Source organism: Phenylobacterium sp. RIFCSPHIGHO2_01_FULL_69_31 (genome assembly GCF_001824475.1).
Classification (GTDB): Bacteria; Pseudomonadota; Alphaproteobacteria; order Caulobacterales; family Caulobacteraceae; genus Phenylobacterium.
Genome location: NZ_MHXN01000031.1, coordinates 1 through 55105 on the forward strand (window position 1 = coordinate 1; position 55105 = coordinate 55105).

A 55105-nucleotide genomic window follows, 5' to 3' on the forward strand; every position below is an offset into this window, starting at 1 on the left:
TGGATCGCCGCCCACATGGACCCGTCCTGCTGGAACTGGAAGCCGCGGAAGTCGGCGGGGTCGACGCTGGTCTGGCCGAGCTTGAGCACGTAGGCGCCGGCCGAGGTGGCGGAGGGGCCGGTGGGGAAGTACTCGAACATGACGTTCCCGCCGTCCTGGATCGCCGCCCACATCGGTTCGGCGCGCGCCGCCCCGGCGAACGCCAGGAGGCCGGCGACAGCCGCCACAAAAGTTTGTCGGATCCCAGGTCGCATATGCCTTCCCCACGTCGGCTCGGCCATCGATCGAGCAGCCAGTACGTCGTCGCTGACGGCGCCCTTCGGAGCGGGCGCCGATGGGGTGGCTTACAGGGGATTGGGTTCGTGATCGCGGCGCTGACGGAACTGGCGATGGGCAAATCCGGAACTCCAGGGTTCATGTTCGTGCTTTGTTCTTGACTTTTGCGCGCGTTTCTGGGAGGGTTCGGGCAGGGTCGATCGGTGCGCCTGGGGCTGGATGGCCGGGCGGTGCGGCGGCGCGGCTTTCCTTTCTTTGCGAGCGGGTGACAGCGATGGCGGCGGGTGAGAAGCCGGCGCGGCGGCGCTATGTGCGCGTGGCCTATGACGACAAGGTTCCGCGGGTGCAGGAGATGTGCCGGCGGCTGGAGGCGGGGGAGACCTATGCCGACATCTGCCGCGACCCGCGGATGCCGAACCGCTCGACGATGGACGCCTGGCTGAAGCGGAACGACGAACTGCGCGCGATGGTGGAGGCGGCGAAGGCCGAGGCGGCGCTGAGCTGGCCGGCGCGGCGCGGCTACAACCGCTGGAGCGAGAAGCGGGCGGAGGAATTCCTGGCGCGGATCGAGGACGGGCGGGGGCTGCGCGAGGTGTGCGCCGAGCCGGACATGCCGGTCCATTCGTCGGTGACCCGGTGGCTGCGCGAGCGGCCGGATTTCGCCGAGGCCTACCGGCTGGCGCGGCAGGCGCAGGCGGATCGGCTGTTCGACCTGGCCTGGACCATCGCCCTGGAGGCCAAGACGGCGGAGGTGGCGACGGCGCGGCTGAAGATCCAGACGCTGAAGTGGCGGGTGGGCAAGCTCGCGCCACGCAAGTACGGGCCGCTGAAGGCCCAGGCGCCCGAGGGGGAGCCGGGGGCGGAGGGCCGCGGGCCGGTGCGCTTCGAAGCGCGGCGCTTTGCGAGGACGCCGGACAACCGGGTGGTGGAGACCACCCGGGCCGTGCGCGGCATGAGCGTGGAGGAGGTCCAGGCGCTGAGGGCCGCCATCGCCGCCGGGACGGTGACGCCGGAGGACGTGGCGGCCCTGGCCCGCCGCGCGGACGCGGACCTGGCTCTAGGGGTCGGCCGCTAGGCGGTGAGGGCGCCGTCCCAGAGGGAGGCGGGCTGGGGCAGGAGGATCGACTGCCAGACGCCATCGCCGTCCAGGTCGGCGTAGGTGGTTTGTTCGATCTGGCCGTCGTCGAGCTCGGTCTTCACGACGACGCCGTTCACGCGGGCCCAGGTCTCGTCGCGGTCGATGTCCTCTTGGGTAAGGCGGCCGTTGCGCTCCACCTCGTAGACGGCGGCGACCTGGCCGGCGGCGTCGAAATGGAAGACATAGGCGTCGTCGTCCAGCACCTGCGTCACCGGCAGGCTGGCCTCGGGGGGCGGGGCTCCGGTGAACAGGCTGAGGTCCAGGGGGCCGTGGCCCTCGGCCAGTTCGACCCAGCGACCGTCGCCGTCGGTGTCGGCGTAGACGGTCCATTCGGACTGGCCGTCGTCGAGCTCGGTCTTCACCACCAGGCCGGCTTCGAGGCGGTAGGATTCGTCCTTCTCGATCTTCTCAGGGTCGAGCCGGCCGTTGCGTTCGACTTCGGCGACCGAGATCACCGCGCCGTCCGGGCCGAAGCCGAAGACGTACTGGTCGGGTTGCTGGGGTCGGGCCATGCGGGATCTCCTTGGCGTTTGCGATGCGGCCAAGGTGGCGGCGGCGCTTCAGGGCCGCCTCACGCCAAGATTTGATTTTGCCCATCTTGGCCGGAGGGCGGCGGCGTTGCCGTCGGCGCATCTAGCGCGCGGGGCCGTTTGACCCTAGCTGTGCTGGAAACAACCAGGAGGTCACCCTTGCGCCGTCTCGCCGCGTTCACCCTTGCCGCCGCCGTCTCCGCCGCCTCGGCTGAGGCGCGTCCGATCCAGTTCGCGTCGGAGGCGCCCCGGGGCGGGGCGGCGGTGCTGCCGCTGGCCTCGGAGGCCGATCTCCAGACCCGCGGCGGCGCCCTCGATCCGGCCACGCGGGAGGCGGTCCGCCGGGCGCTGGCCGAGGCGCGGTTCGAGTACAAGACGGGCAAGGTCCTGACCCTGCGCGGCCTCGGCGGCTACGAGCAGATCGTGGTGCTGGGCGCGGCGGGCGCGGAGGGGCCGGCGGCCCTGCAGGACCTGGGCGGACTGGCCCGGCGCGAGACCGCCGAGGCCGATGGCGCCGTGACCCTGCTGGCCCAGGGGCTGGACGCCGCGGAGTTGGCCATCGGCGCGGAGATGGGCGGCTACGCCTATCCGGGGCTCAAAGCGCCGGCCAAGCGCAAGGCCTCGCAGGCCCCGCTGGTGATCGTGGGCGGCCAGGCCCGGGAGGCGCGCGCGGCCTACGACGCCCGAGGCGCGGCCCTGGCCGAGGGCGTGAAGCTGACCCGCGACCTGATCTCCGAGCCCTCGAACATCAAGACGCCCCAGTGGTTCGCCGACCGCACCCGCGAGGCGTTCCGCGGCGTGGACGGCGTGACGGTGGAGGTGTTCGACGAGGCCGAGCTCGCCCGGCGCGGCATGAACGCCATCCTGAGCGTCGGCCAGGGCTCCACCCGTCCGCCGCGGCTGGTGATCGTGGAGTACAAGGGCCCCGGCGCCACGGGCCGCCCGGTGGTCATCACCGGCAAGGGCATCACCTTCGACGCGGGCGGGGTCTCCATCAAGCCGGCGTCGGGCATGTGGCGGATGCGCACGGACATGTCGGGGGCGGCCGCGGCCATGGGCGCGGTGCTGTCGCTGGCCAAGTCGAAGGCGCCGGTCCACGTGGTGGCCGTGGGCGCCATGGCCGAGAACATGCCCGGCGGCGGCGCCGCGCGGCCGGGCGACGTGATCCGCGCCTATGGCGGCAAGAGCATGGAGCGGCTGAACACCGACGCCGAAGGCCGCGTTGTCCTCGCCGACGCCATGGCCTATGCGGACGAGCGCTGGAAGCCGGCCGCGCTGTTCAGCGTCGCCACCCTGACCGGCGCGGTCGGGACGGCGCTGGGCGACGACTATGCCGGCCTCTTCAGCCGCCACGACGGCCTGGCCGCCCAGGTCGAGAAGGCCGCCGCCACGTCGGGCGAGGCGGTGTGGCGCCTGCCGCTGCACGAGTCGCTCGCCGAGGACCTGAAGAGCCCGGTGGCCGATATCCGCGACGTGGTGGAAGGCGGCGGCGCGGGCGCCAGCGTCGGCGCGCATGTCATCGGCTTCTTCGCCGATCCGGCCACCCCCTGGGCCCACCTCGACATCGCCGCGGTGGCCTGGTCGAACGAGGCGCAGCCGACGGCCCCCAAGGGCGCGCGCGGCTGGGGCGTGCGCCTGCTGGACCGCTTCGTCCGCGACTTCGATCCGGCGCGGGTGAAGTAGCCACCGCTCCGGCGGCGCCCGAAGGTGGCGTGTGGGCGTGCAAGCGCCTACATCGGGGGATGCAGACTTTCAGAGCCTATCTTCAGGACGCCGCCGGAACGATCACCTGGGCGGCGTGGATCGAGGCCGCGCACCTCGAGGATGCGCGCGGCCGGGCCGACGCCCTTTGCGCCGCGGGGACGCCGACGGTGGACCTGTGGTCGTCGAGCGAGCGGAAGGTCTGGCCCGCGGCGGCGCTCGAAGCGGTCTAGGCGGTTTGCGGAGGCGGGCGCGACGCCTTGCCTCGCTTGTTGCGCCGGCGCCCGCAGCCTAGAGCCATGCCTTCCGATCGGACTCGTCCGAAGCCGGCAGGAAAGCTCTATCTCTTTGATCTCCAGTACGATCTTTGCGCGCGGACCGGCCGCTGACGCCGCGCCCGGCGCCCGGGACGACGATCGAGGAGCCACCCGCCGAGGTTCCGCGTGACGGCGCCCGAGGCGCCGAGGAGCCGGATCGGGCTGGTCGCCTCCATGGCGGAGCTGATCGAGACGTCGCAGGCGGAGACGCCGCGGGTCGTCGACGCCGTGCGGCAGGCGGCCTTGACCGACCGGTTCCTGACGCCGGCGCTTGGCGCGCTGACGGATTTCTTCCGGGAACTGCGGGCCGAGCTCGACGCCGTGCTGCGCGCGGAGGCGCCGACGTTCGCCGCCAAGCCCTATCCGCTGGGCCAGTGCCTCCGGATCACCGAGGCGGTGCGGACAGGGCTGGAGACCGTGCGCGCGGATGGGCTGTCCGCCAGCGCGGCCGAGGGTCATGCCGCCCTGCGCCGGTTCCTGGAGAAGGGCGGCGCGATGCAGCGGGCCTGGGGCGACCTGCGGGGCCAGTACTTCCAGAACGCCCTGGTGGTCGGCGCCCTCTATGTGGACGTCTCCAACGACACGGTCGTCGCCGACAAGCCCCCGGTGGAGATCCTGCCGTTCGCCGAGGCCGGGTTCAGGCCGATCGGCGACTACCTGCATTTCACGAAGATCGCCGAGCGCTACTGGGGCTACCGTTTCGCGCCCAACCACCTGGTCCCGGAACTGGCGCCGTACCTGCCGCTGATCCAAATCAGCCCGGCGGGCCGGGTAAGCCTGGGGCCCTCGTACGGCTACATGCTGGGGCTGACGCTGGCGGGCGAGTTCCGCCCGAGCGAACAGGTGCTGGCCGCCGCGCCCATCGCGCCCGCCTTCCACGCGGCGCTGGCGGCCGCGCTGGTGGATGGACCCATGCCCGTTGCGGCCGGACCGGACGAGGGCCGCGCCGCCGCGCTGGGCTGGTGCCGCACCTATCGCGCCGAGGGCCGCATCCAATGCGCCGCCACCTACAACCGCGCGCGCCTGGCAGGGCAGGCGGCGAACCATCGCCTGGCTCGGCTGAAGGTCCTGCCGGTCGCGGGGTCCCGGCCGGCGGTGGCGTGAGAGCTCAGCGCCTGAGGCTGAGGAACATCGGCACCAGATAGACGGCGACCAGCAGGAGGAGGCCGACCACCACGGCGCGGCCGATGAGCTTCTTGCGGCGTTCGGCGTCGGGCGTGTTCGCGGTCATGGGCGGCTTCTAGCACATCGGCGGCTGCGCGCACGTCAGGTCGGCGGGATGTCGGAGGCCAGGTCCTCGGGCGTGCGGGGTTGGCTGGACCAAGCGGCGCCGGCAGCGGCGGCCATGACGGCGAGGACGCCGGCGAGCTGGGCCGGCGCCAGGCGCTCGTGCAGGAGGAGAAGGCCCGCGAGGGCGCCGAAGGCCGGCTCCAGGCTGGTGAGCACGGCGAAGGTGCGGGCCGGCATGCGGGGCAGGGCGTACATCTCCAGCGTGAAGGGAATGGCGGTGGAGATGAGGGCGACCACCAGTGCCAGCGGCAGAAGCTGTGGCTGGAGCAGGGCCTCGAGCCCGGCATGCTGGATGCCCACCGGGACCACCATGACGGTGGCGATGCCCACGGCCAGCGCCGGGGTGGCGTGGCCGTAGGCGCGGCTGGCCGCCTGTCCCCAGACGATGTAGGCGGCCCAGGACGCGGCGGCGGCCAGGGCGAACAGGAGGCCCAGGGGGTCGAGGCGATCGGCGCCGCCCGCGGTCAGGCCGTGGCCCACCAGTCCCCAGACCCCGGCGGCGGCGAGGGCCGCCCAGACGAGGTCGCTGGCGCGGCGCGAGCCGGCGATGGCGACGCCCAGCGGCCCCAGGAACTGGAGCGCGATGGCCACGCCCTGGGGCAAACGGCCGAGGGCCAGGTAGAAGAAGAGGATCGCCCCGCCGGTGGCCAGGCCCAGGCCCAGGAGCGGGCCCAGCGCCACCGCGCCCGGCCAGTGGCGCCAGGGCCGGAGCACGGCGATCAGCATGCCGGCGCCCAGGATCAGGCGCAGGGCGGCGGCGCCCTCCGCGCCCACGGCGGGGAACAGCCCCTTGGCCAGCGAGGCGCCGACCTGAAACGCGCAGGTGGCGCCGATCACCGCGGCGAACGGCAGCACGACGGCGAGGGCGCTCGCCCGGGTCCGGCCTGGGCTCACGCGCGCCTCCGACTCATGGGCCGCCAGGATGGGCGGGCGCGGGGCGGGACGGAAGGTCCAGTTGCGGGCGGGCGGTCAGACCGGTCGGCGCGTCAGGCCGGTTCGCAGGCCAGGCCGTTGCGGTTGCTGTCCTGGTGCGGGGAGTAGGCGGGAGAGCTGCGGGGGATGCTGAAGACCCCGGCGGCGTGGGCGTCCTCGCAACTGGGGAAGGGGCGGCGCGGGAGGTCCTCGGCGACCGCGTGGCCGAGGCTGGGGCGGACCACCGGGTACATGCGATCGAGGCCGATGCCGATGGCCAGCATGCACAGCGTCAGGCAGATCATGAGCACCGCATCGACGGGGCTGAGCACGATGCGCCGAGCACGGCGGCCGGCGCCCTGCCGCTGCCACGCCTGGTAGAACCGGCGCTGCAGGCGGGCGGCCTGGTCCAGGCGGCCTGGACCGTCGAGGGACGGGATCTGGAGCGGCTGCATAGTCACGCTTGGAACATCGCCGCCGATGGGAAAGGCGCGGTGAAGGCCATTGGTTAACTGGCGGACGCGTTGTCGCAGGCGCCCCGGCGACCTGTTACAGGCCTCAAGGGCAGAGGCTCGCGCGTCACGGAGGTCGCAGATGGAAAACGTCCAGCAGCATCGGACCCACGGCGGGCTTCTGACCTACGCCCGCCACGACAGCGCGGCGACCGGCACGCCCATGCGAGCCTCGGTGTTCACGCCGCCGGGAGACGGGCCATTCCCGGTGCTCTATTGGCTGTCGGGGCTCACCTGCACCGAGGACAATTTCACCACCAAGGCCGGCGCCTATGCCGCCGCGGCCGCCCACGGGGTGATGATCGTGGCCCCCGACACCAGCCCGCGGGGCGAGGGCGTGGCCGATGATCCGGCCTACGACCTGGGCCAGGGCGCGGGCTTCTACCTCGACGCGATCCAGGCGCCGTGGGCGCCGCACTTCCGGATGGAGACCTATGTCACGCAGGACCTCGTGGCGACCGTGGAAGACGCCTTTCCGGCGGACGCGGCGCGGCGTGGGATCTTCGGCCACTCCATGGGCGGGCACGGGGCGCTGACGCTGGCCCTGAAGCATCCGGACCTCTACCGCTCGGTCTCGGCCTTCGCCCCGATCGTCTCGCCGACCCGGTGCGACTGGGGCCGAAAGGCGTTCGCCGCCTATCTCGGCGGGGACGCGGCGGGCTGGGCGGCGCACGATGCTTGCCGGCTGGTGGAGGCGGGCGCGGCGAGGGGCCGCTTCGACGACATCCTGATCGACCAGGGCGGCGCCGACAGCTTCCTGGAGACCCAGCTGAAGCCGGACCTGTTCGAAGCGGCCTGCGGGGCCGCAGGCCAGAAGCTGACCCTGCGGATGCAGGCCGGCTACGACCACTCCTATTTCTTCATCGCCAGCTTCGTCGCCGATCATGTGGCCTGGCATGCCGAGCGCCTGAGGAGCTGAGGACGGCGCCCTTTACCCCTGCAATTGCGACTGCTAGTGCGAGCTATTCGCAAGTCAAAGGGGTTTCGATGTCCTACCGAGTGTTGCTGGCGTGCGGCGTAGCGGCCGTCTCGATCGCTTCCGCCGCCAGCGCGGCCGAGGCGCCGGCGCAGGTGGACGAGGTGGTGGTGACGGGATCGCAGGTGGCGCTGCCCACGCCGTATGCCGGCGGCCAGGTGGCGCGCGGCGCCCGCGTCGGCCTGCTGGGCGCGCTGGAGGCCCTGGACACCCCCTATGCGGTGACGGCCTACACCCAGGAGCTTGTGCAGGCGCAGCAGGCCCGCAGCGTGGGCGACGTGCTGCAGAACGACCCGGCGGTGCGGGTCGCCAAGGGCTTCGGCAACTTCCAGGAGCTGTACGTGATCCGGGGCTTCCCGGTGTACTCGGACGACATGACCTACAACGGGGTCTACGGGATCCTGCCGCGCCAGTTCGTGGCGGCCGAGCTGCTGGAACGCGTCGAGGTCTTTCATGGGGCGAGCGCCTTCCTGAACGGCGCAGCGCCCGGCGGCAGCGGTGTGGGCGGCGCGTTCAACCTGGTCCCGAAGCGGGCCCCGGCCGAGCCGCTGACCCGCGTGACGGCGGGCGTGGAGACGGGCGGGCAGCTCTATGGCGCGGCGGACGTGGCGCGCCGGTTCGGCGCCGACCAGGCGTTCGGCGTGCGAGCTAACGTGGCCCGACGGGACGGCGAGGGCGCGATCGAGGATCAGGACCGGGAGCTGACGGTGCTGGCGCTGGGGCTGGACTACCGGGGTGAGCGGGCGCGCTTTGCGGCCGACGTCGGGTTCCAGGATCACCGCATCGAGGCGCCGCGTCCCAGTGTGACGCCGGCCGGCGCGGTCCCCGAGGCGCCCGACGCCTCGCGCAACTTCGCCCAGCCCTGGACCTATACCGACGAGCGGCAGCTGTTCGGGGTGGTGCGCGGCGAGTTCGACGTCTCGGACGCGGTCACCGCCTGGGCCGCGGTGGGCGGACGGCGGGGCAAGGAGCGGAACGTGCTGGCCAATCCGACGGCCCAGCCGAGCGGCGTGACCAGCGCCTACCGCTTCGACAACGCCCGCAAGGACCGGATCCTGTCGGCGGACGCGGGCATCCGGGCCGAGGTGCAGACCGGCGCGGTGGGGCACCGCCTGGTGGCGTCGGCCTCGGCGGTGAAGCTGAAGTCGCTGAACGCCTACGCCTTCTCCAGCTTCGCCGGGTTCGCCGGCGACCTCTACGATCCCACCGCCGTGACGCCTCCGGCCGCGGACTTCTTCGTCGGCGGCGTGCTGTCGGACCCGAACGTGACCGAGCGGACCACCAACACCAGCTTCGCCGTGGCCGACATGATCTCGCTGCTGGACGACCGGCTGCTGGTGACTATTGGCGCCCGCTGGCAGGAGATCGAGACCAAGGCCTACGACTACAACAGCGGCGCGCGCACCTCGCGGTACAAGGCCGACGCCGTCACGCCGGCCCTGGCGGTGGTGTGGAAGGCCAATGAGAGCGTCTCGCTCTACGCCAACTATTCCGAGGCCCTGACGCCCGGCCAGATCGCGCCGGCGGTGAGCGGGGGCGTGCCGGTGACCAACGCCGGGGAGGTGCTGTCGCCCTTCCGCGCCGAACAGGTGGAAGCGGGCGTGAAGGTGGACATGGGCCGCTTCGGCGGGACCCTGTCGGTGTTCTCCATCGACCTGCCCAGCGCCTTCGTCGAGAACGGGGTGTTCGGGAAGAACGGCGAGCAGCGCAACCGGGGGATCGAGCTCTCGGCCTTCGGTGAGCCGGTGGAGGGCTTCCGCGTGCTGGGCGGCGCCACGCTGCTGAACGCCGAACTGCGCCGCACCGCCGGGGGGCTGCTGGACGGCAAGGACGCCATCGGGGTTCCGGAATTCCAGGCGAACCTGAACCTGGAGTGGGACGTGCCCGCCGTATCCGGGCTGACTGTCGAAGGGCGGATCGTCCATACCGGCTCCCAGCCTGTGAACGCGGCGAACACCGTCTCGCTGGAGAGCTTCACGCGGCTGGATCTCGGGGCCCGATACACCTTCGAGGCGGCCGGCAAGGCCGTCACCCTGCGCGCCCGGGTGGAGAACCTGGCGGACAGCGACGACTGGGTGTCGGTGGGCGGCTTCCCGGGCGCCAACTACCTGGTGCTGGGCGCGCCGCGGACGGTGCTGGTCTCGGCGTCGGTGGACTTCTGATGCTGTCGCCGAAGGCCGTGCGCGCCTGGTCGGCGGTCCACAAGTGGACCAGCCTGATCTGCACGGCCTTCCTCATGATGCTGTGCCTGACCGGCCTGCCGCTGATCTTCCACCACGAGATCGACGATGCGCTGGGCCACGACCGCTGGGCGCCGGCGAACCCGGGCGGGCCGCTCATGGACTACGACGCGATCCTCGAGCTGGCGCTGAAGAACCGGCCGGGCGAGGTCCCGCTGTTCATGAGCTTCGACGAGGACCGGCCGGTGGTGAACGTCACCACGGGACCGACTCCGGACGCGCCGGGGCCGCAGATGCACTTCGCGTCCTACGACCGGACGAGCGGGGAGGTCGTGCCCCCGGTGGCGGACGGCGGGGTGATGGACTTCATCCTCCAGCTCCACACCGACATGTTCCTGGGCCTGCCGGGGATGCTGTTCCTGGGCGCCATGGGCGTGCTGTTCGCCGCCTCGATCGTCTCCGGCGTGGTGGTCTATGCGCCGTTCATGCGCAAGCTGGACTTCGGGGTGGTCCGCACCGGCCGCTCGGCGCGGCTGAAGTGGCTGGACACCCATAACCTCATGGGCGTGGTGGCGGTGGCCTGGCTGCTGGTCGTGGGGCTGACGGGGGTGGTGAACACCCTCTCCACGCCCATCGTGGACCTGTGGAAGGCCGAGCAGCTCGAGGCCCTGGTGAAACCCTACGAGGGCCGGCCCCCGGTGGCGCGGCTGGCGTCGGTGCAGGCGGCGGTGGACAAGGCCCGGGCGGTGCTGCCGGGGATGGATCTGCAGTTCGTGGCCTTCCCCGGCGGCTCCTATTCCACCGAGCGGCACATGCTGGTGTTCTTCCACGGCGATACGCCGCTGACCGAGCACCTGATCACGCCGGCGCTGATCGACGCCGAGACCGGGGAACTGGTCGGCGTGCGGCCGATGCCCTGGTACGTGAAGGCGCTCGGCCTCTCGCAGCCGCTGCATTTCGGCGACTACGGCGGCCTGCCGCTGAAGCTTTTGTGGGCGGCGCTGGACCTGGTGACGATCGTGGTGCTCGGCAGCGGGCTCTACCTGTGGCTGGCGCGCCGCCGCACGGCCGCCGCGCCGTTTGCGGATGCGATCGACCAGGAGCCCGCGGCCGCGCCGGCGCCGGCGGAGTAGGCCATGAAGCGACCGCAGGGCCTTGCCCGCGTCTTCGCCGCACCGAGCGCGATAGCGGCCCTCAGCCTCTTCGGCCTGGTCGCCGCCCTGATCGGCGACGGCCCCTGGGACGCCGCCGGCTGGCTCGGCCTCACCGCGCCGCTGGCGGCGCTGGCCTGGGCGATCAGGCACCGGGGGTAGGGGGGCCCGCGGTCTGCGCTCATCAGTTCTGCCCGATGTCGGCTTTCGAGCGGCTCGTTCGTCGTTCCGGGGGATCGGATGCGATCCGGGGAGAAAGGACGAGAGCCATGGGCGAAAGCGGTCAACCTAACCGGGAGACGAACCTCACCACGGTGGCGCGGAAATCCGATCGCGAGCTGGTGGTCACCCGCACCTTCGACAGCCCCGTCTCGTCGGTGTTCGACGCCTGGACACGGCCGGAACTGTTCCGGCTGTGGTGGGCGCCGAAGTCCATGGGCGCTGCGCTCAGCGGCTGCGAGATCGACGCCCGCACCGGCGGCGGTTACCGGATCACGTTTGGCGACGGAGACGATTCCGCGACATTCTTCGGCACGTATCTGGAGGTGACGCCGCCCGCGCGCCTGGTCTGGACGAACGAAGAGAGCGAGGATGCGCCGGTCACAACCGTCACCTTCGAAGCGGCGGGCGAGCAGACGTTGCTGGTGCTGAGCGAGCTCTATCCCTCGGCCGAGCCTGTGGCCGACGCCGTGGCGGGGATGCAGGCCATGTCCGCCGAGCAATTCGCCCAGCTGGACGAGCTTCTCGCGGCGGGCCGCCCACCGGCTTAAGGGGCGGCGTTCGCGGCCTCAGTCCTCGTCGCCCGTTTCGTCGCCGATGGCGGCTTCGACGAGGCGGCGCCAGGTGGGGTCGGTGTCGTCGACGAGGTCGACGTCTTCCAGGAGGGCCACGGCGCCTTCGCCGTCGGGGAGTATGAGGCCCAGGACCTCCATGGTCTCGCCGTCGTCGCTGTCGTGGGCCTCGGCCTGGACGGCCACGGCGGCCTGTTCGCCGTCGTCCGCCCACCAGATCACCGGCTGGGGCAGGTCCATGTCGATGAGGCGGCCGTTGTGGGTGTCGCTGAGGGCGAAGATGGCCTTGCGGGCCTGGACGTCGTCGAGGTCGGCGATGCGGCCCGCGAAGGGGACCAGGCGCTGCCAGTCGTCGACGTCGAAGCCGGCGTCTTCGTCGGGGGGCTGGCTCATGGCTTCTCCCACCACCAGGGGGCGCGCTTGCGATCGCCCGTGACGACCTCGTTCAGGGTCATGGGATCGTGCATGCGGCCGCCCACCATGACGCGGTGGACCTTCTCGGAGTTGCGGATGTCGGCGGTGGGGTCGGCGTCGAGGACCACGAGGTCGGCCAGCTTGCCCGGCTCGAGGCTGCCGATGTCGGCCTCCATGCCCAGGGACCGGGCGGGGACGATGGTGCCGGCCTGCAGCGCCTCCATCGGGCTCATGCCGCCGCGGACGAAGGACCACAGCTCCCAGTGGGGCCCGATGCCGGCCTGCTGGCCGTGGGCGCCGATGGAGACCAGGACCCCGCGCCTGGCCAGCTTGTGCGCCTCGCGGGCGTTGTCGTCGTCCGCGTACTGGTCCTCGGGGGCGATGGCGCGGCGGGCGTTGTCGGCGAGGAGCTGGGTGGGCGGGATGTGGGCCCTCAGCACCGGCTGGGCGAAGACGTCGGTGTGGCTGCGCCAGTAGTTGTCGCCGGTGAGGCCGCCGAAGGTGACCACGAGGGTGGGGGTGTAGTTCGTCTTCGACTGGCCGAAGTAGCTCAGCACGTCCTCGTAGAGGGCGAGCTGGGGGATGTTGTGCTCCAGGGTCGAGTTGCCGTCGGCGACGATGTTCATGTCCTGGCCGAACAGCGCGCCGCCCTCGGCCACCACCTGCATGTTCTCGGCGCGGGCGGCCTGGATGAGCTGCTGGCGCTGGTCCCGGCGGGGCTGGTTGTAGTTCTTGATGCTGTGGGCGCCCTGGGCCTTGAGGCGGCGGACGTGGGCGAGGGCGTCCTCGTAGCTGTCGATCTGGGCGTAGTTCCGGGCGGCCTTGGCGCCGTAGACCACCTCGCCGGTGGAGAAGATGTGCGGGCCGACGATCTTGCCGGCGCGCTGCAGCTCGGCGGCGGCGTAGACCTCGGCGGCGCGGCTGGAGGGATCGTGCACGGTGGTGACGCCCAGGGCCATGTTGACCATCAGCGACCAGTTCTGCTGCGGCACCAGCTCGTCCACGCCGTAGGGGCCGTGGGCGTGGGCGTCCACCAGGCCGGGGATGATCGTCTTGCCCTTGAGGTCGACGGTCGTGGCGCTAGCGGGGACCTGGACCTCGCCGGCCTTGCCCACGGCGGCGATGCGGCCGTTCGTGATCACGACGACGCCGTCGTCGATCACGCCGCCGTCGGGCTGAGCCATGGTGACGAGCCGCGCGCCGGTGAGGACGACCGTTCCGGCCGGGCGGTCGGCGGCCACCTCGCGGGCGAGGGAGACGCCCGTCTTCGGCGGCTCGAACTTCGGCGCACCCTCGGCCGGCGGGGCGGCGGGGAAGACCGCGTCGGCGCGGGCCGTGTAGACGGTGGGGCCCATGGACCAGTGGAGCTGGGCGCCGCCGCCGGACCAGTGGATCCACTCGGCGCCGCCGGAGGAGACGCGGGTGACCGGCATCGGGCCGCCCTTCAGGTCCACCGGCACGTCCTGGCCGCCGGGCATGAGGGGCATCACCAGGGCCTCGTAGTTCTGGCGGAAGGCGAAGGCGCGGCCGTCGGGCGCCACGGCGAAGTCGGTCACCAGCTCGCCCTGGGCGTGGACCCGCCGGGCCTCGCCATTGAGGTCGGTGGAGACGAGCTGCTGCTTGCCGCCTTCCGAGGCGGTCATGAAGACGCGGTCGTTGGCGGCGCCGAACTGGGGCGCGGCCACGTCGCGGGCGATGCGGACAGGAACGCCGCCCGCAGCCGGGATGCGGTAGACGCCGGGGTTCTCGGACCAGGCGCCCGAGGTGAGGACGCCGCCGCGGCCCTTCTCGAAGACCAGGGTGCGGCCGTCGGGCGAGAAGGCGGGGCGGGCGTAGTGGCCGGGCTCGCGGGTGACGTCGCGCGGCGTGCCGCCGGCGGCGGCGACCGTGCGGATGCGCCCCAGGCCGGCGTCGGTCCAGGCCACGAAGGCGATCGTGCGCCCGTCGCGCGACCAGGTGGGGAACAGCTCGAAGGACGCCTCGTCGCCCTTGGTAAGGCGGCGGGGCTCGCCGCCGGCCATGGGCTTCACATAGAGCTTGCCCAGGCTCTCGAAGACCACCTGGCGGCCGTCCGGCGAGACGGCGGCGAAACGGGTCATCTTCGTGGTGAAGCGGTCGGGGGAGACCTGGACCTTGGGGTGCGGCGGGTCGATCAGGCCGCGGCTGTCGTCGACACGGAAGGGAATGACCGCGGCGTTCGACCCGTCGAAGTCGACCCGGCGCAGCTTGCCGCCGGCCCAGAAGACCACGGTGCGCGAGTCCGGCGTCCAGTCCATGTTGGGATAGAGGCCGTGGACGGCCCAGGTCTCCTGCACGTCCTGGTCGAGGGCGTCGTAGACCTTGGCCTCGGCGCCGGAGACGAGGTCCTTCACATAGAGCTTGGAGCGGGCGTTCTCGCGGCGGACGAAGGCGATCTTCTTGCCGTCGGGCGAGGGCGTGGGACGCACCGAGCCGCCGGGGCCGGACGCGATGGTGGTCACCTCGCCGGTCTCGATGTCGTAGCGCTCGATGTTGAAGAGGTCGGTGTTGGAGTCCTGGGCGTATTCGAAGATCGGCCCGGGGGTGATGTTGCGCGTGTAGAGCACGCCCTTGCCGTCGGGGGCCCAGGTGGGCTCGCCCAGTTCCTTCTGGTGGCGCTCGTTGGGCTTCTTGACCAGGGGCACGCCGGCCCCGCCGGAGACGTGGTAGAGCCAGACCTCGCCCGTGCCGAGCGAGCGGCCGGGGGTGAAGTGCTTCTTGGCAGCGATGAAGCGGCCGTCGGGGCTCCAGGTGGGCTGGTTGAGGAGGCGGAAGTCCTCCTTGGTCACCTGGCGCTTGTCCGAGCCGTCGAGGTTCATGACCCAGATGTTGTCGCCGCCGCCCCGGTCGGAGGTGAAGGCGATGCGCCGGCCGTCGGGGGAGAACCGCGGCTGGACCTCCCAGGCCAGGCCCTCGGCGATGCGGGTGGGCGTCCCGCCCGCGATGGTCAGGAGATAGATGTCGCCCAAGAGGTCGAAGGCGATCGTCTTGCCGTCGGGGCTGACGTCCACGTTCATCCAGGTGCCTTCGTCGACCTTGATCGGGACCTGGCGAATGACGGCGCCCGGCGGGTTGCTCACGTCCCACTTGGCGGGCTTGGCCGGCGCCGCAGACGGGGCAGGGCCGGTGGTAGGCGCCGGGGCCGGGGGCGTCGATTCGGGCTTCACGGCCTGGTTCTCGGGCGCCTGGGTCTTGGCCACCGGCGGCTGCGGCGAAGGGGGCGCCTGGGCGAGGGCCGGGGTGATGGCGGCGGAGGCGAGGAGAACGGCGGCGAGCTTCAGGTTCATGGAGACCCCTTGGTTGCGGCCATGACTAGCAAGCCGGCCGCCGCGCGCAAACGCCGTGCGACGGAACGCGTTTGGGCGCGACAGGCGCGATGGAGGCGTTAGGTTCGGCGAAAGCTTCAAGGATTCCGACGATGCCCAGCCCCGACGACGACGCGCCGCCCGACGAGACCCCGATGCAGAAGGCGCTGCGCCTGAAGAAGGCCGCGCAAGGCCGCGGCGGCCCGCCCGGCGGCAAGCTGGAGAACGAACGCGTGGCCGCGGCGCGGTCGCAGTCGAAGTCCAAGCCCTGGATGAAGCGCTAAGTCGCAGCGACGGACGGCGGCTTCATGCGTTACGAGGGCGTGATGAAGCTTCGCCTTGCCGTCCTGTCCCTCCCGATCCTCGCCCTGGCCGCCTGTTCCGAGGCGCTGGCGCCCGCCGCGCCGAAGACCGAACCCAAGACCGTGGCGATGACCTGGGTGCACTACGTCTGTGCCGACGGGCGGGCGGTGAGCGCCCTCTATCCCGACGGCGAGACGGCGCAACTCAAGCTGGGCGAGGCCACGCACCTCCTGCGGATCGCCCGCTCGGCCAGCGGCGCGCGCTATACGGGCGATGCGCTGCAGTGGTGGACCAAGGGCGACGAGGCGAGCCTGGCCCCGCTGGCGCCGGGCGAGGACATCGCCAGCGCGTCTGGCGTGGCCTGCGGGCCGGCGTCGAGGGCGCCGGTCAGCCCGCCGGCCCCGGGAACCCCGGGCGGCCTGCCCGACGACCGCACGCCCCTGGCGGAGGGCCCGGCCGAACCGGGCGGCGCCCAGGCGGCGGCGAGCGTGGTGGAGACCTATTACGCCCTGGTGGAAAGCGGCCGCACCGCCGAGGCCGCGAAGCTGCGGCGGGACGGGCGCGAGGAGGACCTGAAGCCGTTCGCGAGGCTGCACGCCCAGGTCGGCGCGCCGGGCCGGGTGGAAGGCGCGGCGGGCTCGCTGTTCGTGGAGGTTCCGGTGGTGCTGTACGGCCGCTACGCCACGGGCGGCGAATACCACGCCGCCGGCAAGGCCACCCTGCGCCGCGCCAACGACGTGCCCGGCGCGACAGAGGCCCAGCGCGCCTGGCGGATCGAGACGATCGAGGTGGCGACGGCGGGCGCGTAGCGTCCTGGGGCGGACTGTCCACAAATGCACCCTGAGGCGCTGAGCGTGCGGCGCCCGATCGTGTGAAACGGATCGGGACAAGGACGTGCTGCGGATTCCGCGGGGACACACCTGCGATTGTCCGAGACAGACCTCTATGTCACAGCATGTGATGGGCGTGCATCGGGGGCGGCGGATGGGTCAGAAGGCGGCACGGCTTGGCGTGGCGTGTACGATGCTCCTGGCGGCAAGCCATGGGCAGGCTGCAACGGGGTTCCGCTTCGAGGAGCAGACGAGCGTCGACGAGATGCGGGCGCGAATTCGCCGTGACTTCTCCGAAGCCTCGACACGCGATCAGGTGCGGACGGTGTTCGTGGCGGAAGGCGGGGCGACCTTGAAGTCCCATCCGCGGAAAGGCGACGTCGAGAAGTACATCTACGACATCAACCTATGCGGCTATTACGTCTGGCGCTGGAACGTCTCGGCGGATTACCGGGCCGACGGGCGGCTGAAGCAGCTCTACGTCAACGCCGAACCGGTGCTCGGCGGAGCCGAACCGGCGGACCCACCCAAGAAGGGCCCCTTCTACCGGAGCGACCGGCCCCGGCCGCAGGCCTTCAAGGGCGAAGCAAGCCTCGCCGTGATCTTTGCGGACCGCGATGCCGATCCGAAGACGCCCGATGATCAGGACATTCTGACCGGCGTCGGCCCCACGCGTGCCGACCCGCTCAACCTAGGCCGCGCATATCCCTACCGGGGGGAGGTATGGCGGTCGATCTTTGACGGCGACGATGCGCGTGTCGTCGTCCCGTACGCCGGCGATTGCGCCGCTGTGGACGCCAGCATTCTGCAGCAGCTCGGCGCCGCGGCGACTCCCATGATGAGGTCATCGCCGTCGACCGGAGGCGCTGTCCAGAACGCCCCGCGCCCCACGACCTTGGACGAAGCGGGCGTGAAATCGTGGCTGGCGAGCCACATCAGATCGGACGGCTGGACGCTCATCACGGCGGACGGCGCAGCGGTGTCGTTCGGAGGCCCTGCCGGTGTCGCGAGACTGGCGGATGGCACACTGAGCGCGCTGGTGCGTCACGAGTACTACGCGCCGGCGCCTTTCGGCGACGTGACGAGCCAGTCGAACCTGCAGAGTTGGAACGTGGACTGCAAGGGCCGCCGGATGCGGGTCCTCACGTTTGCGATGTTCGAGGGAAGCAACCTCAGCGGGCCGTCCTGGGCTCGGGCCTCTGCCCAGCCGGCGTGGGACGAGGTCGAGGCGGATTCGCCCAGAGGGCGCGCTGTCAAACGCATCTGCGAGGCGCCCGCCACCGGCCAGCCCCTGACGTAGTGCGCCCAAGCTCCGTCAGGCCGGAGGCGGCCCGCCTAGGGTCGCCGGCCGAAACGTTGACGTCTGAGCCAGATTGTTGCCGCGCCTGCCGCAAGGCACAGAGGCAGACTGGCGCCGCCGAACAAGATCGTGGCGATGAGTATGTACCCGTGGCGATCCTCCCCGCGAAGGAGGCTCAGCGCAACCACGCCCGCCGTCGGCAGCAAAAGGCCACCGAGCACAGCGGAGAGGAGTGGCCTCGTTCGCCGCGTGGCGGCGTCGAGACTGGCGGCCGCGGCCGCCGTGACCATCAATAGCGTGACGGCTGTCACGATCATCCAAGGCTCAAGGCCGAGCATCTGCCACCCCGCCACCGCTCCGTCCGGCGCCTCGCGGCACTGTCGTCCGCCGCGCCAGTGTCTGCAACGCTCGATGGCGGTCCGCGCCAGGCATACGGGACTGAGACGTTCCCGAACGCGCCGCCGGCGGCGGGGGAGGTCGGGTCACGGCCCCCGGCGCCGGGATCGCGGTGATCGCCGGGCCGGGGGTCGCTCTCCACCTCAGCCGGTGAAGATCCAGTCGCCTGTGAGGCTGGTGAGCTGCACGCCCACCAGGGTCATCTGGGCGCCGCCGCTGAGGCTGACGACGACGTCGGCGCCGACCTGGGCGGTGGTGTAGGTGGAGCCGGGTTCGACCTTCACGCGGTCGCCCTCGGCGCGGCTGAAGTCCAGGACGCGGTCGGCGCCGGCGTCGCCGAAGACGTTGAAGAGGTCGGCCCCCGCGCCGCCCGAGAGGGTGTCGGCCCCGCGGTCGCCGGAGATCCAGTCCGCGCCGGCGCCGCCGCTGAGGCTGTCGTTGTCCTGGCCGCCGCGGACGATGTCGTTGCCGGCCCCGCCGCTGCCGGTGTCGGCGCCGAGGTTGCCGTAGACGATGTCGTCGCCGTCGTCGCCGAGCAGCAGGTCATTGTCCTTGCCGCCGACCACCCAGTCGGATCCGAGCCCGCCGGCGACCGTGTCGTTACCGATGTTGCCGTGCAGGTCGTCGAACTCAGCCCCGCCGGACATGGAGTCGTCGCCGTCGTCGCCGCGGAGGTAGTCCAGGCCGCCGCCGCCCTCGATGGTGTCGTTCCCGGCGTAGCCGCGCATGCGGTCGGCGGCCGCCGAGCCGGTGATGGCGTCGGCGCCGGCGAGGATCGCAGACTTGGCCGCCTCGTTGTTGTTGGTGGTGGCCCAGGTGACGAACTGGGTGACGGGCAGGGAGAAGCCGGTCACGTCGAACACCATCTGGCCGGACAGGCTTTGTTTCCAGCTCGTCAGCGTGCCGCCGGTGATGGCGTCGTTGGCGTAGGTGAACTGGCCGGTGAAATCGTCCTGCCAGGCGCCGTCCTGAAGGGTGAAGCGGGTGGCGGTGGCCACGGTCACGTCGCCCAGCAGCAGGTCGCTGACGATCAGGTCGTCGAAGTCGATGCCGGTCACGCCGGCGGTCAGGATGGCCATGAGGTCCTCCTTCGGCGCCGCCGCGGCCGATGCGGCGGCGGCGCCTAGAGTTGACGGGATCAGAAGCGGCGGGTCAGGCCGACCTGCACGACAGGGAAGTACTTGAAGTCCTTGGCGTCATCGCGCGCCTCGGCCTCTTCCTGGCGCAGGCGGGCCTGGAAGTTGGCGTCGTTGGACAGCGTGCCGCCCGAGGCCGTGAGGTTCACGTCGGGCCGCTTGGAGAAGGCGACGCCGGCGAGGGCGCGGAAGCCCCAGCCCCGTTCGCCGACGTAGGTGTTGTCGAAGCCGAGGCCCACGAAGGGTTGGAAGTTGGAGAGCTTGGCCTCGCCGTCGAGGCGGCCCACCTGGGCGGGGGTGAAGGTCTGGCCGCCGATGTCCACGGCCGCGGTGGGCTGGGCGCGCAGGTTGATCTTGCGCTTGCCGACATAGGCGCCGCCCGAGACGAAGAAGGCGCCGCCGCCGGGATGCAGGTCGGCGAAGACGCCGCCGGTCATCAGCTTGGCCTTCCCGTCGTAGTCGATGTCGGAATAGTCCTCGTCGCGGCTGATGCTGACGCCATCGATGGCGCCGCGCAGGACCACGAGGTCGCTGACCTTGGCCGAGAGCTGCACGCCAATGCCGGGGGTGCCGACGTTTACGCCCACGGACATGTTCTGGGCGCAGGCCGGCGAGGCGGCCAAGGCGCCGAGTGCGGCGAGTGCGGTAAGATACGTCTTCATGTGGTTGAAATCCCTGATCACATTCTGGCTGAGGTGTGGTCGCCGTCCCCGGAGAGGACGGCTGTCGGGTTCGGCCCATCAGGCGTCGGTCGACGCCCGCGGTTCGCGCGGAGCCGAGGCCGGCTCGCCGCCGGCTCGTCGATGCATTGAGATGCCCCTGTCCGTACGGACGTTCCGCGTCCGACCCCGATGCAGAGGCTAGGTCGGCCAGGCGACGGCGGCCATTAGACCGGATGGGCTACAAGGGCTCGCGCGGCGGGCGATAAATCGGGATAACGGGTTCGATCGACGGGAAACGTCGGGCCGGGAATCGCCGGCGAAACGGGGGGAAGGCCTTGGTGTTGGATCCGGCGTACCGGGATCAGGTTCTCGTCAACGAGACGCGGACCGAGCTCAAGGGCAGCGTCGTCGCCTGGGTCGCCCTGACGGTCGGCACGGGATTCCTGGTCGCCGAGTTCGCAGGGAAGGCCGAGCGGTTCGGCTTCATCGCCTGGCTAGCGACGATCTCGGTCTTCCTGGGCGGGTGGTTCGTGGCCTGGGTGGCCTTCATCCTGCGGCCGCCCTCGGATGCGGCGATCCTGTCGCGCTGGATACCCGGCGCGAAGGCGGGGATGGTCCTGTGCAACCTCGCGACGGCCGGCAGCGTCTGGGTGTTCATGCCGGCGGCCGAGCCCGAGATGCGGGCCCTGCTGGTGGTGCTGTACGCCTGGTTCCTGATCGTCCAGTTCGCCGCGGCGACGGAAGCGACCCAGGTTCTGGCGATTGCGGTCGTGCTGCTGCTGGGATCGTTGATCGGCTGGCTGGTGGTCGAGCAGCCGCCGCACTTCCTGACGCTCGCGCTGTTCCTGCCCCTTTTCGGGGCGACCCTGATCGCCATCCGCCGGTTTGTGCGCCAGGCCGTGGTGGCGGCGACGGAGGCCCGCGCGGCGGCCGAGGCCTCTCGCCGGGAGCTGGCCGCGGCCCTGGTCAGCCTGGAGCGGGAGCGGGACGCCAAGACCCATTTCATCCGCGCCGCCTCGCACGACCTGCAGCAGCCGCTGCAGGCGGCCGGACTGTTTCTCGACCGGCTGAAGCCGGGGGCGCGCGACCTCGCCGCGCCCCTGGGGGGCCTTCGGAAATCGCTGGGCGTGGCGCGCACCCTGGTGGACTCGATGCTGGAGCACCTGAAGCTGGAGGGCGGCGCGGTGCGGCCGGACCTGTCGCGCTTCACGGCGGGTGAGCTGTTCGACCGGGTGCTGCTGACGCAGGGCGCCGCGGCGGCCGAGGCCGGGATCGCGCTGTCGGTCGTTGGGCGGCGGGTGGCGCTGCACAGCGACCCGCGGCTGCTGGCGCGGGCGGTGGAGAACCTGGTGGCCAATGCGATCCGGCATTCCGGCGGGCGGCGCGTGGTGATGGGCGCCCGGGCGGGGCGCGACGGCGTGACGATCTGGGTGGTCGACGATGGATGCGGGCTCAGCGTCGGCGACGAGGCGCGGATCTTCCAGCCCTTCGAGCAGGGCGGGCGCGTGGGCGCCTCGGGCGGCTTCGGCCTTGGGCTCGCCTCGGTGGCCGGATTGGTCGAGGTGCTGTCGGGTGCATGCGGCGCGCGGCGCGGGGTGACGCGCGGGGCGGCGTTCTTCATCCACCTCCCGGCCGATGCGGCGGAGGCGGCCCGATGCGCGGCCTGATCTGCGACGACCATCCGCTGATGCGCGAGGCGCTGGCGGGGGCGATGCGCGACCGCTGGCCGGAGGTCGCCCTGGACGAGGCGGGGGACTATCCGTCCGCCTGGGCCCTGGCGGAGACGGCCCGGCCCGACTTCCTGCTCGTGGACCTGTCCATGCCGGGCGCCGAGCCGGTGGCGGGGATCGAGGGGCTGCGTACGCGGGCGCCCGATGCGCCGATGCTGGTGGTCACCGGCATCCAGGACGAGGCCGTGCTGGCGGCCGTGCGGGCCTGCGGGGTGGCGGGGGTCTATTCCAAGAACGCCGAGGCCGAGCTCCTGATGGAGGCGATCGGCGCACGGGTTCCCGGGCTCAAGGCGTGCGAGGCGGCGCGCCTGCCGCCCCGGCAGCGCGAGGTGCTGGGCCTGCTGGCGGAAGGGCTGACGAACAAGGAGATCGCCCGGCGCCTGGGCATCTCGCCGGCCACGGTGAAGGTGCATGTGGCGCGGCTCAGCGACTGGCTGGGCGCCGTCAACCGAACCGACGCCGTGGCCCGCGCCCAGAAGGCGCGGATCATCTGAGGCCGGCGGCCACCGGGCTCAGTGGGCGACGACCCACTGGCTGACGTAGGCGTGGGTGGCGCGGGCGAGCTTGGGCGGGCCCGAGAAATAGAACTCGCTGCCGAACATGACTTTGCGTTCGCGCCAGGTGAGGGCGCCGGTGTCTTCGGCCTGGAGGACGGAGCGCAGCTTGGCGCTCTTACCGTTGGGCACGAAGGCGACGTAGGTAGCGTCCGTCATCGGGTAACTCCAACATGGCCCCGGAGACAAAAAGAGCTTGAGTCTCCGGGAGTTCCAAGCGCCGGGCGCCGGGCAGGGCGTCGTAGGCTGGACAAGCCGCCGGCGAGCGGGCGAGGTGCGGCCCTGTTCGGACTCGGAGGTACGCCCGTGCGGTTGGGATCGCTTGCCCTGGTGCTGTCGCTGCTGGCGACGCCAGCGATGGCCGACGAGATGGCCGAATGGCGCGCGCAGGCGGCGCGGATCAGCATTGCGCGCGACGACTGGGGCATCGCCCATGTGAAGGGCAAGACCGACGCCGACGCGGTGTTCGGCATGGCCTATGCCCAGGCCGAGGACGACTTCAACCGGGTGGAGACCAACTACCTCACCAACCTGGGCCGGATGGCCGAGGCGGAGGGGGAAAAGGCCGTGTGGCAGGACCTGCGCCAGCGCCTGTTCATCACGCCCGAGGGCCTGAAGGCCGACTATGCGAAGAGCCCGGCGTGGCTGAAGGCGCTGATGGACGCCTGGGCGGACGGGCTCAACTTCTACCTGGCGACGCATCCTGAGGTGAAGCCGCGGGCGATCACGCGATTCGAGCCGTGGATGGCGCTCTCGTTTACGGAGGGCAGCATCGGCGGCGACATCGAGCGGATCTCGCTCAAGGACCTGGAGGCGTTCTATGGCGGGACGCGCTCGGCGGCCGTGGAGGACCCGTTCGCGTTCAAGGAGCCGTCGGGGTCGAACGGGATCGCGATCAGCCCGAAGATCACCAAGGGCGGCCATGCCCTGCTCCTGATCAACCCGCACACCTCGTTCTTCTTCCGCTCGGAGCTGCAGATGACGAGCGAGGAGGGGCTGAACGCCTATGGCGCGGTGACATGGGGCCAGTTCTTCATCTACCAGGGCTTCAACGCCCACGCCGGCTGGATGCACACCTCGAGCGGCGTAGACGTAGTGGACGAGTTCGCCGAGACGATCATCCGCACGCCCGGCACGCTCATGTACCGCTATGGCAAGGAGGCCCGGCCGGTGACGGTGTCGACCGTGGACGTGCCCTACAGGGCCGCGGACGGGGCGATGAAGCGCCGCAGCTTTACGGTCTATCGCACCCACCATGGGCCGATCGTCCGGGCCGAGGGCGAAAAGTGGATCGCCTTTTCGATGATGCACAAGCCGGTGGAGGCGCTGCAGCAGTCGTTCCTGCGGACCAAGCAGACGGACCTGGCTTCGTTCCTGAAGGTGGCGGACCAGTTCAAGGCCAACTCGTCGAACAACACCCTATTTGCGGACAGCAAGGGCGCGACGGCCTATCTGCACCCGCAGTTCATCCCGCGGCGCGACGACCGGTTCGACTATACGAAGCCGGTGGACGGGGCGAACCCGGCGACGGACTGGAAGGGGCTGCACGCCCTGACCGAGGCGCCGCGGGTGATCAGCCCCGGCGTGGGCTGGGTCTACAACGCCAACGACTGGCCCTATGCGGCGGCGGGGCCGGACAGCCCGAAGCGCGAAGCGTTCCCGAAGTACATGGACGAGGCGGGCCAGAACCCGCGCGGACCGCACGCGATCCGGGTGCTGGAGGGGCGGACGGACTTCACCCTGGAGCGCCTGGTGGAGGCGGCCTATGACCCGTACCTGACCGCGTTTGCGCGGCTGATCCCGACCCTGACGGCCGCGTACGACGCCGCGCCGGCGGGCGATCCGCTGAAGGTGAAGCTGGCCGAGCCGGTCGCGGCTCTGCGCGCCTGGGACTTCAAGTGGGCGGCCACGTCGACCGAGACCTCGCTGGCGGTGTTCTGGGGCGAGGCGCTATGGGCCAAGGCGGCGCCGGCGGCGCGGGCGGCGAAGATGAGTGTCTGGGACTACATGGCCACGCGCAGCACCGACGCCGAGCGGCTGACGGCCCTGAGCGAGGCCACGGACCGGCTGACGGCCGACTTCGGGACCTGGCGCACGCCGTGGGGCGAGATCAACCGCTTCCAGCGGCTGACCGGCGACATCGTGCAGACGTTCCGGGACGATGGGCCCAGCATCGCCGTGCCGTTCACCTCGGCCCAGTGGGGCTCGCTGGCCTCGTTCGGGGCCAAGCGCTATCCGGGGACCAAGCGCTACTACGGGACCAGCGGCAACAGCTTCGTGGCGGCGGTGGAGTTCGGGCCGAAGGTCCGCGCTGTGGCGGTCAGCGCCGGCGGTGAGAGCGGGGACCCCAAGAGCCCCCACTTCAACGACCAGGCCCAACGCTACGCGGCCGGGGCGCTCAGGCCGGTGTACTTCTATCCGGAGCAGCTGGCGGGGCGGACGGAACGGACCTATCGGCCGGGGGAGTAGGACGCGCCGCGCGATCCCACCCTGCGCGCCGCAGACGCTGTCTTTTAGACCACGGACCACACGGACGCGCTTTGCCGTTCGCGAGACCGGCGGGCCAGGACCCGTTCGTGTAGTCCGTGTGGTCCATGGTCAATTTATCGGCGCTGACGCGCCATGCGGGCTTGCCGGATAGGCTTTACGCGGCGAGGCGCTGTTCGGGCTGGTCGCGGAGCATGTAGCCGCCGCCCCAGACGGTCTCGATCTGGGCGTCGCCGCCGGTGGCCGCGGCGATCTTCTTGCGCAGCTTGCAGACGAAGACGTCGATGATCTTGGGCTCAGGCTCGGACATGCCGTTGTAGAGGTGGTTGAGGCACTGTTCCTTGGAGAGGGCGGTGTTCTTCCGCAAGGAGAACAGCTCCAGCATCTTGTACTCGCTGGGCGTGAGGTGGATCGGCTGGCCGGCCACCTCGGCCCGGCGCGTCGCCAGGTTGAGCGCAATGGGGCCTGTCCGCAGCACCGAGTCGGTGTGGCCGCGCGAGCGCCGGACGACGGCGGTCAGGCGGGCCAGCAGCTCGGCCTGGTGGAAGGGCTTGGCGACCACGTCGTCCGCGCCGCAGGCCAGCGCCTCGACCCGGCCCTCGATGCCGTCGTCGCCCAGCATGATCACCGGGGCAGGGACCTTGCGCGCCCGCAGGGCCCGCAGGGTCTGGACACCCGTCATGTCCTCGAGCTCGGCTGCCAGGAAGATGGCGTCGTAGTCGTAGATCCGGGCCAGGTCGCAGGCCTCCTCGCCACTGTCCGTCGCATAGACGGTGTGGCCTTCGGCGGTCAGCAGGAGCTCCAGGCTCTTGGCGGCGGCGGCTTGGCTTTCAACGACGAGGACTTGCATCACCGATCTCCCGTTCTGGCTGAGCCCCGGGGCGGATCGCGCTGGCGTCGCCCGGGCTCGAATTCGTTAACCATGTTGAACCACGGGGGCGGGGTCGGCCGAAATCCGGGCCGTTTACCTATGGGATTTCCCGTAGGGGTTGATGCGGGGGCGCCCGGCCGCTCCGCAAAGGCGCCACGCGTCCGCATACGGGGCCGGGCCCGCGCCCGGTAGAAACTGTGACGAGAGGGGAGTTTCCCCCGCAAGTGGCGCGAGTGACGGGGCTCGAACCCGCGACCTCCGGCGTGACAGGCCGGCGCTCTAACCAACTGAGCTACACCCGCGCAGGACCGTCTGGTCTTGCGGAAGGCGGCTCTCATATGGGCGGGTCGGAATCGTGTCAACGGACAAGTGCGCGGCATTTGGCGCGCGGGCCGCGATCGCAGTGGAAAACCGGGCCGCTCCCAGACTTTGCGACGCATTCGCAAGCGTTGGAACCAGCGTCATTTCGCGTCGCACAAGGGCAGTTTGAAACGCCCGGATGATCGGTCTAGAAGGGCGCCGCGACTCCCGCCGGAGACTCCATGGAAGCCTATTTCAAAGAGTACCTGCCCATCGTGATCTTCCTGGGGATCGCGGCGGTGCTGGGCATTGTCTTCATCCTGGCCGCTACCGTGCTCGCGCCGAGGGCGCCGGACCCGGAAAAGCTGTCGTCCTACGAGTGCGGCTTCAACGCCTTCGACGACGCGCGGATGAAGTTCGACGTGCGGTTCTATCTGGTGTCGATCCTGTTCATCATCTTCGACCTGGAAGTCGCGTTCCTGTTCCCGTGGGCCGTGTCGCTGATGAAGCTGCCGCCGGACGTGGCGAAGTACGCCTTCTGGTCGATGATGACCTTCCTGGGCGTGCTGACCGTCGGGTTCATCTACGAATGGAAGAAGGGAGCCCTGGAATGGGAGTGATCGTTCCCCCCAATTCAGCCGTCCCGGCCCTCTCCGCCGGCCGCAGCACGGTCGAGGGCTACGACCCGCAGAAGCACGACCCGTTCTTCGACGGCGTCTCGCAGCGTCTGGCCGACAAGGGCTTCGTGACCGCCGGCGTCGACGACCTGATCACCTGGGCGCGCACCGGCTCGCTGATGTGGATGACCTTCGGCCTGGCGTGCTGCGCGGTCGAGATGATGCAGGCGTCCATGCCGCGCTACGACCTGGAGCGCTACGGCTTCGCCCCGCGCGCCAGCCCGCGCCAGAGCGACGTGATGATCGTCGCCGGCACGCTGGTGAACAAGATGGCTCCGGCCCTGCGCAAGGTCTACGACCAGATGCCCGAGCCGCGGTACGTGATCTCGATGGGCAGCTGCGCCAACGGCGGCGGCTACTACTATTTCAGCTATTCGACCGTCCGCGGCTGCGACCGGATCGTGCCGGTGGACGTGTACGTGCCCGGCTGCCCGCCGACCGCCGAGGCGCTGGTCTACGGCGTGCTGCAGCTGCAGAAGAAGATCCGCCGGACGGGGACCATCATCCGATGAGCTGGCCGGTTTCGGAATCGGACCTCGGGGCGCTGGGCAAGGCGATCCTGAAGGAGGCCAAGGGCGTCGTGACTGGCGCCGAGGTGGCCTATGGCGAGCTGACGCTGACGGCGCCGGCGGCCCGGATCGTCGAAGCGCTAACCTACCTGCGCGACGCACAAGGGTTCCACCAGCTGATCGACCTGTGCGGGGTGGACTATCCCGAGCGCGAGAAGCGCTTCGACGTGGTCTACCACCTGCTGTCGATGACCAAGAACCGCCGCGTGCGGATCAAGGTGCAGACGGACGAAGACACCGCCGTGCCGTCGGTGGTGGGCGTGTTTTCGGCGGCCGACTGGTACGAGCGCGAGGCGTTCGACATGTACGGCATCTTCTTCGACGGACACCCGGACCTGCGCCGGATCCTGACCGACTATGGCTTCCACGGCCATCCGCTGCGGAAGGACTTCCCGATGACCGGCTACGTCGAGGTCCGCTACGACGAGGAGCTGAAGCGGGTGGTCTATGAGCCCGTTAAGTCCGTCGAGTGGCGCAACTGGGACTTCCTCTCGCCCTGGGAAGGTGCGGAGAAGGGTTTCGCGGCCCTCCTGCCGGGGGATGAGAAGTCAGGGGGGGAGAAGAGCAAGTCATGACCGGCGACAACGCTCCCGCCCAATCCACCGACTACTTCCACGACCCGAAGGTCCCCGAGACCCCGGTCCGGAAGTTCAACATCAACTTCGGCCCGCAGCACCCGGCGGCCCACGGCGTGCTGCGCCTGGTGCTGGAGCTGGACGGCGAGGTGGTGGAACGGGTGGACCCGCACATCGGCCTGCTGCACCGGGGCACCGAGAAGCTGATGGAGGCCAGGCCCTATCAGCAGACGATCCCGTACATGGACCGCCTCGACTACGTGGCGCCCATGAACCAGGAGCACGCCTACTGCCTGGCGATCGAGAAGCTGCTGCAGATCGAGGCGCCGTATCGGGCGCAGCTGATCCGCACGCTGTACGACGAGATCGGCCGGATCCTGAACCACCTGCTGAACGTCACGACCCAGGCGATGGACGTGGGCGCCCTGACGCCGCCGCTGTGGGGCTTCGAGCCCCGCGAGCAGCTGATGGTGTTCTACGAGCGGGCCTCGGGCGCGCGGATGCACGCCAACTACTATCGCGTCGGCGGCGTGCGGCAGGACCTGCCGGAAGCGCTGGTGCGGGACATCCTGGACTGGTGCGACGGCTTCCCGCGGATCTGCGACGACATCGAAGGCCTGATCACGGGCAACCGCATCTTCAAGCAGCGCAACGTCGACATCGGCGTGGTGACCAAGGAAGAGGCGATCGCCCGCTCGTTCTCCGGCGTGATGGTGCGCGGCTCGGGGATCGCCTGGGACCTGCGCCGCAGCCAGCCCTATGCGGCCTATGACGAGATGGAGTTCGACGTTCCGCTGGGCGTGAACGGCGACTGCTACGACCGCTATCTCTGCCGGATGCAGGAGATGCGCGAGTCCACGAAGATCATGAAGCAGTGCTGCGAGCGGCTGCTGAAGACGCCGGGACCGGTGCTGATCGACGACAACAAGATCGCCGCGCCGCGCCGGGGCGAGATGAAGCGGTCGATGGAAGCGCTGATCCACCACTTCAAGCTGTTCACCGAGGGCTACCGGACCCCGCCGGGCGAGGTCTATGCCGCGGTCGAGGCGCCCAAGGGCGAGTTCGGCGTCTATCTGGTGAGCGACGGCACCAACAAGCCCTATCGGGCCAAGATCCGCGCGCCGGGCTATCCCCACCTGCAGGCGATGGACTGGATGAACCGCGGCCACATGCTGGCCGACGTGTCCGCCATCCTCGGCTCGCTGGACATCGTGTTCGGAGAGATCGACCGGTGAGCGCCACCACCCAGCTCAGCCCCGTCGACCTGGTCCAGGGCCAGTTCGACGCCTACAACGCCCAGGACCTGGACGCCCACTGCGCCTTCTTCGCCGACGACGTGGTGGTGGCGGACCTGAACGGGGCGGTGAACATCGAGGGCATCGCGGCCTATCGCGCCAAGTACGTCCAGGTGTTCGCCGATTTCCCGCAGAACCGGGCCGAGCTCCTCAACCGCATCGCGGTGGGGAACACGGTGATCGACCACGAGCACGTCAGCCGTTCGCCGGGCGGAGAGACCTTCCAGGTGATCGCCATCTACACCATCGCCGGCGGCAAGATCGCCCGCGTGGATTTCCGTAAGTGAGGCCCGCGTGAGCGTCCGTCGTCTCAGCCCTAACCAGCCCGCCAGCTTCGAGTTCACGCCGGCGACGCTGAAGGCCGCCAAGGCCTGGATGGCCAACTTCCCGGCCGGCCGGCACCAGTCGGCCATGGTGCCGATCCTGTGGCTGGTCCAGAAGCAGGAAGGCTGGGTCAGCGAGCCCGCCATCCGCGCGGTCGCCGAACTGCTGGGCGTGCCGGTGATCCGGGTGCTGGAGGTGGCGACCTTCTACACCATGTTCATGCTGGAGCCGGTGGGCACGCACGCGCTGGTGCAGGTGTGCGGCACCACGCCCTGCCAGACGCGCGGGTCCGAGGCGCTGATGGAGGTCTGCAAGCGCAAGATCGGGCCGCAGAACCATCGCTCGGCCGACGGCAAGTTCTACTGGCAGGAAGTCGAGTGCCTGGGGGCGTGCGCCAACGCCCCGATGGCGGCGATCAACGACTACTACTACGAGGACCTTACGCCGGAGAGCTTCGAGAAGCTGCTGGACGAGTTCGCGGCGGGCAAGAAGCCCAAGCCGGGTTCGATGATCGGCCGCCAGGGCTCGGCCCCGGAGGGCGGCAACATCACCCTGACCGACCCCAAGCTGTTCGACGGCTCGCTGGGCAAGAAGATCAAGATCCCGAACCTGCCGCCCAAGGCCGGCAAGCCGGCGAAGGAGAAGGCGTGATGGCGGGCATCCTCGCCGACAAGGACCGCATCTTCCTCAACCTCTACGGCCAGCGCGACTGGGGCCTGGAGGGGGCGAGGGCGCGCGGCGCGTGGAACGGCACCGCCGACATCGTGGCCCAGACGCCCGAGTGGATCTGCGACCAGATCAAGGCCAGCGGCCTGCGCGGCCGGGGCGGGGCGGGCTTCGCCACGGGCCTGAAGTGGACCTTCATGCCCAAACAGGAGAGCGAGCGTCCGCACTACCTGCTGGTCAACGCCGACGAGTCCGAGCCGGGCGCGTGCAAGGACCGCGACATCCTGCGGAACGATCCGCACCTCCTGATCGAGGGCTGCGTGATCGCCTGCCGGGCGATGCGTTCGCACACGGCCTACATCTATATCCGCGGCGAGTACGTGCACGAGCGCGAGCGCCTGCTGGCGGCCATCCGCCAAGCCTATGAGGCCAAGCTGCTCGGGCCGGGCTCGATCCTCGGTTACGACGTGGACGTCCGCGTGCAGCACGGGGGCGGGGCCTACATCTGCGGCGACGAGACCGCCCTGATGGAGAGCTTCGAGGGCAAGAAGGGCCAGCCGCGGCTGAAGCCGCCGTTCCCGGCCGGCGCCGGCATCTACGGCTGCCCGACCACGGTCAACAACGTCGAGACGATCTCGGTCGTGGGCACCATCCTGCGCCGCGGCGCCGACTGGTTCGCGGGCTTCGGCACCGAGAAGTCGACCGGCACCAAGCTGTTTGCGGGCTCGGGCCACCTGAACAAGCCCTGCGTCGTCGAGGACGCGGTGGGCATCAGCGTCAAGCAACTGATCGAGGACCACTTCGGCGGCGTGCGCGGCGGCTGGGGCAACCTGAAGGCCGTGATCCCGGGCGGCATCTCGGTGCGCATGATCCCGGCGGATCAGTGCGAAGATGCCGTGATGACCTACGAGGACCTGCAGGCGCGGGGCTCGGGCCTGGGCACCGGCACCATGATCGTGTTCGACAAGGACGCGGACCTGGTGAAGGCCATCGCGCGGGCGGCCTATTTCTACAAGCACGAGAGCTGCGGCCAGTGCACGCCGTGCCGCGAAGGCACCGGCTGGATGTGGCGGGTCATGGAGCGGATGGTCACCGGCGAGGCCGAGATGTCCGAGATCGACCTGCTGCTGGACGTGGCCAGCCAGGTCGAGGGCCACACGATCTGCGGCCTGGGCGACGCGGCCGCGTGGCCGATCCAGGGCCTGTTCCGCCACTTCCGCCACGAGGTGGAAGACCGCATCACCCAATACCGCGCGCGCAAGGGCTCGTACGCCGGCGCCTCGATCGCGGCGGAGTAACGGCATGCCTATCGCCAAGGTCGACGGGGTCGAGGTCGAGTTCGAAGCCGGGATGAACGTCCTGCAGGTGGCCGAGCTCGCCGGTAAGGAAATTCCGCGGTTCTGCTACCACGAGCGGCTGAGCATCGCCGGCAACTGCCGCATGTGCCTGGTCGAGGTGAAGCCCGGCCCGCCGAAGCCGCAGGCCAGCTGCGCGCTGCCGGCCGCCGAGAACATGGAGATCTTCACCGACACGCCGATGGTGCGGAAGGCGCGCCACGGGGTGATGGAATTCCTGCTGATCAACCACCCGCTGGACTGCCCGATCTGCGATCAGGGCGGCGAGTGCGACCTGCAGGACCAGGCCATGGGCTATGGCCGCGACGAGAGCCGCTATGCCGAGAACAAGCGGGCCGTCGAAGAGAAGTACATGGGGCCGTTGATCAAGACGGTCATGACCCGCTGCATCCAGTGCACCCGCTGCGTCCGCTTCATCACCGAAGTGGCCGGCGTGCCGGAGATCGGCCTGATCAGCCGCGGCGAGGACGTGGAGATCACGACGTATCTAGACAAGGCCGTGGCCTCGGAGCTGTCGGCCAATGTGATCGACCTGTGCCCGGTGGGCGCCCTGACGTCCAAGCCGTATGCGTTCAACGCCCGGCCGTGGGAACTCAAGAAGACCGAGAGCGTCGACGTGATGGATGCCATCGGCTCGGCGATCCGGGTGGACGCCCGGGGGCCGGCGGTGCTGCGCGTGCTGCCGCGCACCCACGAGGCGGTCAACGAGGAGTGGATCTCGGACAAGACGCGCTATGCCGTGGACGGGCTTTCCCGCCAGCGGCTGGACCGGCCCTTCATCCGCGAGAACGGCAAGTTGCGGCCGGCCACCTGGGCCGAGGCGTTCGACGCCGTGGCGGCCAAGGTGCAGGCGACCAGCCCGGATCGGATCGGCGTGATCGCCGGCGACCTGCAGGACGCGGAGTCCATGAAGGCCGCCAAGGACCTGTTCGGCGGGATGGGCGTGAAGAGCCTGGACTGCCGCCAGGACGGCATGGCGCTGGGCGGCGGGCAGCGCGAGAGCTGGCTGTTCAACTCTTCGCTGCAAGGCCTTGAGGACGCTGACTTTATCCTGATGGTCGGGACCAATCCGCGCCTGGAGGCGCCGGTCCTGAACGCCCGGATCCGCAAGCGCTGGCTGGCCGGAGCGGTGCGCATCGCCATGATCGGCGAGGCGGTCGACCTGACCTACGACTACGCTCACCTGGGCACGGGCGAGGCGGCGCTGACGGGCTTTGCGAAGTCGAAGGCGCCGTTCGTGCAGGCGCTGAAGGAGGCCAAGGCCCCGGCGATCATCGTCGGCGCGGGCGCCCTGGCGCGGGCCGACGGCGCGGCGGTGCTGCAGGCGGCCGCCGGGGTCGCGAAGACCTTCGGCATGACCTGGAACGTGCTGCACACGGCCGCGAGCCGGGTCGGCGGCCTGGACCTGGGCTTCACGCCCTCCGCGGGCGGCAAGACGGCCGGCGAGCTGGTGCAGACGGGCGGGGCGGACGTGCTGTTCCTGCTGGGCGCCGACGAGATGGACCTGTCGAAGACCGACGCGTTCGTCGTCTACCTCGGCACCCACGGCGATGCGGGCGCGCACCGCGCGGACGTGATCCTGCCGGGCGCCGCCTACACCGAGAAGAACGGCCTCTACGTCAACACCGAGGGCCGGGTGCAGATGGGCTTCCGCGCCGTGTTCCCGAAGGGCGAGGCGAAGGAGGACTGGGCGATCCTGCGGGCGCTCAGCGAACGCCTGGGCGCCAAGCTGCCGTACGACAGCCTGGACGAGCTGCGGGCCCGGCTGTTCGAGGAACACCCGACTTTCGGCCGCATCGACTATGTGCCGGCGACCCCGGCGGCGATGGACTTCGCGGCCCTGGGCGCGAAGGGCGAGCTGTCGGACACCCCGTTCCGGAGCGGGCTGAAGAGTTTCTACCTGTCCAATCCCATCGCGCGCGCCAGCACGACGATGGCCGAATGCGCCTCGCTCGCCTCGGGCGCGGCCAAGATCGCCGCGGAGTAGGGGCCGATGGAATTCTGGAGCACCCCCGTCGGCTGGACCATCATCACGGTGGCCCACATCCTGGCGGTCACCGTCGTCCTGCTGCTGACCATCGCCTTCATCATCTATGGCGACCGCAAGATCTTCGCGGGCGTCCAGGCGCGGAAGGGTCCGAACGTGGTGGGCCCGTTCGGCCTGCTGCAGTCCTTCGCCGACCTGGGCAAGTTCCTGATCAAGGAGCTGGTGATCCCGGCGGGCGCGGACAAGGCGGTCTATCTGCTGGCGCCGCTGATCAGCGTGACCCTGGCGCTGGGCGCCTGGGCGGTGATGCCGATCGCGCCCGGCTGGGCGGTGTCGGACATCAACGTCGGCATCCTCTACCTGTTCGCCGTGAGCTCGATGGGCGTCTACGGCATCATCATGGGCGGGTGGGCCTCGAACTCGAAGTACCCGTTCCTGGGCTCGCTGCGGTCGGCGGCGCAGATGGTCTCCTACGAGGTCTCGATCGGCTTCGTGATCATCACGGTGATCCTGCTGGCCGGGACCATGAACCTGAACCAGATCACCGAGGCGCAGGCCGGCGGGTTCTGGAACTGGTACATGTTCGGCGGCGGCCTCCAGAACCTGCCGCTGATCGTGATCATGTTCCCGATGGGCGTGATCTTCTTCATCTCGGGCCTGGCCGAAACCAACCGGCCGCCCTTCGACCTGCCGGAAGCCGAGTCCGAGCTCGTGGCGGGCTATGCGGTGGAATACGGCTCGACGCCGTACATGCTGTTCTACCTGGCCGAGACCGCCAACATCGTCCTGATGAGCGGCCTGATGGCGGTGCTGTTCCTGGGCGGCTGGAATGCGCCCTGGCCGGCGCCGTACCTGGCCGCCTGGCCCGCGTGGCTGGTGGGCCTGCACGGCCTGTTCTTCTACGCCATGAAGACCTTCTTCGTGTTCTTCATGAACGCGATGGTGCGCTCCATCGTGCCGCGCTACCGCTACGACCAGCTGATGCGGCTGGGCTGGAAGGTGTTCCTGCCCACCTCGCTGGTGGCCGTGGCCGTGGTGGCGGGCTGGCGGGTCTACACGGGCCTGCCGGGGGCGGGGCAATGAAGCCGGTTGTCGCGATCCTGGCCCTCGTGTCGCTCAGCGCCTGCGCCGGCGGCGCGGGCTTCGGCAAGAGCGGGGGCATCGCGACCTACGACGACCTGAAGGCGGCGCAGGAAGCCTGCGCGGCCAAGGGCGGGACCCTGAAGCTCCAGAAGAACGGCGACGTCCAGTACCTGGACGACTACGCCTGCGAGAAGAACTGATGCTGAACCGGATCGGACAGGCCCTGAAGGGCGCGGCGCTGATGGACTTCGTCGGCGCCTTCGGGCTCGGCATGAAGTACATGATCGCGCCGAAGAAGACCGTGCAGTACCCGCACGAGCGGAACCCGCAGAGCCCGCGCTTCCGCGGCGAGCATGCGCTGCGCCGCTACCCCAACGGGGAAGAGCGCTGCATCGCCTGCAAGCTGTGCGAGGCCGTCTGCCCGGCCCAGGCGATCACCATCGAGGCCGAGCCGCGCGCCGACGGCAGCCGCCGGACCACCCGCTACGACATCGACATGGTGAAGTGCATCTACTGCGGCCTGTGCCAGGAGGCCTGCCCGGTGGACGCCATCGTCGAGGGACCGAACCTGGAGTTCGCCGTCGAGACCCGGGAGGAGCTCTACTACGACAAGGAGCGCCTGCTGGATAACGGCGACCGATGGGAACGCGAGATCGCGAAGAATCTGGAACTGGACGCGCCGTACCGCTAAGACCGCGGCGCGATTCAGCAGCGTTTGAAACGTCATGGCCGGGCGTGTCCCGGCCACCCAGAAACACCGATCCCGGTCGGTTCTTCTGGATTCTCGGGACGAGCCCGGGGATGACGACCGGAAGAGTTGATTGAGGGGTTAGACGAAGGCCCAATGGCCCTGCAGGCGATCGCATTCTACCTCATGGCGGCGGTGACCGTGGCCGCCGGATTCTGCGTGGTTTCGGCCCGCAATCCGGTGCACTCGGTGCTGTGGCTGATCCTGGCCTTCTTCTCGGCGGCGGGGCTCTTCGTGCTTCTGGGCGCGGAGTTCCTGGCGATGCTGCTGGTGGTGGTCTACGTGGGCGCCGTCGCGGTGCTGTTCCTGTTCGTGGTGATGATGCTGGACGTGGACTTCGCCTCGCTGCGGCAGGGGTTCGCCCGCTACATGCCGCTGGGCCTGCTCATTGCCGCGTTCCTGACGGCGGAGATGGTGCTGGTGGCGACCACGGTGTCGAGCCAGGGCGCGGCCAAGGACAGCCTCACGCCGATGGCGTCGGGCGAGGGCTCCACCCTCTCGAACGCCGAGGCGATCGGGCGGGTACTCTACACGGACTACATCTACTTCTTCCAGGCCGCCGGCCTGGTGCTGCTGGTGGCGATGATCGGCGCGATCGTCCTGACCCTGCGCCACAAGCCCGGCGTGAAGCGGCAGGTGATCATGGACCAGGTCCTGCGCACGCCGAAGACCGGCATGAAGCTCGTGAACCCCAAGTCGGGCGAAGGGATCGAGGGATGATCATCGGCCTCGCGCACTACCTCGCGGTCGCCGCGATCCTGTTCACCATCGGGGTCTTCGGGATCTTCGTGAACCGCAAGAACATCATCGTCATCCTGATGTCGATCGAGCTGATCCTGCTCGCCGTGAACATCAACCTGGTGGCCTTCTCGGCGTACCTCGGGAACCTCACCGGGCAGATCTTCGCCATGTTCGTACTCACCGTGGCAGCCGCCGAGGCCGCCGTGGGCCTGGCCATCCTGGTCACCTTCTTCCGCAACCGCGGCGACATCGCCGTGGACGACGCCTCGATGATGAAGGGCTAAGCGCAAGTGGATCCCCAAGCCCTCGTCACCATCATCCTGTTCGGCCCGCTGATCGGCGCGGTCGTCGCGGGCCTGTTCGGCAAGTTCATCGGCGACAAGGCGTCGATGAGCGTCACCACCGGCTTCCTGTTCCTGTCGGCCGTCCTGTCGTGGGTGGTGTTCAGCCAGTGGACCTGGGGCGGGCTGGAGCCGTTCACGGTCACCTACGCCCCGTTCATTCACGTGGGCGAGTTCGTCTCCAACTGGGCGTTCCGCCTCGACGGCCTGTCGGCGGTGATGCTGGTGGTGGTGACCACCGTCTCCTCGCTCGTGCACCTCTATTCGTGGGGCTACATGGCGGACGACCCGGCCAAGCCGCGGTTCTTCGCCTACCTGTCGCTGTTCACCTTCGCCATGCTGAGCCTGATCAGCGCGGCCGACTTCATGCAGCTGTTCTTCGGCTGGGAAGGGGTGGGCCTGGCCTCGTACCTGCTGATCGGCTTCTGGCACCACAAGGCCACGGCCAACGCCGCCTCGATCAAGGCCTTCGTGGTCAACCGGGTGGGCGACTTCGGTTTCGCCCTGGGGATCATGACGGTCTACTGGGCCTTCGGGACCATCGAGTTCGCCAAGCTGTTCCCGATGATCCAGGGCGCCCTGGGCCAGGGCTGGGACTTCGCGGGCGGCCGGTTCTCGCTGATCGACCTGTCGTGCGCGCTGCTGTTCGTGGGCGCCATGGGCAAGTCGGCGCAGTTCTTCCTGCACACCTGGCTGCCGGACGCCATGGAAGGCCCGACGCCGGTGTCGGCCCTGATCCACGCGGCCACCATGGTGACCGCCGGCGTCTACATGGTCTGCCTGCTGTCGCCGATGTTCGAGTACGCCCCGGTGGCCAAGAACATCGTCACGGTGATTGGCGCGGTCACAGCCCTGTTCGCCGCGACGGTCGGCCTGACGCAGAACGACATCAAGCGGGTCATCGCCTATTCGACCTGCTCGCAGCTGGGCTACATGTTCTTCGCCGCGGGCGTGGGCGCCTATCAGGCGGCGATGTTCCACCTGTTCACGCACGCCTTCTTCAAGGCCCTCCTGTTCCTGGGCGCCGGCTCGGTGATCCACGGCATGGCGCACGAGCAGGACATGCGCCGCTACGGCGCCCTGCAGAAGTACCTGCCGATCACCTATGCGGTGATGACCATCGGCACGATCGCCATCACGGGCCTGGGCATTCCGTTCCTCGACTTGGGCTTCGCCGGCTTCTACTCGAAGGACGCCATAATCCACGCCGCCTATTCGGCCGGCGGGGCGGGCCACCCGATGGGCTATTTCGCCTTCGCCATCGGCATCCTGGTGGCCGGTCTGACCGCCTTCTACTCCTGGCGCGTCGCGTTCTTCACGTTCAACGGCCACGCCCGCTGGACCCCGGAAGACCTGGAGCACCACTGGCACAACCGCGACCACGGTCATGGTCACGACGACCATGCCACGGCCGCCCAGCACGAGACGCACTCCGAGCCGCTCCCGGAAGCGCATGACGATCATGGCCACGCTCACGGCCATGGGGATCACCAGCCGCACGAGAGCCCCTGGACCATGCGCATCCCGCTGCTCGTCCTGTCGGTGGGCGCCATCGCCGCGGGCTTCGCCTTCCATCATCAGTTCATCGGCGATCACAACGCCGAGTTCTGGAAGGGCGCCATCTTCAACGCGCCGGCCGAGCACGCCGGCGGCCACGACTTCCCGCTTTGGGTGGTCCTGGCGCCCATCGTGGTGTCGGTGGGCGGCCTGCTGGTCGCGGCCTACATGTACATCTGGCGTGAGGGCCTGGGCGCGAAGCTCGCGGCCAACAACGGGCTGCTCTACACCTTCTTCTACAACAAGTGGTTCTTCGACGAGATCTACCAGGCGACGTTCGTCCGCGCGGCGAAGCTGCTGGGGGACCTGTTCTGGAAGGGCGGGGACCAGAAGATCATCGACGGGCTGGGCCCGGACGGCGTCTCGGCGCTGTCGGTCCAGGTGGGCAAGGGCGCCGGGCGCCTGCAGTCCGGCTACGTCTATCACTACGCCTTCGTCATGCTTCTCGGCGTCGCGGGTCTCCTGACCTACGCGCTGTGGGCCTGGGCCGCCTGAGGGGGATGACCTAGATGCCGCTTCTCTCCCTCATCACCTATGCGCCGCTGGCCGGCGTGGTGGCGATCCTCGCGCTGAAGCTGTTCGGCGGCAGCGAGGCCAAGAGCGCCGAGACGTCCAAGTGGGTGGCGCTGATCGTCACCCTGGCGACGCTGGCGCTTTCGGTGCTGCTGGTCGCGCGCTTCGATCCGGCCAACCCGGGCTTCCAGTTCCTGGAAGAGACGCCCTGGTTCATGGGCCTCAGCTACCGGATGGGCGTGGACGGGATCTCGATTCTGTTCGTGCTGCTGACCGCGTTCCTGATGCCCCTGTGCATCATGGCCTCGTGGCGCTCGATCGAGACGCGGGTGCACGAGTACCTGATCGCGTTCCTGGTCCTGGAGACCCTGGTCATCGGCGTGTTCTGCGCGCTGGACCTGGTGCTGTTCTACATCTTCTTCGAGTTCGGCCTGGTCCCGATGTTCCTGATCATCGGCATCTGGGGCGGGGCCCGCCGGGTGTACGCGGCGTTCAAGTTCTTCCTCTACACCCTGCTGGGCTCGGTGCTCATGCTGGCGGCGATCCTGTTCATGATCGGGATCAGCGGGACCAGCTCGATCCCCGAGCTGATGACCTATTCGTTCGCGCCGGAAGTGCAGACCTGGCTGTGGCTGGCGTTCTTCGCCTCGTTCGCGGTGAAGATGCCGATGTGGCCGGTGCACACCTGGCTGCCCGACGCCCACGTCGAGGCGCCGACGGCCGGCTCGGTGATCCTGGCGGGCATCCTCTTGAAGATGGGCGGCTACGGCTTCCTGCGCTTCAGCCTGCCGATGTTCCCGAACGCCTCGGACTATTTCACCCCGCTGGTGTTCGCCCTGTCGGTGATCGCGGTGATCTACACCTCGCTGGTCGCCTTCCGGCAGACCGACGTGAAGAAGCTGATCGCCTATTCGTCGGTGGCGCACATGGGCCTGGTGACCATGGGCATCTTCTCGGGCAACGCCGAGGGCGAGCAGGGCGCGATCTACCAGATGCTGAGCCACGGGGTGATCTCGGGCGCGCTCTTCCTCTGCGTCGGCGTGATCTACGACCGCATGCACACCCGCGAGATCAAGTTCTACGGCGGGCTCGTCACGCGGATGCCGGTCTATGCGGCGGTGTTCATGCTGTTCACGATGGGCAATGTGGGCCTGCCGGGGACCAGCGGCTTCGTCGGTGAGATCCTATCGATGACGGGCGTCTACCAGGTGTCCACCTGGACCGCGATCCTGGCGGCCACGGGGGTTATCCTGTCGGCGGTCTACATGCTGACGCTCTACCGGGCGGTCGTGTTCGGTCCGATGACCAACCCCAAGCTCGAGGGCATCACCGACCTCAACTGGCGTGAGGTGGCGATCTTCGCGCCGCTGATCGTCTCCACCCTCTACATGGGCGTGCAGCCCAATTCCGTGTTCAACCTGACGCAGGCGTCGGTGGACCAGCTCGTGCGGGTCTACCAGGCGGCGATCGGCGGGTGAGGGGCCAACCATGATCTCCGCCCACCTGGCGTACGCCTATCCTGAACTCATCCTCGCCGTCGGGGCCCTGGCCCTCCTGGTGGTCGGCGCCTTCATGCCCAAGCAGACCGGGCTGGTCGGCTGGGCGAGCGTGCTGGTCCTGCTGGCCGCGGCCGTCGCCTCGGCGACCCAGCCGTTCGGCGTGGCGTTCTCGGGCGGCCTGATCTCGGACGCCGCCGCCACCTTCTCCAAGGTCGCGATCTACGTGGCCTCGGCCGTGGCGATCCCCCTGGGCCAGCCCTGGTTCGAGCGGCGCGGGGTGAAGAACTTCGAGTACCCGGTGCTGATCCTGCTGGCGGCGCTGGGCATGGGCATGATGGCCTCGTCGGGCGACCTCATCTCGCTCTACGTCGGCGTCGAGCTGCATTCGCTGGCGCTCTACGTCATGGCCGCCATGCACCGCGACAACGCCAAGGCCTCGGAAGCCGGGCTGAAGTACTTCGTGCTGGGCGCCCTGTCGTCGGGCCTGCTGCTGTACGGCGCCAGCCTGATCTACGGCTTCGCCGGCTCGACCCTGTTCAGCGAGATCGCGGCGGCGGCGGGCAACGAGGCCAACACGGGCCTGCTGTTCGGCCTGGTCTTCGTGATCTGCGGCCTGGCGTTCAAGGTCTCGGCCGCGCCGTTCCACATGTGGACCCCGGACGTCTACGAAGGGGCGCCGACGCCGGTCGTGGCGTTCTTCGCCGCCGCGCCCAAGCTGGCGGCCATGGTGCTGTTCGCCCGCGTGCTGGGCGACGCCTTCGCCGGCGCCGCCGGCCAATGGCAACAGGTGCTGGTGGCCATCGCCCTGATCTCGGTGGCGGTGGGCGCCTTCGCGGGCCTGGTGCAGAAGAACCTCAAGCGCCTCTGGGCCTATTCCTCGATCGCCAACGTCGGCTACGCCCTGCTGGGCCTGGCCTCGGGCACCAGCGACGGCGTGCAGGCCATGCTGGTGTTCATGGTCCTCTACATGATCGACGTGACCGGCTTCTTCGCCTGTCTCGCGGCGCTGTCGCGGCAGGGCCGGTCGATGGAGACGGTCGAGGACATGGCCGGCCTGATCAAGGAACAGCCGGGCATCGCCCTGGCGATGACGGTCTTCTCGCTGTCGGCCCTGGGCCTGCCGCCCTTCTCGGGCTTCTTCGGCAAGGTGTTCGTGTTCAAGGCAGCCCTGGACGCGGGCCTGTGGGGCCCGGCGGTGATCGGCCTGGTGGGTTCGGTCGTGGCGGCCTTCTACTACCTGCGCCTGATCAAGGTGATGTGGTTCGACGGCAGCACCGGCGCCACCGACAAGCCGCCGTTCGAGGCCAAGGCCATCGCCATCGTGACCGCGCTGTTCGCCTTCCCGGTCGTGATCCTGGCGCTGGGCTGGCTGGACCCGCTGGCCGAACGCGCGGCGCACGCCTTCGGCCTGGCCTAGCGCTTGGCGAGCCGTCCGCGGATCGAGTCGTACGTCGAGCTGGACTCCACCAACGCCGAGGCGCGCCGCCGCGCCGAAGCCGGGGAGGCGGGGCCGGTGTGGATCGCCGCGGGCGTGCAGACCGCGGGGCGCGGGCGGCGTGGCCGACCCTGGTCCACCGAGACGGGCAATCTCGCCGCCACCCTTCTGACCCTGACGGACCGTCCGCCCGCCGAGGCGGCGCAGCTGTCGTTCGTGGCGGCGCTGGCCGCCTGCGACTTGGCCGACACCTGCCTGGGCCCCGGCGCAGCGCGGCTGAAGTGGCCCAACGACGTGTTGGTGCATGGCCGCAAGGCGGTGGGCATCCTGGTGGAATCCGGCGCGCGGCCCGACGGGCGGCTGTGGCTGGCGGTGGGCGTGGGCGTGAACCTGAAGCACGCGCCGCAGGACCTGGAGCGGCCGGCGACGGCCTTCGCCGACTATATGGCCGGGCCGCCGCCCGAGCCGCTGGTGGCGCTGGACGTGCTGGCCCAGGCGTTCGAGCGCTGGCGGAGCCTGTGGGCGACCCAGGGTTTCGCGCCGATCGCGGCCGGCTGGTCCGAGCGGGCCGTGGGCCTGGGCGAACGCTGCGTGGCCCGGCTGCCGAACCGGACCGTCGAAGGCGTTGCGGAGGGCATGGATCCCGACGGGGCGCTGCGTCTGCGATTGGACGACGGCGGCCTGGAGCGCATAACGGCGGGCGACGTGTTTTTCGGAGGGACGTGAGTGCTGCTAGCGATCGAACAGGGCAACACCAACACCCTCTTCGCGGTGCATGACGGCACGTCCTGGATCGCCCAGTGGCGGGCGGCGACCCATTCCAGCCGCACCGCCGACGAGTATGCGGTGTGGCTGTCGCAGCTGCTGCAGATGGCGGGATTGGCGCTGGGCGCCTTCGACGGCTGCATCATCTCCAGCGTGGTGCCGCAGTCGATCTTCAACCTGCGCAACCTGGCCCGGCGCTATCTGCACGTGGAGCCGATGGTGATCGGCGAGAACGTCGACCTGGGCATCGCCGTGCGGATCGAGAAGCCGTCCGAGGCGGGGGCCGACCGGCTGGTGAACGCCATCGGGGCGCACATCGTCTATCCCGGGGACCTGATCGTCATCGATTCCGGGACGGCCACCACCTTCGATGTGATCGCCGCGGACGGCGGGATGGAGGGCTGCGCCATCGCGCCCGGGATCAACCTGTCCATGGAGGCGTTGCACCAGGCGGCGGCGAAACTGCCACGGGTGGCGATCCAGCGGCCCAAGGGGAACACCGCCATCGGCAAGGATACCGTGGCGGCCATGCAGTCCGGCGTGTTCTGGGGCTATATCGCCCTGATCGAGGGGCTGGTGGCGCGCATCAAGGCCGAGTGGGGCAGGCCCATGACCGTCATCGGCACCGGCGGGGTGGCCTCGCTGTTCCACGGCGCCACCGATTCCATCGATCACTTCGACCCGGACCTCACGATCCGCGGGATGCTCGAGATTTACCGCCGCAACGCGGCCAAGGGATGAATGGCTAGACCCAGCAAAGACGACGAGCTCGTTTTCCTGCCGCTCGGCGGCTCGAACGAGATCGGGATGAACTTCAACCTGTACGGCTTCGGGCCGGCGCACGACCGCAAGTGGATCGTCGTCGACCTGGGCGTGACGTTCGGCGACCAGACGACGCCGGGCGTCGAGGTGATCCTGCCGGATCCGAGCTACATCGAGCAGTACGCGGACCGCATCCTGGGGATCGTGCTGACCCACGCGCACGAGGACCACATCGGCGCGGTGGCCTGGCTGTGGCCGCGGATGAAGGCGCCGGTGTACGCCACGCCCTTCACCGCCTTCATCCTGCGCGAGAAGCTGCGCGAGGCCGACCTCCTGGACGAGGTGTCGATCACCGAGGTGCCCCTGGGCGGCTCCATCGAGCTGGGCCCGTTCAAGCTTGACCTGATCACCCTGACCCACTCGATCCCGGAGCCGAACGGCCTGGCGATCCGCACGCCGCTGGGCACGATCCTGCACACCGGCGATTGGAAGATCGATCCCGACCCGCTGCTGGGCGGGGTGACGGACGAGGACGCCATCCGCCGCTTAGGGGACGAGGGTGTGCTGGCGATGGTCTGCGATTCAACCAACGTCTTCGTGGACGGCCACGCCGGCTCCGAGGCCGACGTGCGGGTCGCCATGACCAATCTGATCAGCGGGCTGAAGGGCAAGGTGGCGGTGGCCTGTTTCGCGTCCAACGTGGCGCGCATGGACAGCGTGATCCGCGCGGCGGAGGCGGCGGGCCGGCGCGTGTGCCTGGCCGGCCGCTCGATGCACCGCATGGCGGCGGCGGCGAAGTCCGTGGGCCTGATGCAGGACATCCAGCCGTTCCTGGACGACACCGAGGCGCGGCACCTGCCCGAGAACCGGGTCCTCTACCTGTGCACCGGCAGCCAGGGCGAGCCGCGGGCGGCCCTGGCCCGGATCGCCGAGGGGACACATCCGCACGTGAACCTGGGCGCGGGGGACTCCGTGGTGTTCTCCAGCCGGGTGATCCCCGGCAACGAGATCCCGATCCGCAACCTGCAGAACAAGCTGACCGAGCGCGGCGTGCGGCTCTACACCGAGCGCGACCACCCGGGCATCCACGTGAGCGGCCACCCCTGCCGTGACGAGCTGGCCGAAATGTACGCCTGGGCGCGGCCGACGATCTCGGTGCCGACCCACGGCGAGCGCCGTCACCTGATGGAGCACGCCGCCTTCGCGCGCGACCTGCAGGTGCCGCAGCAGGTGACGCCGCGCAACGGCGACATGGTGCGCCTGGCGCCCGGCCGCGCCGAGATCATCGACGAGGTGCCGGCGGGCCGCCTGTTCGTGGACGCCGGCGTGATGACACCGGAGAACGGCGAGGCCCTGCGCGAGCGGCGGCATGCGGCGTTCAACGGCGTGGTGGCGGTGTCGGTCGTTCTGGACGGTCGCGGCAAGATCGCCAGTGGGCCGCAGGTGCGGGCGCTGGGCCTGCCGACCGAGGACGAAGAGCACCTGGACGAGGTGCTGGACGAACTGGCCGACGAGGCGGAAGAGGCGATCAAGCGGCTGAAGGGCGACCAGAAGGAACTGGACGACAGCATCGAGACCGCGATCTCCCGCGCCGTGAAGAAGGCCAGCCAGCGGATCTGGGGCCGCCGGCCCGTCGTCGAGACGACGGTGCTGCGGATCTAGCGGTCAGCGCCGGCGTGGATCACAGGCCGGCGTAGGTCTCCAGAAGGCGGAGTTGAAGGAAGCCTGCGACCAGCAGGGTGTTGCCGGCCCAGGCGACCGTCAGCAACTGGGCGATCATCGTCCAGGGCGTCCTGGACGGCGCGGCGCATCGCCAGACCGAAACCAGCACCCAGGCGGTGTAGACGCTGAAGACCGGGATCAGAATCTGCTGCGTGACGGCGTCGCCGCGGTAGAGCGCGGCGACGAAGGCGGCGATCAGGGCGCTGCTGACCAGCACGCCGTAGCCCCAGAAGACGACGAAGAGGCTTGCGCGCCCCCGCCACGCATCGAGCGGGGTCGGGAAACGCGTCTTGAGGGATTCGGAGCGCACCGCCGGCATTGGACCTCCCAGGCTCTCGCGGCGCGAGGCGGGCCGCTACGCGCCGGCGTTGTTGTTGGTCGCACCCTACCAGCCGATGAGGCGGCCCCACTTGATGATCATCATTTGGCGCGGAAAGGGCCGGCGACCTTGCCGGAGCCCCGACGGGCAGGTTTGATGACTCCCGGCGAGACGCGGAAACCGCGCCGCCTGCGGGCTGACAGGGGAGGCCGCCGGGATGTCCGCGTACAGGGGCGTTCGGATCGTCGATTTCAGCCAGGGCGTGGCGGGGCCGATGGCCGCCATGCTGCTGGGGGATCTCGAGGCAGAGGTGGTGAAGGTCGAGCCGCCCGGCGGCGACCGGATGGCGGGCCACCCCGGCTACCTCGCCTGGAACCGCAACAAGCAGGTGGTGACCCTGGACCTGGAGACGGGCGAGGGGCTGGCGGCGGCGAAGAGACTGGCGGCCGGGGCGGACGTGGCCCTGTTCGACGCCGCGCCGGGGCGGCTGGAGGCGCTGGGACTGGACGGGCCGACCCTGACGGCGGCGCATCCGCACCTGGTCCACGCCTGGATGCCGCCCTACGGGACCACGGGCGCCTGGAGCGACCTGCCGGCGCACCACAGCCTGCTGGCCGGCCTGACGGGCGTGGCGTTTCGCCAAGGCGCCTGGAGCGATGCGCCTGTCCACCTGGTGATCCCCATCTGCTGGTACGCCCAGGCGGTGTTGGGGGCGGGCGCCATCGGGGCCGCGCTGTTCGAGCGTTCACGCAGCGGCCGCGGCCAGGCCCTGACGGTCAGCGGCCTGCATGGGTCGGCGCAAGCCGCGCCGCCGGCCCTGGTGCTGAGCGAGCCGCCACTGCCGCGAGGCACGCCGCCGGGGGCCAACCCGCGCTATCGGCTTTACCAGGGCTCGGACGGGGAATGGTTCTTCCTGGGCACCCTGTTCACCGGCTTCTACCGCAAGGCGTTCGAGGTCCTGGGGCTGGAGGACGCCTTCGAGGCCCTGGAGGCCGACATGCTGGCCGCCCGCGACCTCCTGGAGGGCATGTTCCTCACCCGTACCCGCGACGAATGGCTGGAGGCGCTCAGGGCCAACGACGTGCCGTGCGCGCCGGTGGGTTCCCGTGAGGCCTGGTTCGCCGGGGCAGCGGTGGCGGAGGGGGGCTTGCGGATCGTGCTTCCGCATCCGGAACTGGGCGAGGTGGCGATGCCGGGGCCGCCGGTGAAGTTCAGCGCGACGCCGGCCAGCGTCCGGGCCTTGCCCCAGACGGTCGCCGAACCTCCGGCCTGGCCCGGGAGGAGCGTCGGTCCGGCCCGCGCGGGACCCGCCGGCGGCCCGCTGGCGGGCGTGAAGGTGCTGAACCTGGGGACCGTGATCGCGGGCGCCTACGCCGGGACGATCCTGGCGCAGCTCGGCGCCGACGTGATCAAGATCGAGCCGCGGGAAGCCGACATGTTCCGCTCCGACGGCTCCCAGTTCCTCGCCTACAACCGCGGGACCCGGGGGCTGGGGCTGGACCTCAAGCGCCCGGAGGGCCGGGACCTGTTCCTGGAGCTTGCGCGCGGCGCGGACGTGGTGATCGACAACTACCGGCTGGGCGTGCGCGGGCGCCTCGGCATCGACTTTGCGGCGCTGAAGGCGGTGAACCCGCGGCTCATCTCCTGCTCGATCAACGCCTATGGCGAGACCGGGGCGCGGGCGGCCCTGCCGGGGTTCGACCCGCTGCTGCAGGCCGAGGGCGGGATGATGGCGGCCCAGGGCGGGGACGGCGATCCGATCCTTCACACCATCGCCGTGAACGATATCGCGACGGCGGCGACAGTGGCCTCGGCGGTCGTCGCGGCGCTGAACGCGCGGGAGCGGACCGGGGAGGGCCAGGAGGTGCTGACCAGCCTGATGGCGCAGAGCCTGCTGTTTCAGTCGGGCGAGTTGGTGACCTACGACGGGCGGCCGCCGAACGACCTGGGCGGGGTCGATTGTCCGGGGGTGTCGGCGCTGCACCGCTACTATGCCTGCGCAGACGGTTGGATCGGCCTAGTCGCGGAGACTGCGGCAGAGGCGCAGGCCGTGGGCCGCGTCCTGGGCGTGGAGATCGGCGAGGCGCCGCTGGCCGAACCGCGGGACGGGGCGTTGGCCGAGCGGATCGCCGCGGCGCTGGCGGACTGGATCCGGGCCGAGGCCTTGGCGTCGCTGCGGAGCGCGGGCGTCGCGGCGGCGCCCGTCCTGCGCGGGGGCGAGGCGCTGGAGGACGATTTCCTGGCGCAGAACCGCTTCGTGGAGGGCTGGGACCATCCGCGCCTCGGGCCGATGGTCACGGCCACCGGCTATACGGAGTTCAGCCGCACGCCGGGCGGGTTCCGCCGCCCGACGCCGGACCTGGGCCAGCATTCCGCGGAGGTCTTGGCCGACTACGGGATCGCGCCGGAACGGATCGCCGCGCTGATCGCGGCGGGAGCCGTGTTCTAAGGCCGCACCTCGTGCCGCAACGTGATCTCGCGCGCAGGCCCGCACCGGCGTATAGGCGGGGCATGATCGGGAAACTGAACCACGTGGGCGTCGCCACGCCCTCCATCGAGCAGTCGGTCGCCATGTACCGCGACATGCTGGGCGCCACGAAGATCGGCGAGAAGTTCGCCATGGAGGAGCAGGGCGTCTGGGTCTGTTTCGTCGACCTGCCCAACAGCCAGATCGAGCTGATCGAGCCCTATGGCGAGGCCTCGCCGCTGAAGAACTTCCTGGAGAAGAACCCGGCGGGCGGCCAGCACCACATCTGCTTCGAGGTCGAGAGCATCGAGGCGGCCCGCGACGACATGGTCGCCAAGGGCGCCACTGTGCTGAACGGCGGCAAGCCGCGGATCGGCGCCCACGGCACCCCGGTGATCTTCGTCCACCCGAAGAACATGGGCGGCGTGCTGGTGGAGCTGATGGAAACCCCGAAAGGCGCGCACTGATGGGCCCGTTCACGTCGGTCGCGATCTTCCTGACCATCTGGTGGACGGTGCTGTTCGCCGTGCTGCCCCTGGGCGTGACCAGCCACGCCGAGGCCGGGATCGACAAGGGCGACGGCGGCGATCCGGGCGCGCCGGTCGACCCCAAGCTGAAGAAGAAGTTCCTGACCACGACCGTCGTCGCGGTCGTGCTGTTCGCCATCGTCTGGCTGGTGATCGAGTTCGGCCTGATCACGCTGCCGGACCTGCCGAGCACCTACTGAGGAACCGGAACGCCGCCTCATCGTTGCCAAGGTTCCAGCGGCAAGGCTATCAGGTCGCCTCCTGCTGACCTGAGAGCCCCAGATTCCGATGCGCCTTTCGCGATACTTCATGCCGACCCTTCGCGAGGCGCCCGCCGACGCGCAGATCGTGTCGCACCAGCTGATGCTGCGCGCGGGCCTCATCCGCCAGGAGGCGGCCGGCATCTACGCCTGGCTGCCGCTGGGCCTGAAGGTGCTGAAGAAGATCGAGCAGGTGGTCCGCGAGGAGATGAACCGCGCCGGCGCGGTCGAGATCCTGATGCCGACCCTGCAGCTCGCCGACCTTTGGCGCGAGAGCGGCCGCTACGAGGCCTATGGCGACGAGATGCTGCGCATCAAGGACCGCCACGAGCGGGACCTGCTGTACGGGCCCACGGCGGAGGAGGTCGTGACCGATATATTCCGCAGTTACATCAAGTCCTACAAGGACTTGCCGAAAAATCTTTACAACATCCAGTGGAAGTTCCGCGACGAGCGTCGGCCCCGGTTCGGGGTGATGCGCGGCCGCGAATTCCTGATGAAGGACGCCTATAGCTTCGACATCGACGAGGCGGCGGCGCGCCGGTCATACAACCGGATGTTCCTGGCCTATCTCAACGTCTATGCGCGGCTGGGGCTCAAGGCGATCCCCGTGCGGGCCGACACCGGCCCGATCGGCGGCGACCTCTCCCACGAGTTCATCATCCTGGCCGAGACCGGCGAGAGCGAGGTGTTCGCGCACCGCGACCTGGTCGAGATGGGCGCGCCCGGGCCAGACATCGACTGGGAGGGCGACCTGCAGCCGCTGGTCGACAAGCGGACCCAGCTCTACGCCGCCTCGGACGAGATGCACGATGCGGCCGCCTACGAGGCCCTGCCCGAAGACAAGCGGATGACCGCCCGCGGCATCGAGGTGGGTCACATCTTCTATTTCGGCACGAAGTACTCCGCGCCGATGAAGGCCAACGTCACGGGCCCGGACGGCAAGGACACGCCGGTGCAGATGGGCTCGTACGGCGTGGGCGTGTCGCGCCTGGTGGGCGGGATCATCGAGGCCAGCCACGATGACGCCGGCATCATCTGGCCCGACGCCGTCGCGCCCTTCGGGGCGGCGGTGCTGAACCTGCGCGTCGGCGACGCCGGCTGCGACGCGGTGTGCGAGCAGGCCTACAAGGCACTGAGCGAAGCCGGCCTCGACCCGCTGTACGACGACCGCGACGACCGGCCGGGCGCCAAGTTCGCGGCCACCGACCTCGTGGGCATCCCCTGGCAACTGATCGTCGGGCCCAAGGGCGTGGCGGATGGCGTCGTGGAGCTGAAGCGCCGGGCCGGCGGGGAGCGCCAGACCCTGCCGCTGGATGCGGCGCTCAAGGTCATCACTGGATGAACCAACCCTCCGCCGTCACGGGCGGCCGCGCCGCCCCGTTCGGCCTTTGGGAGCGCATGCTCGCCGGCCGCTACCTGCGGGCCAAGCGGCATCAGGGCGGCGTGGCGCTGATCTCGATCATCTCCTTCGTCGGCATCATGCTGGCGGTGGCGACGCTGATCATCGTCATGTCGGTGATGAACGGATTCCGCAGCGAGCTGCTGGGCCGGATCCTGGGCTTCCAGGGCCACGTGTTCGTGACCGGCGGCGTGCTGGACGGCGCCGAGCGCGACCGGGCGGCGGCGGCGATCCTCAAGGTGCCGGGTGTCACCCAGGCGGCGCCGATCATCGAGGCCCAGGCCATCGCCATCGGGCCCAGCCAGATCACCGGCGCCCTGGTGCGGGGGATCGGGCCGAAGGACCTGCGCGAGACGACGCTGGTCTCGGGCAACATCACCCAGGGTTCGCTGAAGGGCTTCGGCGAGGGGGAATACGGCGGCGACGTGATCGTGCTGGGCGAGCGGCTGGCGCAGCAGCTGGGCGTGCGGCCGGGCGACGCGGTGACCCTGATCTCGCCGGCGGGCGGCGCCACCGCCTTCGGCGGCACCCCGCTGCAGAAGCCCTACACGGTGGGCGCCACGTTCAGCGTGGGAATGAGCCAGTACGACCAGGCCTACATCTACATGCCGCTGGCCCAGGCCCAGCTGTTCTTTGGCCGGGAGGACACGGCGGACGCCATCGAGGTGCGGGTGAGCAACCCCGACCAGGCTGCGAAGCTGAAGGGGCCGATCGCAAAGGCGGTCGGGCCTGCGGCGATCGTCAATGACTGGACGCAGCGCGACAGCTCGTTCTGGGGCGCGCTGAAGGTCGAGCGCAACGTGATGCGGCTGATCCTGATGCTGCTGGTGGCCATCGCGGCCATGAACATCATCTCGGGCCTCGTCATGCTGGTGAAGAACAAGGGCCGGGACATCGCCATCCTGCGGACCATGGGGGCGGGGCAGGGGTCCATCCTGCGCATCTTCTTCATGGCCGGGGCCGGGGTCGGCGCCCTGGGCACGGCGGCGGGCCTGATCATCGGGGTGCTGTTCTGCGCCTACATCGGGCCGATCCAGGGCTTCGTGGAATATGTCACCGGCCAGGCGGTGTTCGCCTCGGACGTCTATTACCTGTCGCGCATCCCGGCCAAGGTGGACTGGGCCGAGGTGGCCCTGATCGTCTCCTGGTCGCTGGGCATGAGCTTCCTGGCCACCCTGCCGCCCTCGTGGCGGGCCTCGCGCCTCGATCCGGTAGAGGCGCTGCGCTATGAGTGAGCCCGTGCTGTCCATCCGCGGGCTGGAGCGGACGTACGTGACCGCCGCGGGCGCGCTGACCGTGCTGCGCGGGGTGGACCTGGACGTGCGGCCCGGAGAGATCGTCGGGCTGATCGGGCCGTCGGGCTCGGGCAAGTCCAGCCTGCTGCACGCGGCAGGCCTGCTGGAACATCCCAACGCCGGCAAGATCTCGATCCAGGGCGTCGACTGCTCGAACCTGGGCGAGCGGGAGCGCACGCGGGTGCGCCTGGCGACCATCGGCTTCGTCTACCAGTTCCACCACCTGCTGCCGGAGTTCTCGGCGCTGGACAACGTGGCCCTGCCGATGATGATCGCCGGCGTCGACCGGAGGATCGCCGGCGAGCGGGCGACGAAGCTTCTGGCGGACCTGGGCCTGAAGGACCGGGTGCATCACCAGCCGGCGCAGCTGTCGGGCGGGGAGCAGCAACGCGTGGCGATCGCCCGGGCCCTGGCCAATTCGCCCCGGCTGCTGCTGGCGGACGAGCCCACGGGCAACCTGGATCCGACGACCTCGGGCGCGGTATTCGAGAACCTCTATGCCTTGGCCAGGAGCCAGGGGGTGGCCGCCGTGGTCGCCACCCACAATCTGGAGCTCGCCAGCCACATGGACCGCGTGTTCGCGCTGAAGGACGGCCACCTGGAAGAGCAGGCGCGCTGACGGGCCCCATGCGCCTGATCGTCGATACCGACACCGCCGGCGACGATGTGTTCTCGCTGATGATCGCCCTGACGCGGCCGGGCGTCAGCGTGGAGGCCATCACCATCGCCCACGGCAACGTCGGCTTCGCCCAGCACGCGGAGAACGCCCTGGCGACGCTGGAGGCGTGCGGGCGGGGCGGGGAGGTTCCGGTCTATCTGGGGGCGGCGCGGCCGCTGAGCCGGACGCCGCTGGCGGCGAGCTATGTGTTCGGGGCCGACGGGATGAGCGACAGCGGCTTTCCGCGCGCCGCCCAGCGGCCCGCGCCGGGTGAGGCGGCGGACCAGATCGTCCGGCGGATCATGGCGGAGCCTGGCGAGATCACCCTGCTGGCCCAGGCGCCGCTGACCAACCTGGCGCTGGCGGTGATGATGGAGCCCCGGATCGCGCAGGCCTGCCGCCATCTCTGGATCATGGGCGGGACGGACAACGGGGTCGGCAACGTGACCCCGGCGGCCGAGTACAACCTCTATGTGGACCCGGAGGCGGCGAAGATCGTGCTGGGGGCCGGGTTCGACGTCTCGATCGTCACCTGGACCGAGACCCTGCGCGATGGCCTGCTGACCCTGGACCAGCTCGGCGAACTGGCGGCGCTGGAGACGCCGCGGTCGCGGTTCTTCATGGCGGTGAACCGCGCCTCGCTGGCCTTCGCGCAGAAGACGCAAGGGCTGGGCGGCAGCCTGCATCCCGACGCCCTGACCTGCGCGCTCGCGCTGGACGAAGCGCTGATCCTGGACGCCGAAATGTGCGCCGTGGACGTGGAAACCAAGGGCGAGCTGACCCGCGGCTACCTCAGCGTCTCGCACCCGATCCTGCCCGACGCCGAGCTCGCCGACCCCGATCTGCCGGGCAAGCCCCCGAACGCCCGGGTGATCAAGTCTGCCGACCGGGCGGGCTTCTTCGCGGCGATGAAGGCGGCCTTGGTCTAGGACGCGGACCACCCGGGGCTGGTGGCTTGATTTTTCGCCGCTTTCCCCCTACATGCGCCGCTCCAATCCACACGCAGGTGTTCGGCTTGGCCGGGGAGACATCCCGTCCTAGTCCGTTCCGGTCCTCTTCGGAGGGTTTGCCTGCGGCGGTCCAACCGGAAGAAAGACGAGACACAGACTATGGCTCTGCCTGAATTCTCCATGCGCCAGCTCCTGGAAGCCGGCGCCCACTTCGGCCACCAGACGCACCGCTGGAACCCGAAGATGGACAAGTACATCTTCGGCTCGCGCTCCAACATCCACATCATCGACCTGTCGCAGTCGATCCCGCTGCTGCACCAAGCGCTGGTGAAGGTGCGCGAAGTCGCCGCCGGCGGCGGCCGCATCCTGTTCGTGGGCACCAAGCGCCAGGCGTCGGAGCCGATCGCCACGGCCGCGCGCCGCTGCGCCCAGTACTATGTGAACCACCGCTGGCTGGGCGGCACGCTCACCAACTGGCGCACCGTGTCGGGCTCGATCGCGCGCCTGCGCGAAGTCGACAGCCTGGTGGCCGGCGAAGGCCAGGGCCGTTCCAAGAAGGAACTGCTGCAGCTGACGCGCGAGCGCGACAAGCTGGAGCTGTCGCTCGGCGGCATCAAGGACATGGGCGGCATCCCCGACCTGATGTTCGTGATCGACACCAACAAGGAAGCGATCGCGATCCAGGAAGCCCGGAAGCTGAACATCCCGGTCATCGCCATCCTGGACACCAACTCGAACCCGGACGGGATCACCTATCCGATCCCCGGCAACGACGACGCCGCCCGTGCGATCCAGCTGTACTGCGACCTGCTGGCCGACGCCGTCCTGGACGGCCTGGCCGCTGGCCAGTCGGCGGCGGGCGTCGACCTGGGCGCTTCGGAGGCTCCCATCGAGCCGACCCTGGCGCGTGAGCTGACGCCGGAAGCTGTGGCCGAGCCCGAGGTCACCGCGCCCGAAGCTGCGGCCCTCGAAGCCGAGATGACCGGCGCCGAAGCTCCCGCGGCGGATGCGGCGAGCGAAGAACAGGCCGGCTGAGCGCCCCGAGCCGTTTCACTCGTGAAAAGGCTCTGATCTGAAGCTTTAGAGAGTGATGGCCGCCAAAACCGCTCACACTTTTGGCTATCACTCTCTAGGGCGCTGAGCTGTCACAAAACCCTGACGGCGGGCCCTCACATGGGGGTCCGTCGTGATTCAACGAGACCTATAAGGAGCTGACCATGGCGGAAATCACCGCTGCGCTGGTCAAGGACCTGCGCGAAAAATCCGGCGCCGGCATGATGGACTGCAAGAAGGCCCTGACGGAGAACGGCGGCGACGTCGAAGCTTCCATGGACTGGCTGCGGACCAAGGGCCTAGCCAAGGCGGCCAAGAAGGCCGACCGCGCCGCCGCCGAGGGCCTGGTGGCCGGCAAGATCGCGGCCGACGGCAAGACCGGCGTGCTGGTCGAGTTCAACGCCGAGACCGACTTCGTCGCCAAGAACGACGGCTTCCAGAACGCCGCCCGCGAATTCGCGGACGTGGCGCTGGCGACCGACGGCGACGTGGAAGCCATCCGCGCCGCCAAGACCTCGAAGGGCGAAGTCGTCCAGGACGCGATCACCAACCTGATCGCAACCATCGGCGAGAACATGCAGCTGCGCCGCTCGGCCAAGCTGTCGGTCTCGCAGGGCGCCGTGTCGCTCTACCTGCACAACGCGCAGGGCGAAGGCGTGGCGCGCATGGGCGTGCTGGTGGCGATGGAAGGCGGCGGCGACGTGGCCAAGCTGCAGGACGTCGGGCGCAAGATCGCCATGCACGTGGCGGCCACCGCGCCGCTCGCGCTGTCGACGGACGAGCTCGATCCCGAGGTCGTGGCCAAGGAGCGCGAGATCCAGACGCAGACGGCGATGGAATCGGGCAAGCCCCGCGAGATCGCCGAGAAGATGGTCGAGGGCCGGATCCGCAAGTGGCAGGAAGAAGTGGTGCTGCTGAAGCAACCCTTCGTCATGAACCCGGACCAGACCATCGAGCAGCTGGTCGCCGAGACCGCCAAGGAAACCGGCGCGCCGGCGGCCCTGAAGGCCTTCGTGCGCTTCGCCCTCGGCGAAGGCGTCGAGAAGGCCCCGGAAGGCGACTTCGCCGCCGAAGTGGCGTCGATGACCGGCAAGGCCTAAGACCTACCGACTGACTCCCAGGGGCGCGGCGCGTTAGACGCACCGCGCCCTTGTTGTATGTTCTCCCAGCTGCTCAGGATAATCGACTCATGGCCGACGCCCCCCGCTACAAGCGCATCCTCCTGAAGCTCTCGGGCGAGGCGGGTGTCGGCGGCGACGGCTTCGGGATCGATCCCAAGACCCTGGGCGCTGTCTGCGAGGAGATCGCCCAGGTCGTGAAGGCCGGCGTGCAGGTCTGCGTGGTCGTGGGCGGGGGCAACATCTTCCGCGGCGCGGCCCTGGCCGAGGCGGGCATGGAACGCGCCAGCGCCGACTACATGGGCATGCTGGCGACGGTGATGAACGCCCTGGCCCTGCAGGCCTCGCTGGAGAAGCTGGGC

Annotated in this window: 56 protein-coding genes and 1 tRNA gene (1 of these 57 cut by a window edge); 44 read left to right on the forward strand and 13 right to left on the reverse strand. The window is 69.8% G+C overall.

Features of this window, described 5'->3' with window-relative positions:
- Positions 1–227: hypothetical protein (locus tag A2790_RS15375; RefSeq protein ID WP_293393349.1), on the reverse strand; the 227-nt coding region annotated here is incomplete at its 3' end.
- 323 nt (positions 228–550) lie between these two features.
- Between A2790_RS15375 and A2790_RS15380 the strand changes: the two genes are divergently transcribed.
- Positions 551–1351, forward strand: a complete 801-nt coding sequence (locus A2790_RS15380) for a hypothetical protein (protein WP_293393351.1) — start codon at positions 551–553, stop codon at positions 1349–1351.
- On the opposite strand, the gene A2790_RS15385 is transcribed toward A2790_RS15380, so the two are convergent.
- Complete coding sequence (locus tag A2790_RS15385; protein ID WP_293393353.1) at positions 1348–1926, reverse strand: hypothetical protein; 579 nt, start codon at positions 1924–1926, stop codon at positions 1348–1350. The two genes, A2790_RS15380 and A2790_RS15385, sit on opposite strands and share 4 nt — an antisense overlap.
- A gap of 177 nt (positions 1927–2103) precedes the next feature.
- Between A2790_RS15385 and A2790_RS15390 the strand changes: the two genes are divergently transcribed.
- From A2790_RS15390 to A2790_RS15400, 3 genes are all read left to right on the forward strand, one after another.
- On the forward strand, positions 2104–3627 hold the full coding sequence (locus tag A2790_RS15390; RefSeq protein WP_293393355.1) for a leucyl aminopeptidase: 1524 nt from the start codon (positions 2104–2106) through the stop codon (positions 3625–3627).
- Positions 3628–3686: 59 nt separating this feature from the next.
- Entirely contained in the window at positions 3687–3878 is a 192-nt protein-coding gene (locus tag A2790_RS15395) for a hypothetical protein (RefSeq protein WP_293393357.1), read from the forward strand.
- 210 nt (positions 3879–4088) lie between these two features.
- A complete protein-coding gene (locus tag A2790_RS15400; RefSeq protein ID WP_293393359.1) occupies positions 4089–5066 on the forward strand; it encodes a hypothetical protein in 978 nt (325 codons plus the stop codon).
- Between the two features lie 4 nt (positions 5067–5070).
- Here the strand turns inward: A2790_RS15400 and A2790_RS15405 are convergent, their stop codons facing one another.
- The 3 genes from A2790_RS15405 to A2790_RS15415 all read right to left on the reverse strand — a co-directional run bounded on the left by A2790_RS15405 (position 5071) and on the right by A2790_RS15415 (position 6619).
- Positions 5071–5193 (reverse strand): hypothetical protein, encoded by a 123-nt coding sequence (locus A2790_RS15405; protein WP_255355326.1) that lies wholly within the window; start codon positions 5191–5193, stop codon positions 5071–5073.
- Positions 5194–5228: 35 nt separating this feature from the next.
- Positions 5229–6146 carry an EamA family transporter gene (locus A2790_RS15410; protein WP_293393362.1) on the reverse strand — a complete coding sequence of 306 codons (918 nt, stop codon included), beginning with the start codon at positions 6144–6146 and terminating at the stop codon, positions 5229–5231.
- 92 nt (positions 6147–6238) lie between these two features.
- A complete protein-coding gene (locus A2790_RS15415; protein WP_293393364.1) occupies positions 6239–6619 on the reverse strand; it encodes an excalibur calcium-binding domain-containing protein in 381 nt (126 codons plus the stop codon).
- A gap of 139 nt (positions 6620–6758) precedes the next feature.
- On the opposite strand from A2790_RS15415, the gene fghA reads away from it, so the two are divergent.
- From fghA to A2790_RS15440, 5 genes are all read left to right on the forward strand, one after another.
- Positions 6759–7595, forward strand: coding sequence for an S-formylglutathione hydrolase (gene fghA, locus A2790_RS15420; RefSeq protein ID WP_293393366.1), 837 nt, complete (start codon positions 6759–6761; stop codon positions 7593–7595).
- Between the two features lie 68 nt (positions 7596–7663).
- Positions 7664–9814 (forward strand): TonB-dependent siderophore receptor, encoded by a 2151-nt coding sequence (locus A2790_RS15425; RefSeq protein ID WP_293393368.1) that lies wholly within the window; start codon positions 7664–7666, stop codon positions 9812–9814.
- Positions 9814–10965, forward strand: a complete 1152-nt coding sequence (locus A2790_RS15430) for a PepSY domain-containing protein (RefSeq protein WP_293393370.1) — start codon at positions 9814–9816, stop codon at positions 10963–10965. The genes A2790_RS15425 and A2790_RS15430 overlap by 1 nt, the downstream gene beginning before the upstream one ends.
- A 3-nt stretch (positions 10966–10968) precedes the next feature.
- Positions 10969–11145, forward strand: a complete 177-nt coding sequence (locus tag A2790_RS15435) for a hypothetical protein (RefSeq protein WP_293393372.1) — start codon at positions 10969–10971, stop codon at positions 11143–11145.
- 107 nt (positions 11146–11252) lie between these two features.
- Positions 11253–11753, forward strand: a complete 501-nt coding sequence (locus A2790_RS15440) for an SRPBCC domain-containing protein (protein WP_293393374.1) — start codon at positions 11253–11255, stop codon at positions 11751–11753.
- A gap of 18 nt (positions 11754–11771) precedes the next feature.
- Here A2790_RS15440 and A2790_RS15445 read toward each other — a convergent pair whose 3' ends face one another.
- Positions 11772–12167 carry a hypothetical protein gene (locus A2790_RS15445; RefSeq protein ID WP_293393376.1) on the reverse strand — a complete coding sequence of 132 codons (396 nt, stop codon included), beginning with the start codon at positions 12165–12167 and terminating at the stop codon, positions 11772–11774.
- Positions 12164–15493 (reverse strand): amidohydrolase family protein, encoded by a 3330-nt coding sequence (locus A2790_RS15450; protein ID WP_293393378.1) that lies wholly within the window; start codon positions 15491–15493, stop codon positions 12164–12166. Before A2790_RS15450 ends, A2790_RS15445 begins: the two co-directional genes overlap by 4 nt.
- Before the next feature lie 131 nt (positions 15494–15624).
- On the opposite strand from A2790_RS15450, the gene A2790_RS15455 reads away from it, so the two are divergent.
- The 3 genes from A2790_RS15455 to A2790_RS15465 all read left to right on the forward strand — a co-directional run bounded on the left by A2790_RS15455 (position 15625) and on the right by A2790_RS15465 (position 17944).
- Positions 15625–15795 carry a hypothetical protein gene (locus A2790_RS15455; protein WP_293393380.1) on the forward strand — a complete coding sequence of 57 codons (171 nt, stop codon included), beginning with the start codon at positions 15625–15627 and terminating at the stop codon, positions 15793–15795.
- A 42-nt stretch (positions 15796–15837) separates the two neighbouring features.
- On the forward strand, positions 15838–16623 hold the full coding sequence (locus A2790_RS15460; RefSeq protein ID WP_293393381.1) for an MliC family protein: 786 nt from the start codon (positions 15838–15840) through the stop codon (positions 16621–16623).
- Between the two features lie 214 nt (positions 16624–16837).
- On the forward strand, positions 16838–17944 hold the full coding sequence (locus A2790_RS15465; protein WP_293393383.1) for a surface-adhesin E family protein: 1107 nt from the start codon (positions 16838–16840) through the stop codon (positions 17942–17944).
- Positions 17945–18483: 539 nt separating this feature from the next.
- Here A2790_RS15465 and A2790_RS15470 read toward each other — a convergent pair.
- A complete protein-coding gene (locus A2790_RS15470; protein WP_293393385.1) occupies positions 18484–19419 on the reverse strand; it encodes a calcium-binding protein in 936 nt (311 codons plus the stop codon).
- Positions 19420–19478: 59 nt separating this feature from the next.
- The gene (locus A2790_RS15475) at positions 19479–20138 is read right to left on the reverse strand and encodes a hypothetical protein (protein ID WP_293393387.1); all 660 of its coding nucleotides are present in this window, start codon (positions 20136–20138) and stop codon (positions 19479–19481) included.
- Positions 20139–20476: 338 nt separating this feature from the next.
- On the opposite strand from A2790_RS15475, the gene A2790_RS15480 reads away from it, so the two are divergent.
- Both A2790_RS15480 and A2790_RS15485 read left to right on the forward strand, forming a co-directional pair.
- The gene (locus A2790_RS15480; RefSeq protein ID WP_293393389.1) at positions 20477–21805 is read left to right on the forward strand and encodes a HAMP domain-containing sensor histidine kinase; all 1329 of its coding nucleotides are present in this window, start codon (positions 20477–20479) and stop codon (positions 21803–21805) included.
- A complete protein-coding gene (locus A2790_RS15485; RefSeq protein WP_293393391.1) occupies positions 21793–22362 on the forward strand; it encodes a response regulator transcription factor in 570 nt (189 codons plus the stop codon). The genes A2790_RS15480 and A2790_RS15485 overlap by 13 nt, the downstream gene beginning before the upstream one ends.
- A gap of 18 nt (positions 22363–22380) precedes the next feature.
- Here A2790_RS15485 and A2790_RS15490 read toward each other — a convergent pair whose 3' ends face one another.
- Positions 22381–22581, reverse strand: a complete 201-nt coding sequence (locus A2790_RS15490) for a hypothetical protein (protein WP_068875381.1) — start codon at positions 22579–22581, stop codon at positions 22381–22383.
- A gap of 147 nt (positions 22582–22728) precedes the next feature.
- Here A2790_RS15490 and A2790_RS15495 point away from each other — a divergent pair, with 147 nt between their 5' ends.
- Entirely contained in the window at positions 22729–24891 is a 2163-nt protein-coding gene (locus A2790_RS15495; RefSeq protein WP_293393394.1) for a penicillin acylase family protein, read from the forward strand.
- A gap of 175 nt (positions 24892–25066) precedes the next feature.
- Here the strand turns inward: A2790_RS15495 and A2790_RS15500 are convergent, their stop codons facing one another.
- Both A2790_RS15500 and A2790_RS15505 read right to left on the reverse strand, forming a co-directional pair.
- The gene (locus A2790_RS15500) at positions 25067–25759 is read right to left on the reverse strand and encodes a response regulator transcription factor (protein ID WP_293393396.1); all 693 of its coding nucleotides are present in this window, start codon (positions 25757–25759) and stop codon (positions 25067–25069) included.
- Between the two features lie 246 nt (positions 25760–26005).
- A tRNA-Asp gene (locus A2790_RS15505) sits at positions 26006–26082 on the reverse strand.
- A 240-nt stretch (positions 26083–26322) separates the two neighbouring features.
- On the opposite strand from A2790_RS15505, the gene A2790_RS15510 reads away from it, so the two are divergent.
- The 19 genes from A2790_RS15510 (at position 26323) to A2790_RS15600 (ending at position 44634) form a co-directional block, all read left to right on the forward strand.
- Positions 26323–26700, forward strand: a complete 378-nt coding sequence (locus tag A2790_RS15510) for an NADH-quinone oxidoreductase subunit A (protein ID WP_293393398.1) — start codon at positions 26323–26325, stop codon at positions 26698–26700.
- Positions 26670–27269, forward strand: coding sequence for an NADH-quinone oxidoreductase subunit B (locus tag A2790_RS15515; protein WP_197422496.1), 600 nt, complete (start codon positions 26670–26672; stop codon positions 27267–27269). The genes A2790_RS15510 and A2790_RS15515 overlap by 31 nt, the downstream gene beginning before the upstream one ends.
- Complete coding sequence (locus tag A2790_RS15520) at positions 27266–27901, forward strand: NADH-quinone oxidoreductase subunit C (protein ID WP_293393402.1); 636 nt, start codon at positions 27266–27268, stop codon at positions 27899–27901. The genes A2790_RS15515 and A2790_RS15520 overlap by 4 nt, the downstream gene beginning before the upstream one ends.
- Positions 27898–29136 carry an NADH-quinone oxidoreductase subunit D gene (locus tag A2790_RS15525; RefSeq protein WP_293393404.1) on the forward strand — a complete coding sequence of 413 codons (1239 nt, stop codon included), beginning with the start codon at positions 27898–27900 and terminating at the stop codon, positions 29134–29136. The genes A2790_RS15520 and A2790_RS15525 overlap by 4 nt, the downstream gene beginning before the upstream one ends.
- Complete coding sequence (locus A2790_RS15530; protein WP_293393406.1) at positions 29133–29483, forward strand: nuclear transport factor 2 family protein; 351 nt, start codon at positions 29133–29135, stop codon at positions 29481–29483. The genes A2790_RS15525 and A2790_RS15530 overlap by 4 nt, the downstream gene beginning before the upstream one ends.
- 7 nt (positions 29484–29490) lie before the next feature.
- The gene (gene nuoE, locus A2790_RS15535; protein WP_293393408.1) at positions 29491–30171 is read left to right on the forward strand and encodes an NADH-quinone oxidoreductase subunit NuoE; all 681 of its coding nucleotides are present in this window, start codon (positions 29491–29493) and stop codon (positions 30169–30171) included.
- Positions 30171–31484, forward strand: coding sequence for an NADH-quinone oxidoreductase subunit NuoF (gene nuoF / locus A2790_RS15540; RefSeq protein WP_293393410.1), 1314 nt, complete (start codon positions 30171–30173; stop codon positions 31482–31484). The genes nuoE and nuoF overlap by 1 nt, the downstream gene beginning before the upstream one ends.
- Before the next feature lie 4 nt (positions 31485–31488).
- Positions 31489–33528: an NADH-quinone oxidoreductase subunit NuoG gene (nuoG, locus tag A2790_RS15545; protein WP_293393412.1), complete on the forward strand. Its 2040-nt coding sequence runs from the start codon at positions 31489–31491 to the stop codon at positions 33526–33528.
- A gap of 6 nt (positions 33529–33534) precedes the next feature.
- Positions 33535–34611 carry an NADH-quinone oxidoreductase subunit NuoH gene (gene nuoH, locus A2790_RS15550; RefSeq protein ID WP_293393414.1) on the forward strand — a complete coding sequence of 359 codons (1077 nt, stop codon included), beginning with the start codon at positions 33535–33537 and terminating at the stop codon, positions 34609–34611.
- Entirely contained in the window at positions 34608–34811 is a 204-nt protein-coding gene (locus A2790_RS15555) for a hypothetical protein (protein ID WP_293393416.1), read from the forward strand. The genes nuoH and A2790_RS15555 overlap by 4 nt, the downstream gene beginning before the upstream one ends.
- On the forward strand, positions 34811–35302 hold the full coding sequence (nuoI, locus tag A2790_RS15560) for an NADH-quinone oxidoreductase subunit NuoI (protein ID WP_293393418.1): 492 nt from the start codon (positions 34811–34813) through the stop codon (positions 35300–35302). The genes A2790_RS15555 and nuoI overlap by 1 nt, the downstream gene beginning before the upstream one ends.
- 153 nt (positions 35303–35455) lie before the next feature.
- Complete coding sequence (locus tag A2790_RS15565) at positions 35456–36079, forward strand: NADH-quinone oxidoreductase subunit J (protein WP_293393420.1); 624 nt, start codon at positions 35456–35458, stop codon at positions 36077–36079.
- Entirely contained in the window at positions 36079–36384 is a 306-nt protein-coding gene (gene nuoK / locus A2790_RS15570) for an NADH-quinone oxidoreductase subunit NuoK (protein WP_156467060.1), read from the forward strand. Before A2790_RS15565 ends, nuoK begins: the two co-directional genes overlap by 1 nt.
- Positions 36385–36390: 6 nt before the next feature.
- Positions 36391–38493: an NADH-quinone oxidoreductase subunit L gene (gene nuoL / locus A2790_RS15575; RefSeq protein ID WP_293393422.1), complete on the forward strand. Its 2103-nt coding sequence runs from the start codon at positions 36391–36393 to the stop codon at positions 38491–38493.
- 14 nt (positions 38494–38507) lie between these two features.
- Positions 38508–39989 (forward strand): NADH-quinone oxidoreductase subunit M, encoded by a 1482-nt coding sequence (locus A2790_RS15580; protein WP_293393424.1) that lies wholly within the window; start codon positions 38508–38510, stop codon positions 39987–39989.
- 10 nt (positions 39990–39999) lie between these two features.
- Positions 40000–41427: an NADH-quinone oxidoreductase subunit NuoN gene (gene nuoN / locus A2790_RS15585; protein ID WP_293393426.1), complete on the forward strand. Its 1428-nt coding sequence runs from the start codon at positions 40000–40002 to the stop codon at positions 41425–41427.
- 3 nt (positions 41428–41430) lie between these two features.
- A complete protein-coding gene (locus tag A2790_RS15590; protein WP_293393428.1) occupies positions 41431–42171 on the forward strand; it encodes a biotin--[acetyl-CoA-carboxylase] ligase in 741 nt (246 codons plus the stop codon).
- A complete protein-coding gene (locus A2790_RS15595; protein ID WP_293393430.1) occupies positions 42172–42951 on the forward strand; it encodes a type III pantothenate kinase in 780 nt (259 codons plus the stop codon).
- Positions 42952–44634, forward strand: coding sequence for a ribonuclease J (locus tag A2790_RS15600; protein ID WP_293393432.1), 1683 nt, complete (start codon positions 42952–42954; stop codon positions 44632–44634). It begins immediately after the preceding gene.
- Positions 44635–44653: 19 nt separating this feature from the next.
- Here A2790_RS15600 and A2790_RS15605 read toward each other — a convergent pair whose 3' ends face one another.
- Positions 44654–45013 (reverse strand): hypothetical protein, encoded by a 360-nt coding sequence (locus tag A2790_RS15605; RefSeq protein ID WP_293393434.1) that lies wholly within the window; start codon positions 45011–45013, stop codon positions 44654–44656.
- Positions 45014–45230: 217 nt separating this feature from the next.
- On the opposite strand from A2790_RS15605, the gene A2790_RS15610 reads away from it, so the two are divergent.
- From A2790_RS15610 to pyrH, 10 genes are all read left to right on the forward strand, one after another.
- The gene (locus A2790_RS15610; protein ID WP_293393436.1) at positions 45231–47462 is read left to right on the forward strand and encodes a CoA transferase; all 2232 of its coding nucleotides are present in this window, start codon (positions 45231–45233) and stop codon (positions 47460–47462) included.
- Between the two features lie 62 nt (positions 47463–47524).
- The gene (gene mce, locus A2790_RS15615; RefSeq protein ID WP_293393438.1) at positions 47525–47947 is read left to right on the forward strand and encodes a methylmalonyl-CoA epimerase; all 423 of its coding nucleotides are present in this window, start codon (positions 47525–47527) and stop codon (positions 47945–47947) included.
- Entirely contained in the window at positions 47947–48207 is a 261-nt protein-coding gene (locus A2790_RS15620) for a DUF1467 family protein (protein WP_293393440.1), read from the forward strand. Before mce ends, A2790_RS15620 begins: the two co-directional genes overlap by 1 nt.
- A gap of 88 nt (positions 48208–48295) precedes the next feature.
- A complete protein-coding gene (gene proS / locus A2790_RS15625) occupies positions 48296–49612 on the forward strand; it encodes a proline--tRNA ligase (RefSeq protein WP_293393442.1) in 1317 nt (438 codons plus the stop codon).
- Complete coding sequence (locus A2790_RS15630) at positions 49609–50904, forward strand: lipoprotein-releasing ABC transporter permease subunit (RefSeq protein WP_293393444.1); 1296 nt, start codon at positions 49609–49611, stop codon at positions 50902–50904. Before proS ends, A2790_RS15630 begins: the two co-directional genes overlap by 4 nt.
- Entirely contained in the window at positions 50897–51583 is a 687-nt protein-coding gene (locus A2790_RS15635; RefSeq protein ID WP_293393446.1) for an ABC transporter ATP-binding protein, read from the forward strand. Before A2790_RS15630 ends, A2790_RS15635 begins: the two co-directional genes overlap by 8 nt.
- 8 nt (positions 51584–51591) lie before the next feature.
- Positions 51592–52551: a nucleoside hydrolase gene (locus tag A2790_RS15640; protein ID WP_293393448.1), complete on the forward strand. Its 960-nt coding sequence runs from the start codon at positions 51592–51594 to the stop codon at positions 52549–52551.
- Positions 52552–52731: 180 nt separating this feature from the next.
- Positions 52732–53607, forward strand: coding sequence for a 30S ribosomal protein S2 (gene rpsB, locus A2790_RS15645; protein ID WP_293393450.1), 876 nt, complete (start codon positions 52732–52734; stop codon positions 53605–53607).
- A 182-nt stretch (positions 53608–53789) separates the two neighbouring features.
- Positions 53790–54725, forward strand: coding sequence for a translation elongation factor Ts (gene tsf, locus A2790_RS15650; RefSeq protein WP_068875413.1), 936 nt, complete (start codon positions 53790–53792; stop codon positions 54723–54725).
- 89 nt (positions 54726–54814) lie between these two features.
- Positions 54815–55105: the 5' portion of a UMP kinase gene (pyrH, locus tag A2790_RS15655; protein WP_293393451.1), read on the forward strand. Its footprint extends 426 nt past the window's final position; 291 of the gene's 717 nt are visible here — the first part of the coding sequence; its start codon is at positions 54815–54817; the stop codon falls past the right edge of the window.

What these genes read in the sequence shown, in the direction of transcription:
- A2790_RS15485 (WP_293393391.1), top strand. Translation starts at nt 21,793, where the DNA reads ATGCGCGGCCTGATCTGCGACGACCATCCGCTGATGCGCGAGGCGCTG.
- A2790_RS15475 (WP_293393387.1), bottom strand. Translation starts at nt 20,138, where the DNA reads ATGAAGACGTATCTTACCGCACTCGCCGCACTCGGCGCCTTGGCCGCC.
- nuoN (WP_293393426.1), top strand. Translation starts at nt 40,000, where the DNA reads ATGATCTCCGCCCACCTGGCGTACGCCTATCCTGAACTCATCCTCGCC.
- A2790_RS15425 (WP_293393368.1), top strand. Translation starts at nt 7,664, where the DNA reads ATGTCCTACCGAGTGTTGCTGGCGTGCGGCGTAGCGGCCGTCTCGATC.
- A2790_RS15470 (WP_293393385.1), bottom strand. Translation starts at nt 19,419, where the DNA reads ATGGCCATCCTGACCGCCGGCGTGACCGGCATCGACTTCGACGACCTG.
- A2790_RS15640 (WP_293393448.1), top strand. Translation starts at nt 51,592, where the DNA reads ATGCGCCTGATCGTCGATACCGACACCGCCGGCGACGATGTGTTCTCG.
- A2790_RS15605 (WP_293393434.1), bottom strand. Translation starts at nt 45,013, where the DNA reads ATGCCGGCGGTGCGCTCCGAATCCCTCAAGACGCGTTTCCCGACCCCG.
- A2790_RS15610 (WP_293393436.1), top strand. Translation starts at nt 45,231, where the DNA reads ATGTCCGCGTACAGGGGCGTTCGGATCGTCGATTTCAGCCAGGGCGTG.
- A2790_RS15620 (WP_293393440.1), top strand. Translation starts at nt 47,947, where the DNA reads ATGGGCCCGTTCACGTCGGTCGCGATCTTCCTGACCATCTGGTGGACG.
- A2790_RS15445 (WP_293393376.1), bottom strand. Translation starts at nt 12,167, where the DNA reads ATGAGCCAGCCCCCCGACGAAGACGCCGGCTTCGACGTCGACGACTGG.
- A2790_RS15515 (WP_197422496.1), top strand. Translation starts at nt 26,670, where the DNA reads ATGGAAGAAGGGAGCCCTGGAATGGGAGTGATCGTTCCCCCCAATTCA.
- A2790_RS15555 (WP_293393416.1), top strand. Translation starts at nt 34,608, where the DNA reads ATGAAGCCGGTTGTCGCGATCCTGGCCCTCGTGTCGCTCAGCGCCTGC.
- proS (WP_293393442.1), top strand. Translation starts at nt 48,296, where the DNA reads ATGCGCCTTTCGCGATACTTCATGCCGACCCTTCGCGAGGCGCCCGCC.
- A2790_RS15465 (WP_293393383.1), top strand. Translation starts at nt 16,838, where the DNA reads ATGCTCCTGGCGGCAAGCCATGGGCAGGCTGCAACGGGGTTCCGCTTC.
- A2790_RS15380 (WP_293393351.1), top strand. Translation starts at nt 551, where the DNA reads ATGGCGGCGGGTGAGAAGCCGGCGCGGCGGCGCTATGTGCGCGTGGCC.
- A2790_RS15385 (WP_293393353.1), bottom strand. Translation starts at nt 1,926, where the DNA reads ATGGCCCGACCCCAGCAACCCGACCAGTACGTCTTCGGCTTCGGCCCG.
- rpsB (WP_293393450.1), top strand. Translation starts at nt 52,732, where the DNA reads ATGGCTCTGCCTGAATTCTCCATGCGCCAGCTCCTGGAAGCCGGCGCC.
- A2790_RS15455 (WP_293393380.1), top strand. Translation starts at nt 15,625, where the DNA reads ATGCCCAGCCCCGACGACGACGCGCCGCCCGACGAGACCCCGATGCAG.
- nuoG (WP_293393412.1), top strand. Translation starts at nt 31,489, where the DNA reads ATGCCTATCGCCAAGGTCGACGGGGTCGAGGTCGAGTTCGAAGCCGGG.
- A2790_RS15635 (WP_293393446.1), top strand. Translation starts at nt 50,897, where the DNA reads ATGAGTGAGCCCGTGCTGTCCATCCGCGGGCTGGAGCGGACGTACGTG.
- A2790_RS15630 (WP_293393444.1), top strand. Translation starts at nt 49,609, where the DNA reads ATGAACCAACCCTCCGCCGTCACGGGCGGCCGCGCCGCCCCGTTCGGC.
- A2790_RS15510 (WP_293393398.1), top strand. Translation starts at nt 26,323, where the DNA reads ATGGAAGCCTATTTCAAAGAGTACCTGCCCATCGTGATCTTCCTGGGG.
- A2790_RS15580 (WP_293393424.1), top strand. Translation starts at nt 38,508, where the DNA reads ATGCCGCTTCTCTCCCTCATCACCTATGCGCCGCTGGCCGGCGTGGTG.
- tsf (WP_068875413.1), top strand. Translation starts at nt 53,790, where the DNA reads ATGGCGGAAATCACCGCTGCGCTGGTCAAGGACCTGCGCGAAAAATCC.
- A2790_RS15520 (WP_293393402.1), top strand. Translation starts at nt 27,266, where the DNA reads ATGAGCTGGCCGGTTTCGGAATCGGACCTCGGGGCGCTGGGCAAGGCG.
- A2790_RS15435 (WP_293393372.1), top strand. Translation starts at nt 10,969, where the DNA reads ATGAAGCGACCGCAGGGCCTTGCCCGCGTCTTCGCCGCACCGAGCGCG.
- nuoF (WP_293393410.1), top strand. Translation starts at nt 30,171, where the DNA reads ATGGCGGGCATCCTCGCCGACAAGGACCGCATCTTCCTCAACCTCTAC.
- A2790_RS15450 (WP_293393378.1), bottom strand. Translation starts at nt 15,493, where the DNA reads ATGAACCTGAAGCTCGCCGCCGTTCTCCTCGCCTCCGCCGCCATCACC.
- A2790_RS15440 (WP_293393374.1), top strand. Translation starts at nt 11,253, where the DNA reads ATGGGCGAAAGCGGTCAACCTAACCGGGAGACGAACCTCACCACGGTG.
- A2790_RS15565 (WP_293393420.1), top strand. Translation starts at nt 35,456, where the DNA reads ATGGCCCTGCAGGCGATCGCATTCTACCTCATGGCGGCGGTGACCGTG.
- A2790_RS15525 (WP_293393404.1), top strand. Translation starts at nt 27,898, where the DNA reads ATGACCGGCGACAACGCTCCCGCCCAATCCACCGACTACTTCCACGAC.
- A2790_RS15415 (WP_293393364.1), bottom strand. Translation starts at nt 6,619, where the DNA reads ATGCAGCCGCTCCAGATCCCGTCCCTCGACGGTCCAGGCCGCCTGGAC.
- A2790_RS15600 (WP_293393432.1), top strand. Translation starts at nt 42,952, where the DNA reads ATGGCTAGACCCAGCAAAGACGACGAGCTCGTTTTCCTGCCGCTCGGC.
- A2790_RS15430 (WP_293393370.1), top strand. Translation starts at nt 9,814, where the DNA reads ATGCTGTCGCCGAAGGCCGTGCGCGCCTGGTCGGCGGTCCACAAGTGG.
- fghA (WP_293393366.1), top strand. Translation starts at nt 6,759, where the DNA reads ATGGAAAACGTCCAGCAGCATCGGACCCACGGCGGGCTTCTGACCTAC.
- A2790_RS15395 (WP_293393357.1), top strand. Translation starts at nt 3,687, where the DNA reads ATGCAGACTTTCAGAGCCTATCTTCAGGACGCCGCCGGAACGATCACC.
- A2790_RS15490 (WP_068875381.1), bottom strand. Translation starts at nt 22,581, where the DNA reads ATGACGGACGCTACCTACGTCGCCTTCGTGCCCAACGGTAAGAGCGCC.
- nuoI (WP_293393418.1), top strand. Translation starts at nt 34,811, where the DNA reads ATGCTGAACCGGATCGGACAGGCCCTGAAGGGCGCGGCGCTGATGGAC.
- A2790_RS15500 (WP_293393396.1), bottom strand. Translation starts at nt 25,759, where the DNA reads ATGCAAGTCCTCGTCGTTGAAAGCCAAGCCGCCGCCGCCAAGAGCCTG.
- A2790_RS15405 (WP_255355326.1), bottom strand. Translation starts at nt 5,193, where the DNA reads ATGACCGCGAACACGCCCGACGCCGAACGCCGCAAGAAGCTCATCGGC.
- nuoH (WP_293393414.1), top strand. Translation starts at nt 33,535, where the DNA reads ATGGAATTCTGGAGCACCCCCGTCGGCTGGACCATCATCACGGTGGCC.
- A2790_RS15460 (WP_293393381.1), top strand. Translation starts at nt 15,838, where the DNA reads ATGAAGCTTCGCCTTGCCGTCCTGTCCCTCCCGATCCTCGCCCTGGCC.
- mce (WP_293393438.1), top strand. Translation starts at nt 47,525, where the DNA reads ATGATCGGGAAACTGAACCACGTGGGCGTCGCCACGCCCTCCATCGAG.